At 70.5% G+C, this 57671-nt stretch carries 48 protein-coding genes, 3 pseudogenes and 1 riboswitch (1 of these 52 running past the window's edge); of the genes and pseudogenes, 23 read left to right on the top strand and 28 right to left on the bottom strand.

The window, feature by feature from the left end:
* The 4 genes from ACV530_RS30825 to ACV530_RS30810 all read right to left on the bottom strand — a co-directional run.
* Positions 1-911, bottom strand: the 5' portion of a protein-coding gene (locus ACV530_RS30825) for a SufS family cysteine desulfurase (protein WP_494335955.1). 334 nt of this gene lie to the left of the window's left edge; the window shows 911 of its 1245 coding nt (coding positions 1-911); its start codon is at positions 909-911; its stop codon lies beyond the left edge, outside the window.
* Positions 898-2268: a family 2B encapsulin nanocompartment shell protein gene (locus ACV530_RS30820; RefSeq protein WP_494335954.1), complete on the bottom strand. Its 1371-nt coding sequence runs from the start codon at positions 2266-2268 to the stop codon at positions 898-900. The genes ACV530_RS30825 and ACV530_RS30820 overlap by 14 nt, the downstream gene beginning before the upstream one ends.
* Positions 2269-2535: 267 nt before the next feature.
* Entirely contained in the window at positions 2536-4986 is a 2451-nt protein-coding gene (lanKC, locus tag ACV530_RS30815) for a class III lanthionine synthetase LanKC (protein WP_494335953.1), read from the bottom strand.
* Between the two features lie 76 nt (positions 4987-5062).
* Complete coding sequence (locus ACV530_RS30810) at positions 5063-6199, bottom strand: radical SAM protein (protein ID WP_494335952.1); 1137 nt, start codon at positions 6197-6199, stop codon at positions 5063-5065.
* Between the two features lie 268 nt (positions 6200-6467).
* Here ACV530_RS30810 and ACV530_RS30805 point away from each other — a divergent pair, with 268 nt between their 5' ends.
* The 5 genes and pseudogenes from ACV530_RS30805 to ACV530_RS30785 all read left to right on the top strand — a co-directional run.
* The gene (locus ACV530_RS30805; protein WP_494335951.1) at positions 6468-8516 is read left to right on the top strand and encodes a GAF domain-containing sensor histidine kinase; all 2049 of its coding nucleotides are present in this window, start codon (positions 6468-6470) and stop codon (positions 8514-8516) included.
* The gene (locus ACV530_RS30800; RefSeq protein WP_494335950.1) at positions 8509-9192 is read left to right on the top strand and encodes a response regulator; all 684 of its coding nucleotides are present in this window, start codon (positions 8509-8511) and stop codon (positions 9190-9192) included. The genes ACV530_RS30805 and ACV530_RS30800 overlap by 8 nt, the downstream gene beginning before the upstream one ends.
* 63 nt (positions 9193-9255) lie before the next feature.
* A complete protein-coding gene (locus tag ACV530_RS30795; protein WP_494335949.1) occupies positions 9256-10143 on the top strand; it encodes an ABC transporter ATP-binding protein in 888 nt (295 codons plus the stop codon).
* 26 nt (positions 10144-10169) lie between these two features.
* On the top strand, positions 10170-10904 hold the full coding sequence (locus ACV530_RS30790) for an ABC transporter permease (RefSeq protein ID WP_494335948.1): 735 nt from the start codon (positions 10170-10172) through the stop codon (positions 10902-10904).
* Positions 10825-11454, top strand: a pseudogene (locus tag ACV530_RS30785) (CocE/NonD family hydrolase C-terminal non-catalytic domain-containing protein); the annotation flags it as partial. The gene ACV530_RS30790 and the pseudogene ACV530_RS30785, both read left to right, overlap by 80 nt.
* A gap of 244 nt (positions 11455-11698) precedes the next feature.
* Here ACV530_RS30785 and ACV530_RS30780 read toward each other — a convergent pair.
* Positions 11699-12868, bottom strand: coding sequence for a cysteine desulfurase family protein (locus ACV530_RS30780; RefSeq protein ID WP_494335947.1), 1170 nt, complete (start codon positions 12866-12868; stop codon positions 11699-11701).
* An 87-nt stretch (positions 12869-12955) separates the two neighbouring features.
* On the opposite strand from ACV530_RS30780, the gene ACV530_RS30775 reads away from it, so the two are divergent.
* Positions 12956-13384, top strand: coding sequence for a carboxymuconolactone decarboxylase family protein (locus tag ACV530_RS30775; protein ID WP_494335946.1), 429 nt, complete (start codon positions 12956-12958; stop codon positions 13382-13384).
* On the opposite strand, the gene ACV530_RS30770 is transcribed toward ACV530_RS30775, so the two are convergent.
* The 9 genes from ACV530_RS30770 to ACV530_RS30730 form a co-directional block, all read right to left on the bottom strand.
* Positions 13381-14046, bottom strand: a complete 666-nt coding sequence (locus tag ACV530_RS30770; protein WP_494335945.1) for a trimeric intracellular cation channel family protein — start codon at positions 14044-14046, stop codon at positions 13381-13383. The two genes, ACV530_RS30775 and ACV530_RS30770, sit on opposite strands and share 4 nt — an antisense overlap.
* Before the next feature lie 29 nt (positions 14047-14075).
* Positions 14076-15509, bottom strand: a complete 1434-nt coding sequence (locus tag ACV530_RS30765; RefSeq protein ID WP_494335944.1) for a M1 family metallopeptidase — start codon at positions 15507-15509, stop codon at positions 14076-14078.
* Positions 15510-15592: 83 nt separating this feature from the next.
* Positions 15593-16609: an ABC transporter ATP-binding protein gene (locus ACV530_RS30760; protein WP_494335943.1), complete on the bottom strand. Its 1017-nt coding sequence runs from the start codon at positions 16607-16609 to the stop codon at positions 15593-15595.
* A 13-nt stretch (positions 16610-16622) separates the two neighbouring features.
* Entirely contained in the window at positions 16623-17717 is a 1095-nt protein-coding gene (locus tag ACV530_RS30755; RefSeq protein WP_494335942.1) for an ABC transporter ATP-binding protein, read from the bottom strand.
* Positions 17714-18712: an ABC transporter permease gene (locus ACV530_RS30750; RefSeq protein WP_494335941.1), complete on the bottom strand. Its 999-nt coding sequence runs from the start codon at positions 18710-18712 to the stop codon at positions 17714-17716. The genes ACV530_RS30755 and ACV530_RS30750 overlap by 4 nt, the downstream gene beginning before the upstream one ends.
* Before the next feature lie 112 nt (positions 18713-18824).
* The gene (locus tag ACV530_RS30745) at positions 18825-20555 is read right to left on the bottom strand and encodes an ABC transporter substrate-binding protein (protein ID WP_494335940.1); all 1731 of its coding nucleotides are present in this window, start codon (positions 20553-20555) and stop codon (positions 18825-18827) included.
* A gap of 90 nt (positions 20556-20645) precedes the next feature.
* Entirely contained in the window at positions 20646-21644 is a 999-nt protein-coding gene (locus tag ACV530_RS30740; protein ID WP_494335939.1) for an ABC transporter permease, read from the bottom strand.
* Positions 21645-21892: 248 nt separating this feature from the next.
* A complete protein-coding gene (locus ACV530_RS30735) occupies positions 21893-22672 on the bottom strand; it encodes an enhanced serine sensitivity protein SseB C-terminal domain-containing protein (RefSeq protein ID WP_494335938.1) in 780 nt (259 codons plus the stop codon).
* Between the two features lie 126 nt (positions 22673-22798).
* Positions 22799-23572 carry an enhanced serine sensitivity protein SseB gene (locus ACV530_RS30730; protein ID WP_494335937.1) on the bottom strand — a complete coding sequence of 258 codons (774 nt, stop codon included), beginning with the start codon at positions 23570-23572 and terminating at the stop codon, positions 22799-22801.
* 386 nt (positions 23573-23958) lie between these two features.
* A riboswitch (glycine riboswitch) is annotated at positions 23959-24071 on the top strand.
* A gap of 147 nt (positions 24072-24218) precedes the next feature.
* On the opposite strand from ACV530_RS30730, the gene gcvT reads away from it, so the two are divergent.
* From gcvT to ACV530_RS30710, 4 genes are all read left to right on the top strand, one after another.
* Positions 24219-25334 carry a glycine cleavage system aminomethyltransferase GcvT gene (gcvT, locus tag ACV530_RS30725; RefSeq protein WP_494335936.1) on the top strand — a complete coding sequence of 372 codons (1116 nt, stop codon included), beginning with the start codon at positions 24219-24221 and terminating at the stop codon, positions 25332-25334.
* Positions 25335-25403: 69 nt separating this feature from the next.
* Positions 25404-25781: a glycine cleavage system protein GcvH gene (gene gcvH / locus ACV530_RS30720; protein ID WP_494335935.1), complete on the top strand. Its 378-nt coding sequence runs from the start codon at positions 25404-25406 to the stop codon at positions 25779-25781.
* A gap of 34 nt (positions 25782-25815) precedes the next feature.
* Positions 25816-27090 carry a serine hydroxymethyltransferase gene (glyA, locus tag ACV530_RS30715; protein WP_494335934.1) on the top strand — a complete coding sequence of 425 codons (1275 nt, stop codon included), beginning with the start codon at positions 25816-25818 and terminating at the stop codon, positions 27088-27090.
* A gap of 193 nt (positions 27091-27283) precedes the next feature.
* On the top strand, positions 27284-28666 hold the full coding sequence (locus ACV530_RS30710) for an L-serine ammonia-lyase (protein ID WP_494335933.1): 1383 nt from the start codon (positions 27284-27286) through the stop codon (positions 28664-28666).
* Between the two features lie 84 nt (positions 28667-28750).
* Here the strand turns inward: ACV530_RS30710 and ACV530_RS30705 are convergent, their stop codons facing one another.
* From ACV530_RS30705 to ACV530_RS30695, 3 genes are read right to left on the bottom strand one after another with little or no spacing between them, the layout of a single operon-like run.
* Positions 28751-29596: a geranyl diphosphate 2-C-methyltransferase gene (locus ACV530_RS30705; protein WP_494335932.1), complete on the bottom strand. Its 846-nt coding sequence runs from the start codon at positions 29594-29596 to the stop codon at positions 28751-28753.
* Positions 29593-30885 carry a family 2 encapsulin nanocompartment cargo protein terpene cyclase gene (locus tag ACV530_RS30700; RefSeq protein WP_494335931.1) on the bottom strand — a complete coding sequence of 431 codons (1293 nt, stop codon included), beginning with the start codon at positions 30883-30885 and terminating at the stop codon, positions 29593-29595. The genes ACV530_RS30705 and ACV530_RS30700 overlap by 4 nt, the downstream gene beginning before the upstream one ends.
* On the bottom strand, positions 30878-32299 hold the full coding sequence (locus ACV530_RS30695) for a family 2B encapsulin nanocompartment shell protein (RefSeq protein WP_494335930.1): 1422 nt from the start codon (positions 32297-32299) through the stop codon (positions 30878-30880). The genes ACV530_RS30700 and ACV530_RS30695 overlap by 8 nt, the downstream gene beginning before the upstream one ends.
* A gap of 254 nt (positions 32300-32553) precedes the next feature.
* On the opposite strand from ACV530_RS30695, the gene ACV530_RS30690 reads away from it, so the two are divergent.
* From ACV530_RS30690 to ACV530_RS30680, 3 genes are all read left to right on the top strand, one after another.
* Positions 32554-32823 carry a hypothetical protein gene (locus ACV530_RS30690; protein ID WP_494335929.1) on the top strand — a complete coding sequence of 90 codons (270 nt, stop codon included), beginning with the start codon at positions 32554-32556 and terminating at the stop codon, positions 32821-32823.
* A 49-nt stretch (positions 32824-32872) separates the two neighbouring features.
* A complete protein-coding gene (locus ACV530_RS30685) occupies positions 32873-33208 on the top strand; it encodes a hypothetical protein (protein WP_494335928.1) in 336 nt (111 codons plus the stop codon).
* Between the two features lie 79 nt (positions 33209-33287).
* Positions 33288-34538: a zinc metalloprotease gene (locus tag ACV530_RS30680; protein WP_494335927.1), complete on the top strand. Its 1251-nt coding sequence runs from the start codon at positions 33288-33290 to the stop codon at positions 34536-34538.
* Here ACV530_RS30680 and ACV530_RS30675 read toward each other — a convergent pair.
* Complete coding sequence (locus ACV530_RS30675) at positions 34535-34939, bottom strand: winged helix-turn-helix transcriptional regulator (protein WP_494335926.1); 405 nt, start codon at positions 34937-34939, stop codon at positions 34535-34537. The genes ACV530_RS30680 and ACV530_RS30675 overlap by 4 nt on opposite strands.
* A 78-nt stretch (positions 34940-35017) precedes the next feature.
* Here ACV530_RS30675 and ACV530_RS30670 point away from each other — a divergent pair, with 78 nt between their 5' ends.
* Together ACV530_RS30670 and ACV530_RS30665 are read left to right on the top strand one after the other, a co-directional pair.
* Positions 35018-36484 (top strand): MFS transporter, encoded by a 1467-nt coding sequence (locus ACV530_RS30670; RefSeq protein ID WP_494335925.1) that lies wholly within the window; start codon positions 35018-35020, stop codon positions 36482-36484.
* A 45-nt stretch (positions 36485-36529) separates the two neighbouring features.
* Positions 36530-36841 carry a hypothetical protein gene (locus ACV530_RS30665; protein WP_494335924.1) on the top strand — a complete coding sequence of 104 codons (312 nt, stop codon included), beginning with the start codon at positions 36530-36532 and terminating at the stop codon, positions 36839-36841.
* Between the two features lie 19 nt (positions 36842-36860).
* Here the strand turns inward: ACV530_RS30665 and ACV530_RS30660 are convergent, their stop codons facing one another.
* From ACV530_RS30660 to ACV530_RS30640, 5 genes are all read right to left on the bottom strand, one after another.
* A complete protein-coding gene (locus ACV530_RS30660; RefSeq protein WP_494335923.1) occupies positions 36861-37358 on the bottom strand; it encodes an N-acetylmuramoyl-L-alanine amidase in 498 nt (165 codons plus the stop codon).
* Positions 37359-37777: 419 nt separating this feature from the next.
* Positions 37778-38281, bottom strand: a complete 504-nt coding sequence (locus ACV530_RS30655; protein ID WP_494335922.1) for an ATP-binding protein — start codon at positions 38279-38281, stop codon at positions 37778-37780.
* A gap of 257 nt (positions 38282-38538) precedes the next feature.
* On the bottom strand, positions 38539-39306 hold the full coding sequence (locus tag ACV530_RS30650; protein WP_494335921.1) for an enoyl-CoA hydratase/isomerase family protein: 768 nt from the start codon (positions 39304-39306) through the stop codon (positions 38539-38541).
* A gap of 86 nt (positions 39307-39392) precedes the next feature.
* Positions 39393-40592 (bottom strand): L,D-transpeptidase, encoded by a 1200-nt coding sequence (locus ACV530_RS30645; RefSeq protein ID WP_494335969.1) that lies wholly within the window; start codon positions 40590-40592, stop codon positions 39393-39395.
* 180 nt (positions 40593-40772) lie between these two features.
* Positions 40773-41987 carry a L,D-transpeptidase gene (locus ACV530_RS30640; RefSeq protein ID WP_494335920.1) on the bottom strand — a complete coding sequence of 405 codons (1215 nt, stop codon included), beginning with the start codon at positions 41985-41987 and terminating at the stop codon, positions 40773-40775.
* 186 nt (positions 41988-42173) lie between these two features.
* Between ACV530_RS30640 and glgX the strand changes: the two genes are divergently transcribed.
* The 4 genes from glgX to rox all read left to right on the top strand — a co-directional run bounded on the left by glgX (position 42174) and on the right by rox (position 49797).
* Positions 42174-44483 (top strand): glycogen debranching protein GlgX, encoded by a 2310-nt coding sequence (glgX, locus tag ACV530_RS30635; RefSeq protein WP_494335919.1) that lies wholly within the window; start codon positions 42174-42176, stop codon positions 44481-44483.
* A 32-nt stretch (positions 44484-44515) separates the two neighbouring features.
* Positions 44516-46357, top strand: a complete 1842-nt coding sequence (locus ACV530_RS30630; protein WP_494335918.1) for an ABC transporter ATP-binding protein — start codon at positions 44516-44518, stop codon at positions 46355-46357.
* Entirely contained in the window at positions 46354-48222 is a 1869-nt protein-coding gene (locus ACV530_RS30625; protein ID WP_494335917.1) for an ABC transporter ATP-binding protein, read from the top strand. Before ACV530_RS30630 ends, ACV530_RS30625 begins: the two co-directional genes overlap by 4 nt.
* A 150-nt stretch (positions 48223-48372) precedes the next feature.
* The gene (gene rox, locus ACV530_RS30620; RefSeq protein ID WP_494335916.1) at positions 48373-49797 is read left to right on the top strand and encodes a rifampin monooxygenase; all 1425 of its coding nucleotides are present in this window, start codon (positions 48373-48375) and stop codon (positions 49795-49797) included.
* A gap of 171 nt (positions 49798-49968) precedes the next feature.
* Here rox and ACV530_RS30615 read toward each other — a convergent pair whose 3' ends face one another.
* Both ACV530_RS30615 and ACV530_RS30610 read right to left on the bottom strand, forming a co-directional pair.
* Positions 49969-51384 carry an MFS transporter gene (locus tag ACV530_RS30615; RefSeq protein WP_494335915.1) on the bottom strand — a complete coding sequence of 472 codons (1416 nt, stop codon included), beginning with the start codon at positions 51382-51384 and terminating at the stop codon, positions 49969-49971.
* Complete coding sequence (locus tag ACV530_RS30610) at positions 51384-51866, bottom strand: carboxymuconolactone decarboxylase family protein (protein WP_494335914.1); 483 nt, start codon at positions 51864-51866, stop codon at positions 51384-51386. The genes ACV530_RS30615 and ACV530_RS30610 overlap by 1 nt, the downstream gene beginning before the upstream one ends.
* A gap of 47 nt (positions 51867-51913) precedes the next feature.
* Between ACV530_RS30610 and pdxR the strand changes: the two genes are divergently transcribed.
* Together pdxR and ACV530_RS30600 are read left to right on the top strand one after the other, a co-directional pair.
* Positions 51914-53338, top strand: coding sequence for a MocR-like pyridoxine biosynthesis transcription factor PdxR (pdxR, locus tag ACV530_RS30605; RefSeq protein WP_494335913.1), 1425 nt, complete (start codon positions 51914-51916; stop codon positions 53336-53338).
* 102 nt (positions 53339-53440) lie between these two features.
* Positions 53441-54373 (top strand): serine hydrolase, encoded by a 933-nt coding sequence (locus tag ACV530_RS30600; protein WP_494335912.1) that lies wholly within the window; start codon positions 53441-53443, stop codon positions 54371-54373.
* Positions 54374-54636: 263 nt separating this feature from the next.
* On the opposite strand, the pseudogene ACV530_RS30595 reads toward ACV530_RS30600, so the two are convergent.
* A pseudogene (locus tag ACV530_RS30595) lies at positions 54637-55046 on the bottom strand (DUF6879 family protein).
* Between the two features lie 129 nt (positions 55047-55175).
* Between ACV530_RS30595 and ACV530_RS30590 the strand changes: the two are divergent.
* On the top strand, positions 55176-55538 hold the full coding sequence (locus ACV530_RS30590; protein ID WP_494335911.1) for a twin-arginine translocation signal domain-containing protein: 363 nt from the start codon (positions 55176-55178) through the stop codon (positions 55536-55538).
* 6 nt (positions 55539-55544) lie between these two features.
* On the opposite strand, the gene ACV530_RS30585 is transcribed toward ACV530_RS30590, so the two are convergent.
* Positions 55545-56462 (bottom strand): hypothetical protein, encoded by a 918-nt coding sequence (locus ACV530_RS30585; RefSeq protein ID WP_494335910.1) that lies wholly within the window; start codon positions 56460-56462, stop codon positions 55545-55547.
* A 616-nt stretch (positions 56463-57078) separates the two neighbouring features.
* Here ACV530_RS30585 and ACV530_RS30580 point away from each other — a divergent pair.
* Positions 57079-57546, top strand: a complete 468-nt coding sequence (locus ACV530_RS30580; RefSeq protein ID WP_494335909.1) for an AbfB domain-containing protein — start codon at positions 57079-57081, stop codon at positions 57544-57546.
* 8 nt (positions 57547-57554) lie between these two features.
* On the opposite strand, the pseudogene ACV530_RS30575 reads toward ACV530_RS30580, so the two are convergent.
* Positions 57555-57671, bottom strand: a pseudogene (locus ACV530_RS30575) (IS5/IS1182 family transposase); the annotation flags it as partial.

Here is a 57671-nt window from a genome sequence, read left to right as displayed (position 1 = left end):
AACGAGCTCAGCCAGTCGATCGCCGCGTGCAGGCCCACGACCCCGGCGATGTTCCCGGTGCCCGCCTCGAGGCGGTGCGGTACGGGAGCGAAGGTGCTGCCGGTGAAGTCGACGGTGTCGATCATGTTGCCGCCGCCCTGCCACGGGGGCATGTCCGCGAGGACCTCCGGCTTGCCGTAGAGCGCGCCGATGCCCGTGGGGCCGTAGAGCTTGTGGCCGGAGAAGGCGTAGAAGTCGGCGTCCAGTTCCCGCACGTCCACCGGGAAGTGGGCGACCGACTGGGCCCCGTCCACCAGCACCCTGGCCCCGTACCGGTGGGCCAGCGCGATCATGTCGCGCACCGGCGGGACCGTGCCCAGCGTGTTCGACGCATGGCTGATCGCGACGAGTTGGGTGCGGTAGGAGAGCAGGCCGGCGTAGGCGTCCTGGTCGATGCTCCCGTCGGGGCGCAGCGGGATGGGGACGACGCGGGCCCGGGTCTCCTTGGCGAGCAACTGCCAGGGCACGATGTTGGAGTGGTGCTCCAGCACCCCGACCAGGATGTCGTCGCCCGGGCCGACGTTGGCCCTGCCCCAGCTCTGGGCGACCAGGTTGACCGCCTCGGTGGTGCCGCGGGCGAAGACGATGTCGTCCGGTGACCCGGCGCCCAGGAAGCCCGCCACTGCCGCCCGTCCCGCCTCGTACGCCTCGGTGGCCTCCCGGGCCATCGTGTGCGCGCCGCGGTGGATGTTGGAGTTGGCGGTGGCGTAGTAGGCGGCGAGCGCCTCGATCACCTGGCGCGGCTTCTGCGTGGTGGCGCCGTTGTCGAGCCAGACGAGGGGCTTGCCGTTCACCGTGCGGTGCAGGACCGGTACGTCCTTGCGGGCCAGCTCCGGGGTGAAGGCGCCGCCTTCAACCTCAGGAGTAGTCATGGTACTTGGACACCTCGACGTTCTGGAGCACGGCGGCGGCGTCCTCCACCAGGATCGCGGTGTTGAAGTACGCCGTCATCAGGTACGACGTGATGGCCTTCTGGTCCGTGCCCATGTTGCGCATGGCGAGGCCCGGCTCGACCTCGTCCGGCACCTTCGACGGGCGCAGGCCGACCACGCCCTGCTCGGCCTCGCCGGTCCGCATCAGCAGGATGTCGGTGACGCCGCCGGCGAAGCGCATCTTGTCCGAGGGCAGCAGCGGTACGCCGCGCCAGGTCAGCAGCGGGCTGCCGAAGCGGGTGTCCATGACCGGGGGCACGCCCCGGCGCGTACACTCCCGGCCGAACGCGGCGATGGCCTTGGGGTGGGCGACGAAGTAGCCGGGCTGCTTCCAGACCTTGGACAGCAGCTCGTCCATGTCGTCCGGTGTGGGCGCGCCGGTGCGGGTCTGGACGCGCTGGCCCGGGGCGATGTTGTTGAGGAGGCCGAACTCCGGGTGGTTGAGCATCATGGACTCCTGGCGCTCGCGCAGCGCCTGGATGGTCAGCCCGGCCTGTGAACGGACCTGGTCCATGGGCCCGTTGTAGAGGTCGGAGACCCGGGTGTGCACGCGCAGCACGGTCTGGGCCAGGCTCATGTGGTACTCGCGCGGCTCGTCCTCGTACTCGACGTAGGTGCCCGGCAGTTCGGGCTCGCCGGTGTGGCCGGAGGCCAGGTCGACCGGCACCTCGCCGCCCGGTGCGGGCATCTGTCCGGCGGCGTACGCGTCGATGGCCGCCCGGATGATCGCGTCCTTGCCGCACAGCGCGTCGAGCGCGGCGCGCGGGGCGGTGAGGGCCACGCCCGCGGTGAGGGCCTTGACGGCGAAGGGCAGCGCCTTGCCGCACGCCCAGGAGCCGGCGTCGAAGAACTGGCCGTCGCCGATGACCTCGAGGAGCGCTTCCTCGCCGTACTTCCCGGTCATCCGCTTCTCGGCGCGGCCCACGACCAGGATCCAGAGCTTGTCGGACGCCTCGCCCTCGCCCGCCAGCTGCTGGCCGGCCTCGAAGGTCTCCTGGGTGAACTTGCCGGCCAGCTTGGCGAGCGATGCGCTGTCCGCCTCGCGCAGGAACGGCAGTTCGCGCAGGTCGTCGGGGATGACGCGGTGGGCGTCGCCCTCCTCGTAGGTGCTGATGCGGTCGTCGCCGAGGATGAAGGTGCGGCGGCGGTTGACGCGGTAGACGCCGGAGTCGACGTCCACCCAGGGCAGGGCGCGCAGCAGGTAGCGCGGCGTGATGCCGCGCATCTGCGGGGTGGTCTTGGTGGTCGTCGCCAACTGCCGTGCGGCATCGGGACTGAGCGTGAGACGGTCGTTCATGGGGGCCTCCTCGTGGTGGACCGCGCGGTGCAGTCGGCGCGGCGACGAGGCAGATCGTGGGCTCACCGAGAAACGTCCACAAGTCGCGTATGGCCGGGGGAAGTCCAGAAACGGCTGAAACCGAAGGCGCAGCAGTCCCATACATCGGCTTATATGGCCGGGACAGGGGTGGTGCGGACGAGCCTTCGCACACCGCCCTCCCCTGTGGTCCGGACCAGAGCATGACCCATTTTCATCGCAGGCTGTCGATGGCCGGAAACGCTCTGTTTACAGCAACGGCAGGGCACCGTAGGGGACTTCGTCGTGCACCGCGGCGTGGACGGCCAGCAGGACGCCCGCCGTGCCGGTCGCCAGGTCCATCGAGAGCCGCAGCAGCCCCTCCAGCGGGAAGGCCGGCAGCCCCTGGTACGGGACCGCGTGCAGGGCGAGGTTCCGCAGGTGGCGGCGCCGGTCGGGCTCGGGGCCGCCGAACCGGGTGACGCCGTACAGCAGTCCGGCGCGCCCGCCGAACAGCCCCGAGGACAGTGTCAGTTCCGCGCCCATGCCGTACCGGATGCGCTCGAGGAGCCGGGTGTGGCCGGGGTTCTCGCGGTGGCGCAGACAGGCGTCCAGGGCGATGGCGATGCCGGCGGAGCCCCGCTCCAGACAGACGCTCCCGGGCGGATCCTGCGGTATGAGGTCGCGGGCCAACGCCGCGTCGGCGAGGTCGAGATGGCGCGGGTCGCCCATCGCGGCGAAGAGCCGGGCGAACAGCAGCGCCGGTCCCGACCAGCCGTGCATCAGCCCCGTCCCGCCCGCCCCGCCCGGCTCCGCCAGCATGGCCGCGAGCCGCTCGCCGATGCGCGCGGCCTCGTCGGCGTCCCCGAAGTGCAGGTGGGTCAGGGCGATCCCGGCGAGCCCGCCGAACAGCCCGGGGCCGCAGCGGCGCAGATCGATGGAGGCCAGCCGGTCCAGAGCGGCCCGCGCCTCCTGCGGTCGGCCCAGCTCGTCGAGGACGTACGCGATGCCCGCGAGCCCGTCGTAGAGGCCGGGCCGGGGCCACGCGGTGCGCTCGGCCGCCCGGCACAGCCAGTCGACGTGCCCGGCGAAGTCCGGATGCCCGGACCGGCCGGTGACGTGCAGGGCGTGCAGCACGCCCGCCGCGCCGTACGCGACCGCGGCGCCCTGGTGGTCGAACTGCCGGACGTCGCCCGGGAAGAGACGGTCCTTGCGGTCCGGGGTCGCGCTGCGCAGGATCGCCTCGCCCAGCGCGTCCAGGGTCGCGTCCCAGCTGGCGTCCACGGGCCACGCCGGTGCCGTCTCCCGCGGCACGGCGGCGGGCGGCGCGATGCTCCTCCGCAGCCGCTCGCCGAAGCCCGGCGGCAGCGGGAAGCGCTCCTCGACGAAACCGGCGAGCTGCTCGTGCTTCTGCGGAGCGAGGCGCAGCAGCGGTGTCAACGGTGCGAAAAGAGCCAGTCGGAGACATGCGAGGGCGTACGTGTCGACGGCCGTTCCCGAGCGTGCCCACCGGGCGGTGAACCCGGCCGTGCCCAGCGCGGGGGCGGCGTCCTCGCCGAGGGTGAAGGCCGTCTCGAAGTCGACGAGGCACACGGTGCCGTCCGGGCGGACCAGGATGTTGCCGGGCTGGAGGTCGCCGAAGACGACGCCGTGGCCGTGCAGCCGGTCCACCGCCTGCTCGACCTGGTCGAGCACCGCGCAGGCCCAGGCGGTGTACTCCGCCGTCGCCTCGGCGTCCGCGCCCGGTCGCAGGAGCGGGTTGCGGCGCAGGATCGCGTCCTCGAGCGTCTCGCCCTCGACGAACTCCTCGACGAGGAAGTGGTGCTCCCAGTGCCGGCTCAGGGTGGTCACCCCCGGCACGCAGTCGAGGGCGGACAGGCGTGCCAGCACGGTGTGTTCGCGCCGCAGCCGGGTCACCGCGTCCCTGCCGTCCGCGTCGACCCCGGCGTGCGGCCGTGCCTCGCGCAGCACCACCGTCCGCCCGGAGGCGGGGTCGACGGCCCGGTAGACGCCGCCGGCGTTGGAGAAGCGCAGCGCCTTCTCCACGCGGTAGGGCAGCCCGCCGGACGAGGCCGACTGCGCGGCCCGCAACTGCCCGGCGACGCACGGCGGGACCTCCACCCACGGCGGGACCCGGAAGACGGTGCCGCGCACATCGGGGACCGCCTCGCCGTCCGGCCGCGTGATCGCGGGCACGTACGCCCCGCCGGGCGAGAAGCAGTACCGCAGGTCGAAGGCGCCGTACCGGACGTACAACGGCCCCTCGCCCCAGCGCAGATCGCTCAGCACGTACGGGCCCGGGACGCCCCGCAGCAGTTGGGACAGGTCGGTCAGGGCGCGTTCCAGCTCGGCGTCGTCGCGCGGGTAGACGGCGATCACCTTGCCGCTGGCGGTCCTCGGTGCCTGCTTGCCGTTGGCGAGGCTCGCCATGGTGCCGCTGCGCAGGAACTTGAAGGCGATCGACCGTGCGACGCAGTAGTCCCAGACCGTGTCGACCGCGCGCGGTACCTCGGCGGCGACGACGGATATATGGATCTTCCAGCCCTGCGGGGGCAGCGGCGGGTCCTCGGGCCACAGCCGCACCCAGCCGCCGTGCTCCGACCGGTGCCAGCCCGGCGGTGCCAGGGCGAGTGCGTGGACGAACAGGGTGTCCGAGTCCCGGATGCGTTCGGGTGTGTCCGCGAAGAGGGGATCGGCGGCGAGATGGCCTTCGGCGAGCAATGGGTACTCCTCAAAAGGCCTGCCGGCCGCCGGTCGTGTCCCGGCGCCGGCAGGCCCTCGTGCACGTGGACGGTCGTCACTCCGTTTCGGCGGCGTTGACGGTGGGCCACAGGCTGGTGGTCTCCTCCTCCATGTCCTGGAGCTCGAGGATCTCCGGCATCTCATTCACCCCCGATCCGTTGTTCGTCGGTGATGTGCGCCGGGCGATTCTCGCCCGGACCTCGTCCGATCCGAAGTGCTGGTCGATGCGGCGGGCTGCCCGGGCCCAGCTGCGCATACCGCGGACCGGGGTCAGCGTTTCCACGACGAAGGGGTCGCTCCAGCGGGCGACCGCGCGTTTCCACAGTTCCGCGGCCGGTTCGTCGAGCAGGCTGCCCACTGTGCCCTCGTAGGCGGGCATCGCGCGGACGGCGCCGTCCGGTTCGATCTGCAGCATGAGGGGATCGAGTCCGGCGGCGATACGGGCCGGGTGCATCACGAGGGACCGGTTGTCCGTGATGGAGATCTGCACCGAGGGCGGTGCGGCTTCCTCGATGCGGGCGAGGAGCTCGGGGGACGTGAGCCGGGTGATCCGGTCGTCGTCGAGGAGTTCGTACCGGGCGAAGTCCGGCGTGGAGGCCGCGCCCGCGGGGGCGGCGGCGTTGAAGGCGAGGGATCCTAACTCGGGGAATCTGGGCGCTATGTCCGAGCCGAAGGCCTCGAGCTGGTCGAAGTTGCCGCGCACCACGGTGCATTCGATGCCGAACCGCAGCGGCTCTCCGCCGCCGAGGCGCCGTTCACGGGCCGCGTCGTCGAGCTGGCCGAGAGCGGCCATGGCGCGGTCGAACGAACCGGCGCGGCGGCGTATCCGGTCGTGGACCCCGGGCGTCGCCCCGTCCACGCTGACCAGGACCTCGTCGAAGACCCGGGCGAGTTCACCGGGCATCCAGGGCGCCAGTTTCCAGCCGCTGGTGTAGACGGCCGTGATCACGCCGGCCCGCTTCAGTCTCTCGGCTATCTCGAAGATGCCTTTGACGCCGAGCGGTTCACCGCCGGAGAGCCCGACCACACGCGGCCCGAGCGAGATGATGGCGTCGGTGACCCGGAGCATGTCCGCGTGGGCCAGCTGCCGCGACGGCCGGCGGCCCGATTCCGAGTAGCAGTGGGAACACCGGAGCGGACATGCGTACGTGGTGTCCCAGACCACGATCTCCGGTCCGGTGGGCAGGCTCATGGATCCCCTTGGCTTCAGCGCGTAAGCACTACGCGTACTGCTACGCGCCGCAGCTTGACGAAGGTCCTCGGGATGGCACGCCGCTCCGCGGCACCCCTGGTTCCTTCGTCAAGCTGCGGACCCCCGTTGCGCTGCTTCAGAGTGTGCTCCATCACCACTGGTGCGGGGATCCAGGGCCACCCCCAGAACGCACTGGAGGTTTTCCTCCATACGCGTCTGCGGCGACCCTTCTGGACGCCTGCCGTGCGGGACTTCGATAATGACCGGCGTGAACGCTCGGACCTGGCCCCTGCGGATTGCTGCGCTGGTCGGAGGGCTGTGTCTGGTCTGGTCCGGGCTGGTGGGAACAGTCCACCTCTCCAGCAGGTACACCCTGCCGTGGATTCTCGGTGCCCTGGTGCCCTGCTATTTCGCGGGCCTGTTCAGCTGGTGGCACGCCCCGTCGCACCCGGTCGCCCGGCGGCTGCTGCTCATCGGCACTCTGCTGTCGGTGAGCATGGGCATCCGCTACACCGCAATGTTCCTCTCCGTGGACGTCGGATGGGACCGGGAGGACATAGAGGCCATCCTGCCGCCGGCCGAGCACTTCGCCATCCTCGTGTGCAGCGAGACGGTGGACCTCGCCGCGAGCGTCCTGCTCGTGCGGCTGCTCGCCTTACTGCCAGACGGCCATGTCCGGTACCGGGGTGAACGCAGCGTTCTGCGTTCTTTGTGGCCCCTGTTGGCGCTGCCGCTCGCCCTGCCCCTCGTCGGGATGCCGGGCGACGACGTGGCCTTCGCGGTCTTCTACTACCCCGAGGCCTGGTTCCCGGCGCTGGGCTGCGTACTGCTGATCGTCCGCTGTCTGCGCGCCCGGGCCGCCGGGCAGCCCGACGTCTCCCGGCTGCTGCCGGTCGCGGTGGCGGGGGCCGCCGTCTTCTCGGCCCGGGCCTGCTCCCGGCTGTTCCGCACCTGGCAGGGCGACGACGGACTGCTCTACCTCACCGGGTCGTTGCTGGGTGCCCTGCCCTATGTGCTGATCGCCCTCTTCGTGGTCTACGCGACGTTCCGCCACCGGCTGCTCGGCGTGGACATCGGGATCCGGCCCTCGGTCGTCCACGGGACGCTGTGGCTGATCATCAACAGCTGGTACCTGGGCATGGCGGTGGCCCTCGGGATGACCGCCGGCCAGTACCTCCCGATCGGGCTGGCGGTGCCGATCGCGGTCACGGCCATGGTCCTGTTCCAGCCGCTGCGGACGCGGCTGAACCGGCTGGCCGAGCGCCGCGTCTTCGGCAGCCGGCTCAGCAGCTTCGAGCTGCTCGTCCAGTTCGGCACCACCCTCGAGCACGCCTACGACCTCGAGCGGCTCGCCCCCCAGCTGGCGGCCAGCCTCAAGGAGGGCCTCAACCTGCGCTGGGTGCGGGTCTCGCTGGGCGCCGAGGAGGCGCCCTGCGCGGTCGGCACGGCGGGCGAGAGCTCGCCGGGCCCCCGGGGCGAACAGCCCCTCTGGTTCGGCGACGAGGTCCTCGGCGTGATCGAGTACGGGCCGCGCACGGACCGCCGGTTCACGCCCGAGGACCACGACGTCGTCGAGACGCTGGCCAGACAGGCGGCCCTCGCCGTCCACAACGTCCGGCTCGCCGCCGAGCTCTCGATGCGCGTGGAGGAGACGCAGCGGCAGGCCGCGGAGCTCGACGCCTCCCGCGCCCGGATCCTGCACGCCCAGGACGGCGAGCGGCGGCGCATCGAGCGGCTGCTGCACGACGGCATCCAGCAGGAGCTCGTCGCGCTCGTCGCCAAACTGCGGCTCGCCCGCAACCAGTTGAGCAGGGGCGGCGACATCCACGCGACCCTGACCGAGGTCCAGGACGACGCCGTACGCGTCATCGAGGAACTCCGCGAGGTCGCGCACGGCATCCACCCGCCCGTCCTGACCGACCAGGGGCTCGTCGCCGCCGTCACCTCGACCGCGCGCCGGATGCCGATTCCCGTCACGGTGCACAGCGAGGAGACCCTCGACGGGGTCCGCTTCGCGGTCGAGACGGAGGAGTCCGCGTTCTACGTGGTGTCCGAGGCGCTGACGAACGTGCTCAAGCACGCCGCCGCCGGCCGCGTGACCATCCGCTTCACACGTCGCGACGGCTGGCTGCTCGTCGACGTCCACGACGACGGCGTCGGCCTGCCCGCCGGCACCGCGCACGGCTCCGGGCTCACGGGCATGCGCGACCGGATCGAGGCCGTCGGCGGCACCCTGGCAATTACCAGCCTGCCCGGCGCCGGGACCACCGTCCACGCCAGACTGATGGAACGAGTCCGGGAGGAAGCCAGTGCCTGAACCGCTGCGCGTAGTCATTGCAGAGGACCACTACCTCGTACGCGAGGGAACCCGCCGCCTGCTCGAGGACACCGGCGACGTCGACGTCGTCGCCGCGGTCGGCACCGCCACCGAACTCCTCGACGCCGTCGACCGGTTGAAACCGGACGTCGTCATCGCCGACATCCGCATGCCCCCGAGCCACCACACCGAGGGCATCACCGCCGCCCACGCCATCCGCGCCCGCCACCCCGGCATCGGCGTCGTCATGCTCTCCCAGCACGCCAACGAGAACTACGCGTTCGAGCTCTTCCGGCGCGGTACGGACGGCCTGGCCTACCTCCTCAAGGAGCGCATCGGCGAGCTCGACGAACTCCTGCGCGCCCTCAGCGAGGTCAAGGCCGGACGCTCCGTCGTCGACCCCCGCATCGTCGAGGTGCTGATGGGCAGCCACTCCCGCGCCGCGGACGCGCCCCTCGCGGCCCTCACCCGCCGCGAGCTCGACGTGCTGCGGCACATGGCCCAGGGCAAGACCAACCGCTCCATCGCCGAGTCGCTGACCCTGTCCGAGTCGACGATCGAGAAGCACGTCAACTCGACCTTCGCCAAGCTCGGCCTGGCCGAGGAACCCCAGCTCCACCGGCGCGTCAGCGCCGTCCTGGCCTACCTGCGGCACGCCCCGGAGGAGCGCCGCTAGCCGCAGGTCTTTCTGCCACTGGGCTGCCATCGCCCTGCCATCGGGCCCCTCGACAGTGAGGGCATGAACAACGGCGAAGCGGCGGCGGTCCGGCTGACGGGACTGCGCAAGACCTACGACGGCAGCAGCACCCCGGCGGTCGACGGGCTGGACCTGACGATCCGGCGCGGCGAGATCGTGGCCCTGCTCGGCCGCAACGGCGCCGGCAAGTCGACCACGGTGGCGATGATGCTCGGGCTGCTGGAACCCGACGCGGGCCGCGTCGAGATCTTCGGCACCTCCGCCCGGGAGGCGGCCGCGACCGGGCGGGTCAGCGCGATGATGCAGGAGGGCGGCCTGGTCTCCCGGGTCACGGTCGCGGAGCTGATCGGCTTCGTGCGCAACACCTTCCCGCGCCCGCTGCCGACCGCGGAGATCCTCGAGGCCGCCGACCTCACCGGGCTCGCCCGCAAGCGGGTCGACAAGCTCTCGGGCGGCCAGGCCCAGCGCGTCCGGTTCGCGATGGCGCTGGCGGGCGACCCCGAACTGCTCGTGCTGGACGAGCCGACCGCCGCCCTCGACGTCGAGGCCCGGCGCGAACTGTGGGCCGCGCTGCGGCGGTACGCGGCCCGGGGCCGGACGATCGTCTTCTCCACGCACTACCTCGAGGAGGCCGACGCCAACGCCGGCCGCGTGGTCGTCGTCGACCGCGGCCGGCTGGTGGCCGACGGCACCAGCGCCGAGCTGAAGCAGGCCGCGTCCGGCCGGATCGTCTCCTTCGCCGACCCGGGGATGCCGTGCTCGTACCTCGCCTCGCTCCCCGGAGTGCTGGACGTCGAGACGCGGGGCGGCCGGATCCGCCTGCGCACCGCGGACGCGGACGCGACGCTCGCCGCGCTGGGACCCGTGCGCGGACTGGAGGTGACGGGCGCCGGACTGGAGGACGCGTTCGTCGCCCTCACCGCCGCCTGATCACTCTCTCCCAAGGAACTCACCTCATGAACATGGCACTCGGCTACCTGCGCCTCGAAGCGACCCGGCTCCGCCGCGACACCGGCTTCCTGATGGTCAGTCTGGTCACCCCCGTGGTGATGTACCTGGTCCTCGCCAACAACGCCAAGGGCGGCCATCACGACGACACGCTCGCCTATCTCACCGTCACGATGGCCGCGTTCGGCGCCATGGGCGCCGTCCTCAACAGCGGCAGCGGCATCGCCGAGGACCGCGCGCACGGCTGGCTCCGCCAGCTGCGGCTGACCCCGATGCGGCCCGCCCGCGTGGTGGGCGTGCGTGCCGTGACCGGCATGCTCGGCGCGATCCCGCCGATCCTGGCCGTGCAGCTGGCCGGCGCGTGCGGGTACGGCGTGCGGCACACGCCGGTGGAGTGGCTGACGACGATGCTCGTGCTGTGGCTCGGCGTCGCGCCGATGGCCCTGCTGGCGCTGGGCGTCGGCTACCTGCTGCGCCCGCAGATCGCCCAGGCGGCCTCGGTGGCCGGGTACGTGATCCTGTCGGTCGTCGGCGGTCTGTGGATGCCGGCGAGCCAACTGCCGCACTGGCTCCAGCAGGTGTCGCGGGTGACCCCGGTCAGCCGCTACGCCGAGCTCGCGCTGGACGCGGCGAACGGGCGGGCGCCGCACGCGGTCGCCGTCGCGGTGCTGGCGGGCTGGCTGGCCGTCGCTGCCGCCTTCGCGGTCCTCGGCTACCGCAGGGGTGCCCGTGCGGCTGCCTGAGACCCTGTACTTCCTGCACAGCGGGGGCGCGGCCCAAAGCGCTTCGGGGGACGGGCGGTTGCTCCCCGCCCGTCCCGGCGGGGGGCAGCCGTCGGACGTGCTCTACCACGACCCGTACAGCCCGGTGCCGGAGCTGCCGGCCGGTGCGGACCGGCGGCCGGTGGAGCTGCGGGAGGACGTGCTGTGCTGGACCTCCGCACCGCTGGCCGGCGTTGTCCCGGCCGCCGGTGCGGAGGTCTTACTGCACCTGCGCTCCTCGGTGGCCGAGGGCCGGCTCCTGGCCGCCCTCGTCGACGTCCGCCCCGACGGCCGTGCGGTCGCCGCCGCGACGGCGGTCCTCCGCAGCGTGGGCCCTGCGGCCGAGCGCTCGGTTCGGGCCGAACTGCGCACGCCGGGTGCGACCTTCGGGGTCGGCCACCGGGTGCGCCTGGAACTCTCGGGGGTCGGGCAGCCCCGGTACGGGGCGGGGGCGGATGCGGTTGCGGCGCCGGCGGTATACCGGATCCGGCACGATGACGTGCGGGCGTCGTGGGTGCGGGTGGTGGGGTAGGGGTGGTTGTGCCCCGGTCCCGCCCTCTCGCCGTCTCCTGGGGCTGCGCCCCAGACCCCGCTTGTCGCGGCTTCGCCGCTCGTCCTCAAGCGCCGGACGGGCTTGATTTTCCAGCCCGTCCGGCGATTGAGGACAACCGCGCGGAGCGCGGTTTCGGGGGCCCGGGGGCTTCGCCCCCGAAACGGGGTCCGGGGGCGGAGCCCCGGGAGACGGGGAGAGGGCGGGGCCGGGGCGCAGCGACCCCCTAGCTCAGCCCCGCGCTCCTCGCACGCTCGACCACCGGGCCGATGGCCTTGACGACGGCCGAGACGTCGTCCCGCGTCGACGTATGGCCCAGCGAGAACCTCAGCGTCCCCCGCGCGAGCTCGCGGTCCGTGCCCGTGGCGAGGACGACGTGGCTGGGCTGGGCGACGCCGGCCGTGCAGGCGGAGCCCGTCGAGCACTCGATGCCCTGGGCGTCGAGCAGGAGCAGGAGGGAGTCGCCCTCGCAGCCCGGGAAGGAGAAGTGCGCGTTCGCGGGCAGCCGCCCCGCCGGATCGGGGTCGCCGCCGAGCACCGCGTCCGGGACGGACTTCCGCACGCCCCGGATCAGCTCGTCCCGCAGCGCACCGGCCTCCCGCGCGAAGTCCTCGCGCCGCTCCGCGGCCAGCTCGCCCGCGACCGCGAAGGCGGCGACGGCCGGCACGTCCAGCGTGCCGGAGCGCACATGCCGCTCCTGCCCGCCGCCGTGCAGCAGCGGCACAGGCGCGTACTGGCGGCCGAGCAGCAACGCGCCGATGCCGTACGGGCCGCCGATCTTGTGGCCGCTGACGGTCATCGCGGCCAGCCCGGAGGCGGCGAAGTCGACGTCGAGCTGGCCGAAGGCCTGGACCGCGTCCGCGTGCAGGGGGACGTCGAACTCGGCGGCGACGTCGGCCAGTTCGCGGACCGGCATGACCGTGCCGATCTCGTTGTTGGCCCACATGACGGTCGCCAGCGCCACATCACCAGGATTGCGGGCTATGGCCTCGCGCAGGTCGTCCGCGTGCACCCGGCCGTACGCGTCGACGGGCAGGTACTCGACCGTCGCGCCCTCGTGCGTCGCGAGCCAGTCGACGGCGTCCAGGACCGCGTGGTGCTCGACCGGGCTGGAGAGCACCCGCGTACGGGCCGGGTCGGCGGCCCGGCGCGCCCAGTACAGCCCCTTGACGGCGAGATTGTCGGCTTCGGTGCCGCCGGCGGTGAAGACGACCTCGCTGGGCCGCGCGCCGAGCGAGGACGCGAGCCGTTCGCGTGCCTCCTCGACGGTGCGGCGCGCGCGCCGGCCCGCGGCGTGCAGCGACGAGGCGTTGCCGACGACGGAGAGCTGGGCAGTCATCGTCTGCACCGCCTCCGGAAGCATCGGAGTGGTGGCGGCGTGGTCGAGGTAGGCCATGGTGGGCACGATTCTACGAGCCGGCTCGCGAGGCCAGTCCCCGGCGGGTTTGCCTTGGAGTGAGCTCCAACTCCTACCGTTCACGTCATGAGCAACATGAACGGCGAAAAGAACGACGAGAAGAACGCCCGGTTCGAGCGCGGTCTGGAGATCCTCGAGCAGGTGGACGGCGAGTCCGGGCAGCGGGTCGTGGACGCGATGGCCGACATCTCCCCCGAGCTGGGCAACCAGATCGTCTCCTGGGCCTTCGGCGAGATCTACGCCCGCCCGGAGCTGGCACCGCGCGACCGGCAGCTGGTCACCCTCGGCATGCTGACCGCCCTCGGCGGCTGCGAGCCGCAGCTCGAGGTGCACGTCAACGGTGCCCTGAACGTGGGGCTGACCCCGACCGAGGTGGTCGAGGCGATGCTGCACTCGGCGGTCTACTGCGGCATCCCGAAGGCGCTCAACGCCACCTTCGTGGCGAAGAAGGTGTTCGCCGAGCGCGGGCTCCTGCCCATGCCCGCGAAGAGCTAGGCCTCTTCCACCTTCACCGCCGCGCTGCGCCGGTGCCAGGCGCGCGGCGCACGCCAGTGGTAGCGCATCGCGAGCAGCCGCAGCACGAAGGCGGTGAGCACGGGGATCCCGCTGGTGGAGCCGTCGAAGGCGCCGAAGCGGATCAGCAGCGCGGTGAGCGCGGCGCCGACCATGGCGGGGACGGCGTACAGGTCCCGGTCCCAGCGCAGCAGCGACGGCACCTCGTGCGCGAGCACGTCGCGCAGCACGCCGCCGCCGACGGCCGTGGCCAGCCCGAGGGTGGCGGACTGGGTGAGGCCGAGGCCGTACGCGTACGCCTTGACCGTGCCCGTGACGCAGAACAGGCCGAGCCCGGCCGCGTCGCAGACCCCCACCGCCGTGGTGATCCTCTCGACCTCGGGGTGGAGGAAGAAGACGATCAGGGTGGCGACCAGCGGCGTGAGGAAGTAGCCGAGGTCACTGAAGGCGGCGGGCGGCACGGCTCCGATGACCAGGTCCCGGAACAGCCCGCCGCCCAGCGCCGTCACCTCCGCCAGCACCGCCATGCCGAATACGTCGAAGTTCTTCCGGACGGCGAGGAGCGCGCCGGAAATCGCGAAGACGAAGATGCCGGCAAGGTCGAGCCAGTGCTGGACGGAGGGGCTGAACAGATCGGAGAGCACGCGACATTCTTACGTGCGCCGGACAATGGTTACGGCAGGGACGGCTTGGACGGGGTGGACAGCCAGGTGTGGAAGAGGTCGCCGAGCCGCTTGCCGGAGACCTTCTCGGCGAGCGCGACGAACTGGGCCGTCTCGGCGTTGCCGTAGCGGTGCTGCGTGGTCCACAGGGGCAGCAGCTTGAAGAACGCCCGGTCGCCGATCCGCTCCCGCAGTGCCTGGAGCGTCATCGCGCCGCGCTCGTACACGGCGTTGGAGAACATCGTGTCACGCTGCGGGTCGGCGATGTCCTGCTTCCAGAACGGGGCGTCGGCCTTGATGCCGTCGTAGGCGCGCCGGAAGGAGTCGTGGGCGCTGCGCTTGCCCTTGTGCTCGTCCCACAGCCACTGGGCGTAGGTCGCGAAGCCCTCGTTGAGCCAGATGTCCTTCCAGCGGTGGACGGACACCGAGTCGCCGAACCACTGGTGGGCGAGCTCGTGGGCGATCGTCGTCTCGGACCGGACGGCGGAGTAGATCGGCTTGCTCTGGACCTCCAGGGAGAAGCCGGCGTCGGGCATGTCGTCGACGATGGCCCCGGTCTCCTCGAAGGGGTACGGGCCGAAGATCTTCGACCAGTAGTCGGTGACCTCGGCGGTCACGCCGTAGACGTCGACCTTGTTCTTGTTCGGCAGGGTCGGGTCGATGGCGGTGTAGATCGGGATGCCGCCGGGCGTCCGGCCGGTCCGTACGTCCATCTTGCCGATGGTGGCGGTGGCGAGGTAGGTCGCCATGGGCTTGCTCTCCCGCCAGTGGGTGACCGTGCTGGCGCCGCGGTTGCGCGTGGAGATCAGCCGGCCGTTGGAGACGGCGGTGAGGCCCTTGGGGGCCTTGATGGTGATGTCGAAGGTCGCCTTCTCCGACGGGTGGTCGCTGGAGGGGAACCAGGTGGAGGCGGCGTTGGGTTCGCAGGCGACGAACACGCCGGTCTTGGTCTTCATCCAGCCGTACTTGGAGCCGAAGATGATGGGGCCGCTGAGCGGCTGGGGTATGCCGTCGTACTTCACGGTGACGGTGAACTTGTGGCCCTTGTAGAGCGCGTGCCGGGGCTTGATGACGAGTTCGTCGCCGTTGCGCGTGAAGGAGGCCCGCCTGCCGTTCACTTCGACCGACCGGACGGTCAGCTGCTGGAGGTCGAGGTCGAAGGAGGAGAGGTCCTGGGTCGCCTGTGCGTGGACGGTCGCCCGGCCGTCGAGCCGCCCGGTGTCGGGGGCGTAGGCGACGTCGAGGTCGTAATGGCCTACGTGGAAGCCGCCGTTGCCGAGGTTCGGGAAGTACGTGTCACCGATGCCGGGCGCCCCGGGCGTCGGGTGGTGCCGGTCGGCGGATGCGGGTCCCGCCGCGATCGTGCACGCGGAGGCCGTCGCGATGGCGAGGGCCAGGAGCTTGGTGGAGCGGGTTCTGAACGAGCGGGAGGGTGCGAGTCCCATCTGCCGTCCTTTCGAAGGCCGTTGCGGACTCGCACATCTCTGCCCACTCCTGTCACTTCATGCACTTCATGCACATGCCTTTATCAAGTCTTCACGTCCGCAGGGACGTTCTCCGGATGGTGGCAGGCCACCTGGTGGCCGGTCGCCAGCTCGGCGAGCGGCGGCTCCTGCTGCTTGCACAGGTCCGTCGCCTTCCAGCAGCGCGTGTGGAAGCGGCAGCCGGAGGGCGGGGAGATCGGCGAGGGCACATCGCCCTTGAGCAGAATGCGCTCGCGCTTCGCGCGCCGTTTCGGGTCGGGCACCGGGACCGCGGAGAGCAGCGCCTTGGTGTACGGGTGCATGGGGGCGGTGTAGAGGGACTGGCGGTCGGCCAACTCCACCATCTTGCCGAGGTACATGACCGCGATCCGGTCCGAGACATGGCGGATGACCGACAGGTCGTGCGCGATGATGACGTACGTCAGGCCCAGCTCGTCCTGGAGGTCATCCAGCAGGTTGACCACCTGGGCCTGGATGGACACGTCCAGCGCGGAGACGGGCTCGTCGGCCACCACCAGCTTCGGCTTGAGCGCGAGAGCCCGGGCGATGCCAATGCGCTGCCGCTGGCCGCCGGAGAACTCGTGCGGATAGCGGTTGTAGTGCTCGGGGTTGAGGCCCACCAGCTCCAGCAGCCTCTGCACCTCCTTCCTCACCCCGCCCTCGGGCGTGATGCCCTGGAGCCGGAAGGGGGCGCCGACGATCGTGCCGACCGTGTGCCGCGGGTTGAGCGAGGAGTACGGGTCCTGGAAGATCATCTGGACGTCGCGGCGCAGCGGGCGCATCCCGGCGACGCCGAGGTGCGAGATGTCCCGGCCCTCGAACTCGACGGTTCCGCCGGTGGGTTCGAGCAGCCGTGTGACCAGCCGGCCCATGGTCGACTTGCCGCAGCCGGACTCGCCGACGACGCCCAGGGTCTCCCCCGCGCGTACGTCGAAGCTGATGCCGTCGACGGCGTGCACCGCGCCCACCTGGCGGCGCAGCAGCCCCTTGGTGATCGGGAAGTGCTTGACCAGGCCGTCGACCTTGAGCAGGGGCTCCATGCTCGCCTTCTCATCCGTCATAGCTTCGGCTCCGTCATAGCTTCGGCGCAATCTCTTCGGTCCAGATCCGCTTCCGTTCCTCGTGCGGCAGGTGGCAGGCGGACCAGTGCGTCTCCCCGCCCGGCACCAGGCGCAGTTCGGGCCGCTCGGTGCGGGTGATGTCGCCCTCGGGGAGGTGGGCGTACGGGCAGCGGGGGTTGAAGGCGCAGCCGGACGGCACGTTGATCAGGCTGGGCGGGGAGCCCTTGACGGGGATCAGCCGCTCGGTCTGTTCGCGGTCGATGCGCGGCATGGAGCCCAGCAGGCCCCAGGTGTAGGGGTGTTGGGGCTCGTTGAAGACCTGCTCGGCCGGTCCGCGCTCAATGCACCGGCCGCCGTACATCACCAGGATGTCGTCGGCGAGTTCGGCGACCACGCCGAGGTCGTGGGTGATGACGATGACCGCGGAGCCGAACTCCTTCTGCAGATCGCGGATCAGGTCGAGGATCTGCGCCTGCACGGTCACGTCCAGGGCGGTGGTCGGCTCGTCCGCGATGAGCAGGGCGGGGTTGTTGACCAGGGCCATGGCGATCATCGCGCGCTGGCGCATGCCGCCGGAGAACTGGTGGGGGTAGTCGTCGACCCGGCGGTCGGGCTGGGGGATGCCGACCCGGTCGAGCATCTCGACGGCGCGCTTGCGGGCGGCCCGCTTGTCGACGTCGTGGTGGATCCGATAGGCCTCGGCGATCTGGGCGCCGATGGTGAAGTAGGGGTGCATGGCCGACAGCGGATCCTGGAAGATCATCGCCATCTCGCGGCCGCGCAGCCTGCGCACCTCGTCGGGGTCGGCGGTGAGCAACTCCCGGCCTTCCAGCCAGATTTCGCCGCTGATGCGGGCCTTGCGGCGGCCGTACTGGCCGACGGTGTGCAGGCCCATGATGCCCAGCGAGCTGACGGACTTGCCGGAGCCGGACTCGCCGACGATGCCGAGCGTCCTGCCCTTCTCCAGCCGGAAGGAGAGGCCGTCGACGGACTTGACCAGGCCGTCGTCGGTCGGGAAGTGGATGCGCAGGTCGCGTACGTCCAGATAGGCGGTGGGGGTGCCGTCCCCGGGCGCGGACCCGGGCACGGGCTCGGGTGTGGTGGTCATGCGAGCCTCACTCGGGGGTCGATCACGGCGTACAGGAGGTCCACCACGAGGTTGGCCAGGACGACGGCGGTCGCGGCGATGAGCACCACACCGAGGATGATCGGCAGGTCGCGTTCACCGATCGCCTTGACGGCGGCCTGGCCCAGGCCGGGCAGGCTGAAGGCGGTCTCCGTGAGGATCGCGCCGCCGATGAGCGCGCCGAGGTCCATGCCGAGGATGGTGAGGACCGGGGTCATGGTCGAGCGCATGGCGTGCTTGCCGATGACGACCTGCTCGGTCAGCCCCTTGGCGCGGGCGGTGCGGATGTAGTCCTCGCCGAGGACCTCCAGCATGGTGGCCCGGGTGAGCCGGGCGTACATCGCCGCGTAGAGGAACGCCAGCGTGACCCACGGCAGGACGAGCGAGTTGAACCAGGCCGCCGGGTCCTCGGTGAAGTCCGTGTACTCGGAGTCGATCCAGCCGAGTTTGAACCTGAAGACCGACAGCGAGAGCAGCGCGGTGAAGTAGATCGGCAGCGAGACGCCCGCGAGTGCGGTGGTCATGGCGGCGCGGTCGAGCCTCGAGCCGCGCTTGAGCGCCGAGACGACACCGGTGCCCACGCCGACGACCAGCCAGACGACGCATGCCCCGCCCGCGAGCGAGAGTGTGACCGGCAGCCGGTCGGTCAGGACGGGCCAGACGTCCTGCTCGGTCTTGAACGAGTAGCCGAAGCACGGCGCCGCGCAGTGCGTGGTGGTGCCGCCCCCGGTGTAGTCGCGGCCGGCGAAGATCCCGCTGATGAAGTGCCAGAACTGCACGAGGATCGGGTCGCTGAGCCCGAGCTTCTGCCTGATGCCCTCGATGGACGCCGGGTCCGCCTGCTTGCCGACGTACATGGCGGCGGGGTCGGCTCCGGTGAGCTTGGGGATGGCGAAGAAGATGCCGAAGGTCACCAGGGTGACCACGAGCAGCATCACGATGACGGCGAACAGCCGCCTGACGATGTATGCGAACACTGCGGTCGGCCCGGTGGTGGTCCGGGGGACTCACGGCCCCCGGACCACCACGTGCGGCCCTCACCTGCCCTTCGGGCCTAGCGCCGGGAGTACCGGTGGAACGGACGGGAGGTCACTTGACACCCAGCGCGGAGTAGTCGTAGCGGCCGTTGTAGGCGTCGGCCGTGTAGACGTTGGTCAGATGGGAGCTGCGCCAGATGATGTTCTTCTCGTAGGTGAAGGGCAGGTACCCGGCGGCGTCCATGACCTTCTTGTTGGCCTCCTGGTAGATCTTTCCGGCCTTCTCGGGGTCCAGTTCGGCGATGCCCTGGTCGAACAGCTTGTTGATGTCCGGGTCGTTGAGCTCGGGGTAGTTCTGGTTGCCGCTCTCCAGGATGAACCGGCCGTCCGCGATGGGCTGGAGGAAGCCCTGGCCGCTCATGAAGTCCGAGCCCCAGCCGAAGATGATGATGCCGTAGTTCTTGGACTTGACGTTCTTGGGTGCGCCGACGATGCCCGCGGACTGCGCGCCGTCGTACGAGTCGACCTGTGCGTCGATGCCGACCTTCTTCAGCGACGCCTGGAGCGACTCGGCCGTGGCGACCTCGACCGGCTTGTTGTTGCGGACCGCGATCGTGGTCTTGAAGCCGTCCGGCTTGCCGCAGGCCTTCAGTTCCTCCTTGGCCTTCTCGATGTTCGCGCTGCCCTTCTTGAGCTCGTACGGGTCGTAGCCCGGGTCGTAGCCCTTGACGACCGGCGGCAGCATGCTGGTGCCGATGTCGCCGCCCGCCTCGGGTCCGCCGCGGGCGTTCTGCAGCGAGGTGTGGTCGGCGCCGTAGATGACCGCCTTGCGGCAGTGCTCGTTGTCGAACGGCGCGACGGACTTGGGGAAGGCCGCGAAACGGATGAAGCCCGTCTGCGGGTTGTCGAGGTTCGCTTTGTGGGATCCCATGGCCTTGCGGCGGCCCGCGTTCCCCAGGCCGGTGGCGTTGAGGTCGAGGTCGTAGTTGCCCGCGATCAGGTCGTTGTCCATGGTCTCGGCGTTGGTGGTGAACTTGATCGAGATCGTGTCCGGCAGCGCCTTGCGGACCTTGTCGGAGTCCCTGTTCCACTTGTCGTTGCGCACGAGCTTGAGGCTCTTGTTGGGCTCGTACGACTCGAACTTGTAGGGGCCGCTGGAGAACGGGTGCCTGCCGTACTGCTCCACGGTGTCCTTGTCCTGCCGCACCGGGGCCGCCACGGGGAGCGCGAGAATCTGCAGGAAGTCGCCGTTGGGGCTGGCCAGATGGAAGACGATGCTCTTGTCGTCCGGCGTCTCGACGGCCTTCAGGCCCAGCTTGTCGGGGCTGGTGTCCTTGTAGGGGCCCTTGTACTCCTTCTTCGGGTCGAGGACCTGGCTCAGCCAGGTCGGGCCGCCGGAGAGTTTGTCCTGGGCCCAGGAGCGCTCGATGCCGTACTTGATGTCCTTGCTGGTGATCGGCTTGCCGTCCTCCCAGGCGAGGCCGTCGCGCAGCTTGAAGGTGTAGGTCTTCTTGTCGGCCGAGACCTGTCCGGTGTCGGTGGCGAGGTCCGGCACCACATTGGCGCTCTCGCCGCCGGGAGCGGGCTTGGGGGTGACGAGCGTACGGGAGTAGTAGCGGGCGAAGTCCCACATGAAGCCGTAGTAACCACGGGTGGTGTCCCAGGAGTCGGCGTCCTGGGTGGCGACGAACTTCAGCTCGCCGCCCTTCTTGTCGGACGCGTTCGCCACCTTGTTGATGGCCGCGTTGAATCCCGGCGCCTTGCCGCCCGAGTCGCTCTTGCCACCGCCACAGGCGGTCACACCGACGAGGGCCGCGACAACGAGCGCCGCCCCCGCGGTCATTCTGCGCTGCGTACTTCCTTGCGTTGCCACGATGCCGCGACCTCCGTATGAGATGGATATGAAGAAGCGGTTCTGCTCAAGCGGGTCGGCTCAGCGGGAGCCCTTGGGGTCCAGCGCGTCCCGCACGCCGTCGCCCAGCAGGTTGAAGGCCAGCACCGTGACGAAGATGGCGACACCCGGGATGATCATGAACATCGGGTCGCCCTCATAGGTCTCCACGGCCTTGGAGAGCATCTGCCCCCAGGAGGACGTCGGCGGTTTGACACCGGCGCCGAGGAAGCTCAGCGCGGCCTCGGTGAGGACGTTGGTGGGGATCATCAGCGTCGCGTACACGGTGATCGGTGCCACCAGATTGGGCAGCAGCTCGCGGAAGAGGATGTACGTCCGCCCGGCGCCGAGGCTGCGCGCGGCCTCGACGTACTCGCGCTCTCTGAGCGACAGCGTCTGACCGCGCACGATGCGGCCCACGTACGGCCAGCCGAAGAAGCCGATCACCGCGATCAGCACGGCCATCCGCACCCCCGAACCCGTCAGCCCCCACAGCTCGTTGGGCACGACGGAGATCAGCGCGATGATGAACAGCAGCTGGGGGAAGGCCAGCAGGGCGTCCATGATCCGGCTGATGATCGTGTCGACCCAGCCGCCGAAGTAGCCCGCGACGATGCCCATGACCGTGCCGATCGCCACCGCGACCACCGCGGAGAGGAAGGCGACGATCAGCGAGACCCGGGTGCCGTAGACGACGCGGCTGAACACGTCGCGGCCGTTGGTGGGTTCGCTGCCGAGCAGGAAGTCCCCGTCGATGCCGCCCCAGGACTTCTTCGGGAGGCCGGTGAGGGAATCGATCTGGTCCTCGTGGAAATCGTTCGGCGGATGGCCGAGGAAGTGCACGATGACCGGGGCCAGGATCGCGACCAGGATCAGCAGCACCACCACGATGCCACCGCCGAGAGCCCACTTGTCGCGCTTGAGCCGTGTCCACGCGATACGCCACGGGGAGCGGCCCTCGATGGCCTTGGCCGGAAGACCGGCCCCGACGAAGTCGACCGAAGGTTCGGTCGTGCTGGTATCGGGCGATGGTGCCGTCATCGTCTGGAGGACCCCTCTCGACCGGCGAACTGCCGGGCCACCCCTGCCGCTTGAGCGGCTGGCTCACATCACTGGTGCAAGTGGTGCTGTGGTGCGGGACGCTGTGCTTGTTCAACACGTGCGGAGCAGGTCGTACAGGACCGATGGCCCTTGGAGCGGGAGTCTTCAACGCGCTCGCGATCACCCGCCAGACCCGGGGTGCAAAGGATGCGCAACCGTGATGTGCGGAGGAGAGTTCCGTTATGCGCTCAGTACGCGCGCTGCTGCGGGTAGCCGTAGCCCGCCGCGGGCGCGGGGCCGCCCCGGTCGTCACGGTCGTAGAACGGGCGGGCGTTGGCCCGCATCCACATGGCGACAGGGTCGTACTCGTCCGACATCGCCACCGTGGACACCGGCACCCCCTCGGGCACCGCGCCGACCGACTGGCGCATCATCAACTGCACCGCCTCGACGGTGGCTTGGGAGGTGTCGTACAGCTCGAGCCCGATCGCCAGGTACGGGTCCCCCAGCGTCGGCCGCACCCAGGCGCGGCGCAGCGCGCGGACGGCCGGGGTGCGCTGGGCGTGCTGGGTGAGCAGGGCGTAGAACTGCCCCGCGTCGGGCAGGTCGCCGGCCGGGTCGCTCAGCCGCAGCGGCCCCGCGGGCAGCCGGTCCAGGCCGCCGGCGATCCGGCGCAGGTCGAGCCAGGGGATGCCGACGCCGCCGCCGGGCGCGTGCGGGTTGAGCCACAGGCCCCAGCGGCCGGGGTAGAGCGAGGCGGCGAGGGAACGGCCGGGGACGATCTCGTGGGCCCGGCTCCAGCCGCTGGCGGCGAGCTCCCGGGCGGAGGTGACACAGGGCGCGTAGCCGAGCCCGTCGACCTCCATGTTCCCGTACTGCGCATCGGGCGAACCGGCCTGGCCGTGCCACAGCAGCATCCAGAGGCTGCCCTCGGCAACGGCACGCAGCAACGCCTCGTAGGCCTCGTACCCTCCGGGCGCCACTTGGCGCAGCACCTGCTCCACGCCGCTCTCCGCGCCCGCGCTCACCTGGGTCCGCCTCTTCTCTCGGCCGTCTCTGCCACCGGGTTCGTCTCACCGCGGCAGGGCGCGGTGGCGCACTCCGTACGGTCGTCCAACCAGCTTACGAGGGAGCGGTGGCGGACAGGGGGCCAGTCACCGGTCACGGTCGTAGAACGGACGGACCTGTTCACGCATCCAGTCGCCGACGGGGTCGTTCGCCACGTCGAGGAAGACGAGCTGTACGGGCCAGAGCACGGGGACGGAGCCCAGCGCACGGCCGAGGGCGGCCATGGTGGCCTCGCGGCTGTCGTCGTCGGGCAGGTCGAGCTCGACGCCGACGAACAGCGAGGGGGCGCCGCCCTCGACGGAGGCGAGGGCCCGGCGCGCCGTGCGGACCACGCGGACCGCGGTGAACTCGAGCCCGGCGGCGGCGAGGAAGGCGGTGGGCTCGTCCTGCCAGTCGGGCTGGTGCAGCCGCACCCGGCCCCCGGTCGGCTCCCCCGTGAGGCGGACGCGCCCGGCCCGGCACAACTCGGCCACGGCGGGCGGCGGCAGGGGCACGCCGACGGTGCCCTCGGGGTTGACCACGATGCCGGCCTGCGGGGGCAGGCCGCGCGCGAACTCGACGGCGGGCGCGACGGTGAAGGGCATCTGTGCCCCGGCCACGCGCAGGAACTCCTGCTCGGAGCTGAAGACCGGTACGTACGCGGCTCCGCCGAGCTCCATGGTGGGGATGTCGAGGCCGGCGTCGCCTTCCCCGCCGCCGTTCGGCAGCGGAATCCACACCAGGCTGCGGCCGAGCGCCTCGAGGATCCGCGCACCCGCGCCGGGTGCCCCCACGGAGGCGGCGAGCACCTCCTCGAGTGCGTTGGCGGGCCATGCCGCCTGCGCTTGCGCTTCGCTCCGGTACTGCTCGGGAATGCTCATCCCCGGCACCTTAACGGCTGCGCCTGGGCTCGCCGGTGGGTGGGGGGATGCGCCCCGGGCCCCGCCTGGGGCTGCGCCCCAGACCCCTGTCGCGGCTTCGCCGCTCGTCCTCAATCGCCGGACGGGCTTGATAGTGCCGGGCCGGGCTTGATTTTCAGCGCGGGCGCGAAAATCCAGCCCGTCCGGCGATTGAGGACAACCGTGCGGAGCGCGGTTTCGGGGTCCGGGGCGGAGCCCCGGAAGAAACGGTGAAAGGGCGGGGCAGGGGCACCCTTCCCCGGCGGTGCCAAATCGGTACCCCTCAGACGGCCCATCGCACGCTCGTACGTGCAATGATGTGCCCGCCGCACGGCACTACGCACGGCACCAACTGCATACCGGCCGCTCGAATCCGCGCGGGAGAGCCCCGGCAGCACGCCGCAACCGCACCGTGCACACCGGGCGCCGAAGGAGCAAGTTCCTCCCTTGAATCTCTCAGGCCCCGTACCGCGCGGGTGAGGCAGATCTGAAAAGCGGGCCGCCGCGTACGACGGCCCCACCCAAGGTGCAAGCCGGAGTTCCCCAGCGGAGCTCTCGGTGAACCTCTCAGGTTCCGATGACAGATGGGGAGGCCAGATCCTCGCGACGTCTGCCCGGGAGCCCAGCCATGACCGCCGTACCCCGTCACACCGCCCTCGACGCGCTGCACCGCGCCCTCGGCGCGACGATGACCGACTTCGCGGGCTGGGACATGCCCCTGCGCTACGGCAGCGAGCGCGACGAGCACCTCGCCGTCCGTACCCGTGCCGGGCTCTTCGACCTCTCGCACATGGGCGAGATCACCCTCACCGGCCCCGGCGCCAGCCAGGCCCTGGACCACGCGCTGGTCGGCAACCTCTCCGCGCTGGCCGTCGGCCGCGCCCGGTACACCATGATCTGCAACGCCGACGGCGGCATCCTGGACGACCTGATCGTCTACCGCCTGGCCGAGCAGGAGTACATGGTGGTCGCCAACGCCTCCAACGCCCAGACGGTGCTGGACGCGCTCACCGAGCGGGCGGCCGGCTTCGAGACGGCCGTCCGCGACGACCGCGACAACTACGCGCTCATCGCCGTCCAGGGCCCGGCCTCCCCCGGCATCCTGGCCTCCGTCACCGACGCCGACCTGGACGGCCTGAAGTACTACGCGGGCCTGCCCGGCACGGTCGCGGGCGTGTCCCCGCTGATCGCCCGCACCGGCTACACCGGCGAGGACGGCTTCGAGCTGTTCGTCGCGCCCGGTGACGCCGAGAAGCTGTGGCAGGCGCTGACCGAGGCCGGGGCCGGCGCGGGCCTGGTGCCCTGCGGCCTCTCCTGCCGGGACACCCTGCGCCTGGAGGCGGGCATGCCGCTGTACGGGCACGAGCTGACCGCCGCGACGACCCCGTTCGACGCGGGGCTCGGCCGGGTCGTGAAGTTCGACAAGCCCGGCGACTTCGTCGGCCGCGCCGCGCTCGAGGCCGCCGCCGAACGCGCCCGGACCGCCCCGCCCCGCAAGCTCGTCGGCCTGGTCGCCGCCGGCCGCCGGGTGCCGCGCGCCGGGTACCCGGTCGTCGCGGGCGACGAGGTCATCGGCGAGGTGACCTCGGGCGCCCCCTCCCCCACGCTCGGCAAGCCGGTCGCGATCGCGTACGTGGACGCGGCCCACGCGGCGCCCGGAACCGAGGGCGTCGCCGTCGACATCCGCGGCAGCCACGAGCCGTACGAGGTAGTGGCGCTTCCCTTCTACAAGAGGGACCGCTGACTTCCGCTTCCGTCTCACCTGTCAAGACCCGTTGCACCAGCATCCCCGCACGTACAGGAGAATCGACCCATGAGCAACCCCCAGCAGCTGCGCTACACCAAGGAGCACGAGTGGCTGTCGGCCGCCGAGAACGGTGTGGCGACGGTCGGCATCACGGAGTTCGCGGCCAACGCGCTCGGTGACGTCGTCTACGCCCAGCTCCCCGCGGTCGGTGACACGATCACCGCGGGCGAGACCTGTGGCGAGCTGGAGTCGACCAAGTCGGTCAGCGACCTGTTCGCCCCGGTCACGGGTGAGGTCGTCGAGGCCAACCAGGACGTCGTGGACGACCCCGCGCTGGTGAACTCCGCCCCCCTCGAGGGCGGCTGGCTGTTCAAGGTGAAGATCACGGACGAGCCGGCGGACCTGCTGACCGCCGCCGAGTACGAGGCCTTCACCGCAGGCTGACCCCTCCGCCCGCCCCTTGCCCCAGGAAGAACTCATGTCTCTGCTGAACAGCTCCCTCCATGAGCTCGACCCCGACGTCGCCGCCGCTGTCGACGCCGAACTCCACCGCCAGCAGTCCACCCTCGAGATGATCGCGTCGGAGAACTTCGCTCCGGTCGCCGTCATGGAGGCCCAGGGCTCCGTCCTCACCAACAAGTACGCCGAGGGCTACCCGGGCCGCCGCTACTACGGCGGCTGCGAGCACGTCGACGTCGTCGAGCAGATCGCGATCGACCGGATCAAGGCGCTCTTCGGCGCCGAGCACGCGAACGTCCAGCCGCACTCCGGTGCGCAGGCCAACGCCGCCGCGATGTTCGCCCTGCTCTCCCCCGGCGACACCATCCTGGGTCTGAACCTCGCCCACGGCGGGCACCTGACCCACGGCATGAAGATCAACTTCTCCGGCAAGCTCTACAACGTGGTCGCCTACCACGTCGACGAGAAGACCAACCTGGTCGACATGGAGGAGGTCGAGCGCCTCGCCAAGGAGCACCGCCCGAAGCTGATCGTCGCCGGCTGGTCCGCCTACCCGCGTCAGCTGGACTTCGCGGCCTTCCGCCGGATCGCCGACGAGGTCGGCGCGTACCTGATGGTCGACATGGCCCACTTCGCGGGCCTGGTCGCCGCCGGGCTGCACCCCTCCCCGGTGCCGCACGCGCACGTGGTGACCACCACCACGCACAAGACCCTGGGCGGCCCGCGCGGCGGTGTGATCCTGTCCACGGCCGAGCTCGCCAAGAAGATCAACTCGGCGGTCTTCCCCGGCCAGCAGGGCGGCCCGCTCGAGCACGTGATCGCGGCCAAGGCGGTCTCGTTCAAGGTCGCGGCGAGCGAGGAGTTCAAGGACCGCCAGCGGCGCACCCTCGAGGGCGCGAAGATCCTGGCCGAGCGCCTGGTCCAGGACGACGTCACGGAGGTCGGCGTCTCCGTCCTGTCCGGCGGCACCGACGTCCACCTGGTCCTGGTCGACCTGCGCAACAGCGAGCTCGACGGGCAGCAGGCGGAGGACCGTCTCCACGAGGTCGGCATCACGGTCAACCGCAACGCCATCCCGAACGACCCGCGCCCCCCGATGGTCACCTCGGGCCTGCGGATCGGCACCCCGGCGCTGGCCACGCGCGGCTTCACGGCGGAGGACTTCCGCGAGGTCGCCGACATCATCGCCGAGGCGCTCAAGGCGCCCTCTCCCTTCGGGACGGCCGACGCGGCCGCCCTCAAGGCCCGTGTCACGGCCCTGGCGGACAAGTACCCGCTCTACCCCGGTCTGTAGTAACTCCGGGTTAACCAGCCGGTAGGGGGCGTCGGGCACACTCCACAGTGAACCGACGCCCCCGTACCGTGACCGGGGCCGGCGAACGTGCGCCGCATCACCACCGGCCCCCGGCGCAAAACCACCCGCATCACGCACACTGAGAAGCGGGCTTCCCCCCTGTACCGCCCCCGAACCACAAGGAGCTGCCACCGTGGCCATCTCCGTCTTCGATCTCTTCTCGATCGGCATAGGCCCGTCCAGCTCCCATACGGTCGGCCCGATGCGCGCCGCCCGCATGTTCGTGGGGCGTCTCAAGAAGGACGGCCTGCTCGCGCAGACCACGTCCGTGCGCGCGGAGCTCTTCGGCTCCCTCGGTGCCACCGGCCACGGCCACGGCACGCCCAAGGCCGTCCTGCTCGGCCTCGAGGGCCACTCCCCCCGCACCGTCGACGTCGAGACCGCCGACGACGAGGTCGAGCGCATCCGCACCACCAAGCGGCTGCGCCTGCTCGGCGCCGAGATCGGCTCGGACCACGAGATCGACTTCGACGAGTCGGCCCAGCTGATCCTCCACCGCCGCCGCGCCCTGCCGTACCACGCGAACGGCATGACCCTCTTCGCCTACGACGAGGCGGGCGCCCCCCTGCTGGAGAAGACCTACTACTCGGTCGGCGGCGGCTTCGTCATCGACGAGGACGCGGTGGGCGCCGACCGGATCGTCCTCGACGACACCGTCCTGAAGTACCCCTTCCGCACCGGTGACGAGCTGCTGCGCCTCTCCCGCGAGACCGGCCTGTCGATCTCCGCGCTGATGCTGGAGAACGAGAAGGCCTGGCGCACCGAGACCGAGATCCGCGAGGGGCTGCTGGAGATCTGGCGCGTGATGCAGGCCTGCGTCGCGCGCGGCATGTCCCGCGAGGGCATCCTCCCCGGCGGCCTGAAGGTCCGCCGCCGCGCCGCCAGCACCGCGCGCCAGCTGCGCGCCGAGGGCGACCCGCAGGCCCGCGCGATGGAGTGGATCACGGTCTACGCCATGGCGGTCAACGAGGAGAACGCCGCGGGCGGCCGCGTCGTCACCGCCCCCACCAACGGCGCCGCCGGCATCATCCCCGCCGTCCTGCACTACTACATGGACTTCGTGCCCGGCGCGGACGAGGACGGCATCGTCCGCTTCCTCCTCGCCGCGGGCGCGATCGGCATGCTCTTCAAGGAGAACGCCTCGATCTCCGGCGCCGAGGTCGGCTGCCAGGGCGAGGTCGGCTCCGCCTGCTCGATGGCCTCCGGCGGCCTCGCCGAGGTCCTCGGCGGCACACCGGAGCAGGTCGAGAACGCGGCCGAGATCGGCATGGAGCACAACCTCGGTCTCACCTGCGACCCCGTCGGCGGCCTGGTGCAGATCCCCTGCATCGAGCGCAACGGCATGGCCGCGGCGAAGGCCGTCACGGCGGCCCGCATGGCCCTGCGCGGCGACGGCCGCCACCACGTCTCCCTCGACAAGGTCATCAAGACCATGAAGGAGACGGGCGCGGACATGAAGGTCAAGTACAAGGAGACGGCGCGGGGCGGCCTCGCGGTCAACGTCATCGAGTGCTGACGGGGCCGTCCCCGGAAACACGCTGAAACGGCCGCCGTTCCCCCTTGTGCGCAAGGGCGGAGCGGCGGCCGAGTCTGTGCGTGGTCACATGCGGTCGGCGGCGATGAGGAGGTAGTGGAAGCTGCCCTCCTTGTACGCGGTCAGGAACGGCTCCTCGATCCCCGTCGCCACCGAGGACTTGGCTCGCAGCTCCCAGTAGGGAATGGTCGCGGGCGTGAGGTCGACGACGTCGATGGGGACGAGGCCGTTGGCGGCCATGGCCCTGAAGTAGGCGCTGCGCGGATGGATGTTGCACGTGTAGTGCTCGTCGATCCGGCTGACGGCCTTGGACCGGCCGCCCGTGAGGTCGTTGGAGCAGCCGGTGATGCACACGTACCGGCCGCCGAACTCCAGCACGCGGGTGAACTCGGCGAAGAGCTCGAAGAGATCGACGTACATCGTGGTCTCGTTGGTCCAGACGGCCCGGCGGGAGCCGGCGGCGAACCCGGTGTCGAGCATGTTGCGGAAGTGGAACCGTACGCGGTCCGCCACGCCCCGCTTCCTGGCCTGGTCGTTGGCGAACGCGACCTGGGACTCCGAGATGGACACGCCGTCCACCCGGCAGCCGAAGCGCTGGTTGGCCATGAAACCGGTGCCGCCGCGGCCGGATCCGGCGTCCAGCAGCAGATCCCGTGACGCGACGGTACCGAGGTGGTTCAGGAGGACATCGGCCTGCGCCGTCTCCAGCCGGTGCAGCTCCTCGATGATGCGGGTGTCGCGGGTGTCCTCGGGGCCTTCGAGGACGGCGGGGTCGTAGTCGCCGAGGCCGTAGTGGTGGTGGTAGAGGCCGTCGACGTCGCCCAGGCGCAGGTTGACCGGGTCCTTCTCGTTGTTCCAGTACGCGGCGACGGACTTCTGGTAGGCCGTGCGCAGGACAGGGGTGGTGGTCATGCCGGTGAAGCTCCTTGCTTGCCGTTGTAGCGACTGCAGCCCGCGTGCCATTCGCGGTTGCCGCCGAGCCAGGCCCACACCCCCGCGAGGAAGCGGCCCAGTTGGGGCGGCCCGGCCAGGGCGAGGGCGGCGGCCTCCCTCTCGAAGGTGTGCACCAGCTCGTCGTGGATCTCCGCGCTCCGCCCGACCGCCTCGCGCAGCGAGCACCGCTCTTCCGCCGCGATCACGGTGGGCAGGTTGAACTCCACGGCGGAGGACTCGTGTTCCTTGGTCATCGAGTACAGGTCGTTGACGAGCGTGGCGGCCGTCGACGCCATCGTCACGGCGCGGCGCACCCGGGGTTCGCCGTACTCGGTGGCGGACAGCGCGTAGCCGCCCACCGCGTCGGTCAGGGCGACGCAGGGGAGGAAACTGTTCATCTGACGGTGCGCCAGATACTCCGCGACGCCGGGCATGCGCTCCTGGGAACGCCATGAGCCCTCCTGGCCGTAGCCCACGAACAGCACCGCGATCTCGTGGCGCAGCCGGGCGACTTGGGACCGTTCCGCGTACCGGGCCAGATGCCGGACGGCGGAGCGGAGGGCTTCCCGTACGGGGTCCTCGCGCAGGGACTCTTCGCCGGCGGGGGCGTAACGCGCCGGGAGGTGGGACGGGTCGATCGCCGGGTGGGCGCGCCCGAGGTGGTCGCCGAGGAGTTCGGGCCCGGAGTCGGGGGTGTCGCAGTAGTAGTCGTCGGTGGCCCACTCGGCCACCGCGCACTTGCCTGCCGCGAGCAGCCGGTCCGGGTCGTCGGTGTCGGGGTGGGCCAGCATCATCAGCCGCCCGAAGCCGGCCGCGCGCAGGCGGTCGAGCCGCCCGGCGTAGAGGCCGATGTCCTCGGCCCACTCCACCAGGCGGGCGTTGACCTCCTCGCCGAGTGCCGGGTCGTCCCGTACGGCGGGCGGGCAGTACAGCGGCGGTACGGACTCCTTCCGCCGCGGGGGCCGTTCCTCCTTCCCCGGCCGGCCGCCTGCCGCGAGACGGGCGGCCGAGCTGCCGAGCCCGGTGGGGCCGGCGGGCACCCCGAGGGCAGTGCGCCGGGCCCGCACGGGGGTGGGGACGAAAGCGGGTGACGCGGGAGCGAGAGCCTTGGCCGCCGACGTACCGAGCCCGGTGGGGCCGGCGGGGATCCTCGGTCCGGCCGGTACCGCCGGCGCCGGGTCCCGCCGCAGCAGACCCGGCCCGGCGGGACGTACCGGGTCGGACAGCAGGGCGTCCACCAGGGCGGCGGCCGCCGTACGCTCAACCACGCGCGCGGACCTCGCAGTTCTCGAGGACCCCGATCGCGTCGGGAACGAGCACCGCGGCCGAGTAGTAGGCGGTGACGAGGTACGAGATGATGGCCTTCTCGTCGATCCCCATGAACCGCACGTTGAGGCCGGGCTCGACCTCGTCGGGGATGCCGGTCTGGTTGAGGCCGATGACGCCCTCGTTGTCCTCGCCGGTGCGCATGGCGATGATCGGGGTGGTCTGGTACTCCGAGACCGGGATCTTGCCGCAGGGGTAGATCGGGACGCCCCGCCAGGCGGGCACATGGTGCCCGTCGGCGTCGACCGTACCCATGGTGATCCCCCGCTTGTTGCACTCCTTGCCGAAGGCAGCGATCGCACGCGGGTGGGCGAAGATGCACTGGGTGCCGCGCCGCATGCTCAGCAGGTCGTCGAGGTCGTCGGGGGTGGGCGGGCCGGAGTGGGTCGGGATGCGCTGCTTGAAGTCCGTGTTGTGGAGCAGCCCGAACTCCTTGCTGTTGACCAGCTCGTGCTCCTGGCGCTCGCGCAGGGCCTCGATGGTCAGCCGCAGCTGCTGCTGCGTCTGGTTCATGGGCTCGTTGTAGAGGTCGGCGACCCTGGTGTGCACCCTGAGCACGGTCTGCGCCACGCTCAACTCGTATTCGCGCGGGTTGAGTTCGTAGTCCGCGAAGGTGCCCGGCAGGACGGGCTCGCCCACGTGCCCGGAGAGGAAGTCGATGGCGGCCTCGCCGGCCTTGTTCCTGGGCCTGGCCGCGTCGGCCCCGAGCCGGTCGACGTGGGAGCGCAGCGCCTCGTACCGGCCGGCCACCGCCTTGTACGCCGACATCGGCAGCGCCAGCACCGTGGTCGCGGTCACGGCGCGGGCCGTGAAGTCCCACTTGCGGTCGGCTCCGGCCAGTACGTCCCCGCCGAAGCTGTCGCCGTCGGAGAGCCGGCCGAGGAGGGTCTCGCCGTCGTACTTCGCCGGGCCGGTCTGGTCCACGCGGCCGTGCGCGATGAGGTAGACGTGGTCGGCCTTCTTCCCGGCCTGGACGATGACCTGGCCGGGGTCGTACTCCTTCTGCACGAACTTGTCGGCCAGCGCGCCCAGTGCGGTGGGCTCGCCGAACCCGTGCAGGAGCGGCAGTTCGGCCAACTCGGCAGGGATGACACGGACCTTGGAGCCGTTCTGCTCGAAGGTCACCTTGCCGTCCCCGACCGTGTAGGCCAGCCGCCGGTTGACCCGGTAGGTGCCGCCCGCCACATCGACCCAGGGCAGCTTCCGCAGCAGCCACCGGGAGCTGATCCCCTGCATCTGGGGTTCGGACTTGGTCGTCGTCGCGAGATTCCTCGCGGCTTCGGTGCTGAGCGCGAGCCGTTCCTCCTCGCGCTCCCCCGTGCTCGCCGTCGAAGTCGTACCCGTCTGGAGCGCCATCGGCCGCCACCTCTCTCCCGCTGATCACTTTCCGCGCACAGCTGTAACGCATGGTGTTCAGGAGCGGGGCTGGTGCGCGCCGAGACCGCACCTAAATGGACCTCTCCCCGACACGGGTGATGCAACGACCGCTTTTGTACCTCAATTCGACTGGGTGATCAGTGGATTGACGACGTGTCCTGTAGTCATATCCGGCGTTAGCCGCATGAAGGGATGATGAGGCTTCCACGTCATCCCGGAGGGAGGGAATGACGATGGGAATCGCCGTTGACTTCGGGGAGCTCGACCGCCTGTGCGGCGAGGAACTGCCGCCCCGGACCGTGCTGTCGGCCCTGCTGTCGGGCGGGGGCGATCATCCGGTGTACCCGACGCTGATGAGGACGGAACACGGAGCCACCGTGGCCTATGCCTGTCAGTACCGGCAGGATGCCGCGGGCCCCGGTCTGCTGGTCGCGCTGGGACTCGCTCCCAGTTCTCCCGGCTACACGACGACGTGCATTCCCGCGGCAATCTCCCGTCATTGATGGCGTGTTCATCACGCGTTCACCAGTAGAAGTAGAAAGGGGCAGGGAAATGGAAAGCACCATCAGCTTCGACGAACTCGACCGTATTGCGGGCGAAGTTCTGCCCGAGCGCACCGTCATGGGTGTCGTGTCCACCCCGTTCAACAACGCCGGGGGTCACGACGGCGGCGGCTCCGGCGCCGGCAGCGCGAGCAGCAGCTCCGCGGCGGCCACGGGCGGCGGCGTGTACGCACCGGCGCCCAGCGACCACGGCACGACGATCCTGTCGTCCTGCCAGTCCTTCGACCACCAGGGCACCCCGGGTCTGCTCGGCTCGCTGGGTCTGGGCTCCCAGAACCCGAACGTCGGCATGACCTGTACCCCCGCGGCCATCGCGAGCCACTGACCGCGTAGCGGTACGCCACACCCCCCGGGGAGGGGGCCGGGGACTGCCGGCCCCCTCCTCACCGCTCCTGGAGGGCAGCATGTCCGAGCCCGCGCTGGTGACCGGCACCGAACTGGTCGGCGAGTTCGAGGGGTCCGGCTACCGCGAGCCGCCCCATCTGGTCTGCCGCTCCGACGGCCAGCTCGTACGGCTGCCGGCCGTGCTCTACCACGTCGTCAGGGCGCTGGACGGCAAGTCCACCATGGCGGAGGTGGCCACCTCCCTCAGCCGGGAGACGGGGCGCCCGTTCGGCACGGAACACGTCGCCTTCCTCGTCGACAAGAAGCTCGCCCCCCTGGGCATCACCACCCACAGCGACGGTTCCCCGCCCCCGCCCGTCCGGAAGACCGACCCCTTCCTCGCCTTCCGCTACCGGCTGGCCGTCCTTCCCGAGCAGGCCACTTGGGCCCTCTCCGGCCTCTTCGCCTGGCTGTTCCGCCCGTCACTGGTCGCCTTCGTCGTCGGCGCGTTCGTCACAAGCGAGGCATGGGTGTGGACGACGCAGGACACCGGTACGGCACTGCGGGGCGTACTCTCCGCCCCGGGCGACGTGCTCCTGGTCATCCTCCTGGCGATCGCCTCGTGCGTGTTCCACGAGATGGGCCATGGTGCGGCATGCCGGTACGGAGGCGTACGCCCCGGTGCCATGGGGTGCGGCATCTATCTCGTCTGGCCCGCCTTCTACACCGACATCACCAACTCCTACCGGCTGAGCCGGGCGGGCCGCATCCGCGCCGACCTCGGCGGCGTCTACTTCAACGCCCTCTTCGTCCTCGGCCTGCTGGCGCTGTACGAGGCGACCCGCATCCCGCTGCTCCTGGTGGCGGTCCTCTCCGTCAACCTCGAGATCATCCAACAGCTGCTTCCCACGCTGCGGTTCGACGGCTACTACATCGTCGCGGACCTGGTCGGCGTCCCCGACCTCTTCAAGTACATCGCCCCCATCCTCAAGCGCTTCCTGCTCCGGCGGCGCCCGCAGGACGACCGGCTCCGCGACCTCAAGCGGTGGCCCCAGATCGTCGTCGCCGTCTGGGTCACCTTCCTGATCCCGGCCCTCGCCTTCCAGCTGGGCCTGATGGTCGTCAACCTGCCCCAGCTGCTTCAGGCCGACCGGGAGAGGATCGGCCTGCTGCTCACGGACGCCAACGCCTCCGGAAGCCTGCTGGTATGGGCTGCGGCGGGCCTCCAGATCCTCCTGATCGCACTCCCCCTCGCCGGACTGGCCCTCGCCCTGGCGCGCCCGCTGCGCTCCGCCGTCCGCCTGGTCGCGCGACGCCGCGGGAGCGCTTAGCCCTCCCCGTCGTACCGCGCCCGGGCCTCGGCTATCGCTCCGCGGTGCCGCTCGGCCCAGCCCACCAGCGCGGTGAGCGTCGAGCGCAGTTCCTGCGCCATCGGCGTGAGGCTGTACTCCACCTTCGGCGGCACCGTGGGGTGGACAGTCCGGATGAGCAGGCCGTCGCGTTCGAGCTTGCGCAGGTTCAGGGTGAGCATGCGGCGGCTGATGCCGGTGATGGTGCGCTCCAGTTCGGTGAAGCGCACGGGGCCATGGGCGGCGGCGACCAGGATGCCGATGCTCCACTTGCCCGCGACGTGGTCGAGGACCTCGGTGATCGGGCAGGCCTCTTCGACCTGGCCGGTGTTGACCTGGCCGGTGTTGACCTGGTCGGGCACATCGGTGTGACTGCGTGACAAGAAAGTGCCTCCTTCCCTCGACCGCGATGGTTACAGAAGATGGCTGCTGTAACAACTCGTGCACCAAGGGGGAATCCCATGCAAGGATCACGTTGGCCGGCGCTCGCGGCGCTGTGCATTGGGCAGTTGATGGTCATCCTCGACGGGACGATCGTCAGTGTGGCACTGCCGTCCATCCAGACCGACCTCGGTTTCTCGGCCTCCGGCCTCGCCTGGGTGGTCAACGCCTATCTGGTCCCGTTCGGCGGACTCCTGCTGCTGGCAGGGCGGTTGGGGGATCTGGCCGGGCGCAAGCGGGTCTTCGTGACGGGGCTGGCCCTGTTCACGGCCGCCTCGCTGCTGTGCGGGGTGTCGGTGAACGGTGCCATGCTGCTCGGCGCGCGCTTCCTCCAGGGGGCGGGAGGCGCGGTGACCTCCGCGGTCACGCTGGGCATGGTGGTCACGCTCTTCCCCGGGCCGAAGGAGCGGGCGAAGGCCATCGGGATCTACAGCTTCGTCCAGTCCGCGGGCGGTTCGCTGGGGCTCCTGGCGGGCGGGGTGCTCACCCAGACCGTCAACTGGCACTGGATCTTCTTCGTCAATGTCCCGATCGGGATCGCGGCCGTGCTGCTCGCCGGGCGTGTGCTCCCCGCCGAGCGGGGCGCCGGGTCCGGCCGGGGCGTCGACGCGGCGGGGGCACTGCTGGTCACCTCCGCGCTGATGCTGGGGGTCTACGCGATCGTCGGGACGGCGGACCACGGCTGGGGCTCGCCCCGCACGCTCTCGGTCGGCGCCGCCGCACTCGCCCTGCTGGTCGCGTTCGTCGTCCGCCAGGCGAAGGCGGCCGAGCCGCTGCTTCCCTTGCGCGTATTCCGTTCGCGCGACGCGGCGGGGGCGATGGCCGTCCAAGCGCTCATGGTGGCGGGGATGTTCAGCTTCCAGTTCCTGTGCGTGCTGTATCTGCAGAAGGTGCTCGGCCTGGACCAGGCCCGCACCGGGCTCGGTGTCTTCCCGGTGTCGCTGGCGATCGGGGCCCTCTCGCTCGGCCTCTCGCCCCGGCTCATCGCCCGTTTCGGCCCGCGCCGGGTGCTGCTGCCCGGGCTCGCGCTGATCGTGACGGGGCTGGCCCTGCTGGGCCGCGTCCCGGCGGCCGGTGCCTATGTCACTGATGTCCTGCCCGCCCTGCTGCCGCTCGGCATCGGCTTCGGGCTGGCCATGCCGGCGCTGGCCACGCTCGCCATGTCCTCCGCGACCCCTGAGGACTCGGGCGTCGCCTCCGGCATGTTCAACACCATGCAGCAGATCGGCGCCGCGTTCGGCCTGGCCGTCCTGAGCACACTGGCCACGTCGCGTACGCACGCCCTGCTCGCGGACGGTACGGGCACCGCCGCGGCCCTCACCGACGGCTACCGGCTCGCCTTCCGGGTGGGTGCGGGCTTCGTCGCCGCCGCGCTCGTCCTCGCCGCGGCCGTATTGCGCCGGGGCGGCGCAGCGGCTCCGGAACCGGGACCGGGACCGGAACCGGCATCGGTCCGGCGCGACGACCCCGTCCCGTCCCGGCGTTGATCTTCGGGAGCGGCGTTGTCAGTGGTGGCGCGTACGCTCGTCGGCATGGGTTACCCGGACCTGCGCGAACTCCGCACCGCGCTCCACACCGCCTCCGACATCGCCTATGCGCTCGATGCCTCCTCCCCCGCACCGGAGGAGACCGCGCAGCTCGTCGATGCCCTGCAGCGGGCACTGACCGCGGCCCGGGCGCTGCATTCGACGCACGGTGCGACGGGGTGCAGGCTGCACCCGAAGGGCGCGGTGGATCCGCTGTACGGGGACGAGGAGGATCCGCTGCCGCCGGGGTGGGGGCGGTGCCTGCTGTGCAATGACGCGCGGCGGCGGGCGAACGCGCAGCGGCGGGGGTGGCGGTGAGTGCCGGCCGGGCCGCCGGTCAGGTTCCGGTGACCAGGTCCATATAGCGGTTCCAGTCCCAGTAGAGGCCGGGGTCGTGGTGGGTGGAGCCCGGCACCTCGACGTGCCCGATGATGCGGTCACGGGTCCTGGGGATGCCGTAGCGGTCGCAGACGGCGGCGGTCAGGGCCGCGGAGGAGCGGTAGAGGGCGTCCGTGAAGTATTCGGGACGGTCGATCCAGCCCTCGTGCTCGATGCCGATGCTCCGGGTGTTGTAGTTCCAGTTGCCCGCGTGCCAGGCGATGTCCTTCTCGCGCACGAACTGCCCGATGTAGCCGTCGGCGGAGGCGACCATGTAGTGCGCGGAAACCCTGGCCTCCGGGTCCTGGAAGATGTTCATCGCATCCGGGAACGTCTCCTGGGTCACATGGATGACCACGAATTCGATCGGATGCGACCGGGGGCGGCCGGACACCGTGTAGTTGGCACTGTCGGCCGGTATCCAGTGCGTGGGCGGATAGGCGATGGTCTCGTCCATGAGGGCTCCCGGGTCCACGACGCTGCTTAGGTCGAGGACATGACACCCGGAGTCCGGTCACCCCGCAAGCACCGGTACGGCAAAAGACCGCGAACCATAGCGCACACCGGGCCACAACCTTGATCAACAGTGCATAGAAATAAGTTACTCCGCCGAATTATTCATGGAATACAAGGCGAGTGTCCCATGTCACCTTTGATCATTGAGAGTTATCCAGGGAATTGCCCGATTGGGAACAGAAAGCCGCTTTGGCTCCCACCGGCCCGTCTGCCATAGTCGGAGCCACGACCCCCATTGACCCGGGCCAGGTCGTCAACACCGCCGTGGGACACACCCCATTTTCCCGCGGCGCTCACGAAGAGGCCCCCGGCCCGTCGGACGACGACGGATAGGGGCCTCTTCGCGTATATCCACCGCACTCAGCGGTCGACGACCCGCATCTCGAACCAGGTGGTCTTGCCGCGCGCCAGCAGATCCACGCCCCAGCGGTCCGAGAGCCGGTCGATCAGGAACAGGCCTCGCCCGTTCACATCGAGCTCGCGCACCGGCAGCAGACAGGGCAACCCCCGGGAGGGGTCGCGCACCTCGATGCGCACCCAGCCCCGGCGGCGCAGCATGCGCAGCCCGAAATAGCGTGCCCCGGTGTGCCGGACGGCGTTGCCGACGAGCTCGGAGACGAGCAGCACGGCGTACTCGGTGAGCTGCGCCGGGAGTCCCCACTGGCACTGGGCGACGGTCTGGGTCAGCCGCCGTGCCGCGAAGGCGGACTCGGGCCGCGAAGGCAGCCGCGCCTCACCGAGGTTGGGGTTGCCGCACCGCTGGAGCGCACTGAGCGCCAGCTGATCCTCGACGGCCGGGGTCCATCGCGCGGCAGCCGCGCCCACCCTGTGCCGTGGCCGATCCGTACTCTCCAGGCCCGCCATGCCCCCCATCATGGCCGCCTTACGGCCGTCACGGAGGAGAACTCCCGGATTCAACAGAGCGGAACGACGGGCTCCGAGGCTCGGGGGCGACATATGCCAGAGGCTCCGTCACTCCCGCAGCGGCCCGGCTGACCTGCGCCGACCCCCTGCGCGGGAAAGATCCCGGACAGGGGGGAACAAGATCGTCACGAGAGTGCCATCCGTCTGCGAAATTCCCCCACACGTGTCACCCTCAACAGGCGGTACGAGCAGGGCAATCAGGAGAATTTGGCCTTGCCCGGCCCGTCCTCCACGAAGCTCCGCATGCCGATCTCGCGGTCCTCGGTCGCGAACAGCCCGGCGAACCAGTTGCGTTCGATGGCGAGTCCGGTGTCGATGTCCGTCTCCAGCCCGGTGTCGATCGCCTCCTTCGCGGCGCGCAGCGCGATGGCGGGACCGGAGGCGAGCTTGGCGGCCCAGGCGTGCGCCTGCGCGTAGACCTCCCCCGCCGGGACGACGCGGTCCACGAGGCCGATGGCCAGCGCCTCTTCGGCCTTCACCTGACGGCCGGTGAAGATGAGGTCCTTGGCCTTGGAGGGGCCGACGAGCCGGGAGAGCCGCTGGGTGCCGCCCGCGCCGGGAATGAGCCCGAGCAGGATCTCGGGCTGGCCGAGCTTGGCGCTGTCGGCGGCGATCCGGAAGTCGGCGCACAGCGCGAGCTCGCAACCGCCGCCCAGCGCATAGCCGGTGACGGCGGCGACCACGGGCTTGGGGATGCGGGCGACGGCGGTGAAGGAGTCCTGGAGCGCACGGGACCGCTCGATCATGGCGGCATGGTCCATGACCCGCATCTCCTTGATGTCCGCGCCGGCCGCGAACACCTTCTCACCGCCCCACAGCACCACGGAGCGCACGTCCGCGCGACGCGTCACCTCCTCGGCCAGCTCGCGCAGCCGGTCCTGGATGGCGATGTTCAGCGCGTTCATCGGCGGACGGTCCAGACGGATGGTGCCGACGCCCTCGGCGACCTCGAGATGCACAGTCATGGGCAGCAGGTTATTACTCGTTAACGAGCAGTGGCACCGGGCACTTGAGTCACAGTGCACCGGTGCCACAGGGACACATGAAGCCGTCAGTTGCTGACGGTCCACTCCGACCACGGCAGGTTCCAGCTGTTGAGGCCGTTGTCGGGCTGGATCGTTTTGTCAGGCGAGTTCTGCACCACGACGACATCGCCTATCAGCGAGTTCTTGTAGAACCAGGACGCGGGCGTGGACGGGTCGCCGCCGCCGCGCTCGTCGAACAGGCCCACGCAGCCGTGGCTCGCGTTCTCCGAGCCGAAGACGCCTTCGCCGGACCAGTAGTTGCCGTGGATGAAGGTGCCGGAGGCGGACAGGCGCATCGCGTGCGGCACGTCCTTGATGTCGTACTCGCCCCCGAAGCCCACCGTGGAGCCGTCCATGCGCGTCACGTCGTACTTCTCGCTGATGACCATCTGGCCGTTGTACGTCGTGTGCCCGGGGCCGCCCGCGGATATCGGGATGGTCTTGAAGACCTTGCCGTCGCGCCGGACCGTCATCTCGTGCGTCTTGGTGTCGACCGTGCTCACCTGGTTGCGGCCGACGGTGAACTTCACGGTCTTGTTCTGCGTGCCGTACACGCCGTCGCGGCCCTGGACGCCGTCGAGGTCCATGCTGAGCGTCACCTTGGTGCCGGGCGCCCAGTACTTCTCGGGCCGGAAGTCGAGGCGGTCGTTGCCGAACCAGTGGCCCTTGATCGGCACGGACGGCTCGGCGGTCACCTTGACGGCCTTCTCGACGGCCTTGGGGTCGGTGATGCCGCGGCTGAAGTTGAGCGACACCGGCATGCCGACGCCCACTTCGGTGCCGTCCTCCGGCGTGAAGTAGCCGACGAAGGTGTTCTGCGGGGTGAGCGTGGTGAAGGCGGCGTGCTTGGCGGACTCGCGGCCGTCCTTGTCCTTGGCTATCGCGTCCACCGAGTACTTGGTGGACGCGGACAGGTGGCCGGACGGCTCCCAGGACGAGCCGTTGGCCGATATCTTGCCGTCGACCGGCTTGCCCTTGGCGTCGACGACCTTGACCGACGTCAGACTGCCCTTCTCCGCGGTCACCTTGAGGGCGCCGCTGGTACCAACGTCGTTGGCCCCGTCCTTCGGCGCGATCGACACCACGGCCTGCGACTCCTCGCCGCCGAGCTTGCCGCCCGCCTTCTTGCCGCTGTCGGAACCACCGCTGCACGCTGCGGTCAAGGTCAGCGCCGTCCCCAGCAGCAGTGCGGACAGCGCACGACGCCGCCCCCGGCTCCCGGACATCGGCTGCACGTTCAAATCGGTCGTCTCCCCTCGCACGGCCCGCGGCCACGCGGTGCCCCCGTCGGCGCGCCATACGCGCATGCCGCTAGATAACCATATGCATCGGACAGGCCCGGCCACGCGTGTGTCACCGTTCGGTCCCAAGTCCCCCGGCTAGCCTGCCGAACGGTCACAACCGGATCAGTTCGCACCACCGAGCGCGGACCCCGCCCGCCACGCCTGCCAGGGCATGTTCCAGCCGCCCAGACCGTTGTCCGGCGCCACCGCGCGCCCATGGGAATTGACCACCTCGACGACGTCGCCGACCAGCGACGCGTCGTAGAACCACGCCGCCGGGGTGTCCCGTCCGCCGCCCTCCACATCGCGCAGCCCGATACAGCCGTGGCTGGTGTTGCGGGTCCCGAACGCCCCCGGCGGCGCCCAATAGTTGCCGTGCAGGAACGTCCCGGAGCCCGTCAGCCGCATCGCGTGCGGTACGTCCGTGATGTCGTACTCGCCGCCGAAGCCCACCGTGTCGCCGTTCATCCGCGTCACGTCGAACTTCTCGCTGATCACCATCGTGCCGCCGTACGTGGCGGCGCCGCGGCCCCCCGCCGTGACCGGCAGCGTCCGCAGCCGGGCGCCGTCGCGCACGACGTTCATCGTGTGCGCCCCGGCGTCCACCGTGCTCATCTGACTGCGGCCCACGGTGAAGGCGACCGTCTTGGTCTGCGTCCCGTACACCCCCGGCGCGGCCCGTACGTCGCGCAGCCGCAGGTCCAGCGTGACCACGGTGCCGGGCCGCCAGTACTGACGCGGGCGGAAGTCGAGGCGGGACGAGCCGAACCAGTGCGCCGCGATCTCCACCGTCGGCTGCGCCCGCACCCGGATCGCGCGCTCGACGGCGGCCCGGTCGGCGACGGGACGGCTGAAGCCGAACGAGACGATCATCCCGGTGCCGACGGTGGAGCGGGGCGCGGGCGTGAAGTACGCGATGAAACGGTGCTCCGGCACATACGTCCTGAACTCGGTGTGCCGCGCGGCACGGTGGCCCTGCCCGTCCGTGGCCACCGCGTCCACGGTGTAGCGGGCGGCCAGGGCGAGCGGCAGCCGGGAGGGCTGCCAGCTGTGGCCGTCGGCGGAGATCCGGCCCTCGAGCGCGCGCCGGCCGCTGTCCCAGATCTCGGCCACCCGCACCCGCTCCAGCCTCCCCTCCGTCACCCGCACCTCGAAGGGGTCCGTGGCCCGTACGTTCTTCGCGCCGTCGCGCGGGGTGACCCGGATCAGCTCGGAGGCCGGACGCTCGTCGTCCGTGAGCGTCGCCTTCGGGACGCCCACGACGCACCCGCCGAGCAGGGAGAAGGCGGCCAGCACGAACAGCCCGCGCAGAGCGCGCGGCAGCGCAAATGGTGTCACAACGGTCCCAACGACACGCTTCCCCACGAGAAACGTCACGGCACTCCCTTGCTGCGCCCGATCACACGTGTGAGCCATGCGCGGAACCGGGCCGGAGTGGGAAGAAGAGGGGGCAGGGCGAAAGCGCCGGACACCCGGACCGGGAAGCCAGGTGAGCGGCGCGCAGCCGCGAACCGCCGGAGGCGAATGGTGTCCACCCCATCCGAGCAAGAGACGCAACAGGGCGTGGTGTTCAGGTCCGCGGCGGACGGCGTACCGCTCACCGCCCGTGCCAACGGCCATCACGGCACCGACGACCCCGTGGTGTGGCCCGGCGGCCCCGAGCCGCTCGGCGCCCGGTTCACGGTGGGCCCCGGCCAGGTGGCCGGCACCAACTTCGCCCTGTGGGCCGCCGGGGCGGAGGCCGTGGAGCTCTGCCTCTTCACCGAGCACACAGGCGGCCTCGTACACGAAACCCGGATCCGGCTCGAGGAGTTGACCCACGAGACCTGGCACGGCTTCGTGCCCGGCGTACTGCCCGGACAGCGCTACGGCTACCGCGTCCACGGCCGCTGGGATCCCTGGACCGGCGCCCGCTGGAACCCGGCGAAGCTGCTCCTGGACCCCTACGCACGCGCGGTCGACGGCGACTTCGCACTGCCGCCCCAGGTGTACGGCCACGTCCGCGACTGGCCGCAGCAGCACGTCGCCGACACCGTCCGCGACGAGCGGGACTCGGCGCCGTACGTCCCCAAGGGCGTCGTCGTCGCCGACGGCGACCGGGCGGGCGGCCCCCGCCCCGCCACCCCCTGGGCCGACACCGTCCTCTACGAACTCCACGTGCGCGGCTTCACCCGGCTCAATCCCCAGATACCCGAGCGGCTGCGCGGCACCTACGCCGGCCTCGCGCACCCCGCGGCCGTCGAGCACCTGGTCCGGTTAGGCGTCACCGCGGTGGAGCTGCTGCCGGTACACCAGTTCGCGCACGAGGACCATCTCCTGCGCCGCGGGCTGCGCAACTACTGGGGCTACAACTCCATAGGCTACTTCGCCCCGCACGCCGCGTACGCCGCCTCCGGCAGGCGCGGCGCACAAGTCGCCGAGTTCAAGCGGATGGTGCGCACCCTGCACACCGCGGGCATCGAGGTCGTCCTCGACGTCGTCTACAACCACACCGCCGAGGGCGGCGAGCTCGGGCCCACCCTGTCCCTGCGCGGCATCGACAACCGCCGCTGCTACCGGCTGCAGAACGACCCCCGCCGCTACGCCGACTACACCGGCTGCGGCAACACCCTGAACGTCCTCCAGCCGAACGTGCTGCGGCTGATCACCGACTCGCTGCGCTACTGGGTCACCGAGATGGGCGTCGACGGCTTCCGCTTCGACCTCGCCTCCGCCCTGGCCCGTACGGCGCACGACGTCGACACGCTCGCGCCGTTCCTCACCACCCTCGCCCAGGACCCGGTGCTCCGCGGCGTCAAGCTCATCGCCGAACCGTGGGACGTGGGACCCGGCGGCTACCACGCCGGGGGCTTCCCGCCGCCGTGGTCCGAGTGGAACGACCGCTACCGCGACGCCGTGCGCGACTTCTGGCGCGGAACCCTCCCGGACGTGAGCGACCTCGGTTACCGGCTCTCCGGTTCCAGCGACCTGTACGGCTGGGGCGGCCGGCGGCCGTACGCGTCCGTCAACTTCGTGACCGCGCACGACGGATTCACCCTGCGGGACCTCGTCAGCTACGAACGCAAGCACAACGAGGCCAACGGCGAGGGCAACCGCGACGGCAACGACGACAACCGGTCGTGGAACTGCGGCACCGAGGGCGAGACCGCCGAACCATCCGTACTCGCCCTGCGCAGGCGGCAGATGCGCAACCTGCTCACCACCCTGCTGCTGTCCACGGGCGTGCCGATGCTCGTCGCGGGCGACGAGATGGGCCGCACCCAGGGCGGCAACAACAATGCCTACTGCCAGGACAACGAGACCGGCTGGCTCGACTGGTCCCTCGTCGACACCCCCGCCTGGCGCCCGCTCACCGACCTCGTCTCCCGCTTGCTCACCCTGCGCCGCGCCCACCCCGTCCTGCGCAGCCGCTCCTTCTTCGCCGGGCTCCCGCGCGAGGGGGACGGCCCGCGCGACCTGGCGTGGTTCACCGCGGAGGGCACGGAGATGACGGAGGCCGACTGGTACGCGTCCGCCACCACGCTCGGCATGTACCTCTCCGGCCGGGACATCCGCCTGCGCGCCCCCGACGGCAGCCCCGTCACGGACGACAGCTTCCTGGTGATCCTGCACGCGGGCGCCGCCCCCGTCGACTTCGCGCTGCCGGGCCCGCCTTGGGCCGCCTCCTACGAACTGCTCGTGGACACCACGCGCGAGGACCAGCGCACGGCGCCGGGCGTGCGCCGTGCGGCGGGAACGCGCACCGTGGTGCCCGCCCGCTCCGTCCTCCTCCTCGCCGTCACTCCCCCGGAGGCCACGGCTCCGGCGGAAGTCGTACGCCCAAAAACCGAGTGAGCTTTGTCAGTGCCGGACCGTAGTCTCGGCGAGTGAGGACCGGAACCGAGGAAGAGAAGAGACCTGCCGAACGTCGCTCCGCGGTGCGCTCGCTGCTGCGCCTGTGGCCGTATGTCCGGCCCGTGCGCGGCCACTTGGCCGCCGCCACCGCCGTCGCGGTGCTCGCCTCGTCCATGAGCCTGGTCATACCGCTCGTGCTCAAGTGGATCGTGGACGGGCCGATCGCCGACCACGACCCGTCGGGGGTCTGGCTCGGCGGTCTGCTGGTGCTGCTCCTCGGCGTGCTCGAGGCCTCGCTGTTCGGCGTGCGCCGGATGCTTGTGGCGGGCCCGCTGAGCAGGGTCGAGGCCGCGATGCGGGCGGCGCTCTACCGGCATCTGCAACGGCTGCCGGTCTCCTTCCACGACCGGTGGGCCTCCGGCCAGTTGCTCTCGCGCGGCACCACCGATCTGATGCTGCTGCGGATCTTCCTGGCCTTCGGGGCGACCTTCCTGGTGGTCAACACGCTGACGATCCTCCTCGGGTTCGTCATCCTGCTGCTCCAGAAGTGGACCCTGGGACTCGTCCTGCTCGCCCCGGTCGTCCCGCTGATCATCCTGTGCCGGTACTTCGAGGAGAGCTACACCCAGGTCGCCCGCGTGGCCCAGGACCAGATCGGCGATCTGACCACGGTCGTCGAGGAGAGCGTCCTCGGCATCCGCATCATCAAGGGGTTCGGCCAACACCGCGGCCAGGAGCGCTCGTTCACCTCCCTCACCGGCCGGCTGAGACGGACCGAGCTGAAGAAGGCCGGTCTGCTGGGGATGCTCTGGGCCCTGATCACGACGCTGCCCGAGCTCGCGATCGGCACGGCCCTGGTCCTCGGCGTCATGCAGGTCGCCGACGGCGCCCTGTCGGCCGGGGCGCTGGTGGCCTTCCTGTCGACGGCGCTGGCCCTGCGCTGGCCGGTGGAGTCCATGGGCTTCATCCTCGCGATCTCCAACGAGTCGGCCACCGCCACGGACCGCTTCTTCGAGGTCCTCGACACCCCCGCCCCCGCGCCGGACACCGCTCTCACTCCGACCCCGGCGACAACGGCCCGCGTCCACGCCCGCGTCCGCGACCGCGACCGCAAGGACGGACTGCGCCTGGAAGGCGTCGAGTTCCGCTACCCCGACGCCCCGCCGGACGCCCCGCCCGTCCTGCGCGGAGTCGACCTGCACATCCGCCCCGGCGAGACCATGGCCCTCGTCGGTGCCACGGGCTGCGGCAAGACCACGCTGACCGCGCTGATCCCCCGCCTCCACGAACCGACCGCCGGCCGGATCACCCTCGACGGCCAGGAGATCACCGAGCTGCCGCGCGAGCAGCTGCGCGGGATGGTCGCCGTCGCCTTCGAGGAACCCACGCTCTTCTCCGCCACCGCCGGCGAGAACGTCCTGATGGGCGCGGAGCACGGCGGGGAGGCCGACCTCGCCCGCGCCCTGTCCGTCGCCCAGGCCGACTTCGTGCACGCGCTCCCCGAGGGCCACCGCACCCAGGTCGGTGAGCAGGGCCTCAGCCTGTCCGGCGGGCAGCGCCAGCGCCTCGCCCTGGCCCGTGCCGTGGTCGGCGCACCGCGCTTCCTCGTCCTCGACGACCCGCTCTCCGCGCTCGACGTGCACACGGAAGCGCTCGTCGAACAGGCCCTGCGCGAGGTCCTGGCGACCACCACCGCCCTCGTCGTGGCCCACCGCCCGTCCACCGTGCTCCTCGCCGACCGGGTCGCCCTCCTGTCGGGCGGCCGCATCACGGCAGTGGGCACGCACCAGGAATTGCTGCACAGTAACCGGGAGTACGCGTCGCTCATGTCCGGACAGGATCAACCCGCTTCCCGAGGGGACGACTTGCCGTGACCACAACCGTCTCCGACCAGACCGCGGCCGACGACGACAACCGCACCACCAAACCGACCGCGGCCGCCGCCACCGGCGACGCCGTCAGCCGGGACATGCTGCCCACCCCCAAGGGCGCCTCGCTCGCGCTGCTGCGCTCGCTGCTCGCCCCCGCCAAGGGGCGCGTGCGGCTGACCGTCCTCATGTTGCTGCTCCAGCAGGCATCGGTACAGGCAGGTCCCCTGCTCGTCGCGTACGCCGTCGACCGCGGCGTGCCCGCGGTCCGCCGCCACGACTACGGCCCGCTGATGGCCGCAGGGGTCGCCTACCTCATCTCGGCCCTGGCAGCGGGCCTGTTCATGGCCGCGTTCATCCGGCTGTCGGCGCGCGTCGGCCAGGACGCCCTGCGTGATCTGCGCGGCCGGATCTTCCGCCATGCGCAGACGCTCAGCGTCGACTTCCACGAGCGCTACACCTCGGGCCGGCTGATCTCCCGCGCCACCACGGACATCGAATCGCTGCGGGAGCTGCTCAACGACGGCCTCCAGGAGCTCATGGGCATCGCCGCATCGATGGTGCTGGTCTCGGCGACCCTGATATGGATGGACTGGAGCACGGGTGTGGCCGCCCTGCTCTCCTTCGCCCCGCTGTGGCTGCTGGTCCGCTGGTACGCACGCCACTCGCTGTCGATCCACCGCCGCAAGTCCACGGCGATCGCGGCGGTCATCGTCAAGTTCACCGAGACCATGAACGGCATCCGGCCCGTCCAGGCGTTCCGCCGCGAGCGCGTCAACGACGCCCACTTCGACGAGCTCAACGCCCGCCACCAGCGCACCAATCACGATGCGATGGTGTTCATGGGCCGGTATGTCATGACCTCCCGCATGCTGTGCAACATCACCCTGGCCGCGATCGTGGTCTGGGGCGCCTACCGGGTGGCCGCCGGCGATCTGGGCCTGGGTGTCCTGGCCGCGGCGGTGCTGTATCTGCGCCGGCTCTACGACCCGGTCGACCAGTTCGGCATGTTCCTCAACTCCTACCAATCCGCGGCCGCTTCGCTCGAGAAGATCGCGGGCCTGCTGGCCCAGCGCCCGTCCGTCCCGGAACCGGCCGACCCCCGGCCGCTGCCCGAGCGCTCTACGGACCGGCCGGGCCGTGAGGTCGTCTTCGAGGGCGTGAGCTTCGCCTACCGTACGGGCGGCGAGGTGCTGCCCCGCTTCGACCTCACCCTCGCCGCGGGGCAGACGGTGGCGGTCGTCGGCTCCACCGGTGCCGGCAAGTCCACGCTCGCCAAGCTCCTCGCGCGCTTCTACGACCCCACCGAGGGCCGTGTCCTTCTCGACGGGGTGAGCCTGCGCGACCTGTCCGTTCCCGACCTTCGGCGAGGTGTCGTCATGGTCACCCAGGAAGCGTTCCTCTTCTCCGGCACCGTCGCCGAGAACATCGCCATCGGCCGCCCCGACGCCACTCGCGCGGACGTCGAGCGTGCCGCCAAGGCCATCGGTGCCCACGACTTCATCACCGCCCTCCCCGAGGGCTACGACACGGACGTCCGCAAACGCGGCGGCCGTATCTCCGCGGGCCAGCGCCAGTTGGTCTCCTTCGCCCGCGCCCTGCTGGCCGACCCCGCCGTCCTGATCCTCGACGAGGCGACGTCCTCCCTCGACATCCCGGGCGAGCAGGCCGTCCAGCGCGCCATGCACACGGTGCTGCGCGGGCGTACGGCCGTCGTGATCGCCCACCGCCTCTCGACGGTCGAGATCGCCGACCGGGTCCTGGTGATGGCCGACGGCCGCGTGGTGGAGGACGGCCCGCCGTCCGAACTCATCGCCGGCACCGGCCACTTCGCGGACCTGCACCGGGCGTGGAGAGAAAGCCTGGTGTAGCAACAGAAAGGGCAAGGAGCGAATACTCTCCTTGCCACTCTCAACATATAGCGCATGGGGGGCCTTGCGGCAAGGCCCCGTCCGTACCGCACAATCACCCGCTGAAGCAAGAACGCAAGAACTGCGGAAACGCGGAAACGGGGATTTGCAATGATCGACGTGATCGTTGTCGGCGGCGGACCGACCGGCCTGATGCTGGCCGCCGAGCTGCGGCTGCACGGTGCGGACGTGGTGGTGCTGGAGAAGGATGCGGAGCCGACCACGTTCGTCCGCGCGCTCGGTCTGCACGTGCGCAGCATCGAGGTGATGGCCCAGCGCGGCCTGCTGGAGCAGTTCCTCGAGCACGGCAAGCAGTACAAGGTCGGCGGCTTCTTCGCCGGCCTCGGCAAGCAGTGGCCCGACCTGGACAGCGCGCACTCGTACGTCCTCGGCATCCCGCAGACGATCACCGAACGTCTGCTGACCGAGCACGCCACCGGGCTCGGCACCGAGTTCCGGCGCGGCTGCGAGCTGGTCGGGCTGAGCCAGGACGAGCACGGGGTGACGGCCGAGCTTGCCGACGGGACTCAGCTGCGCTCGCGCTACCTCGTCGGCTGCGACGGCGGCCGCAGCACGGTGCGCAAGCTGCTCGGCGTCGGCTTCCCCGGCGAGCCCACCAGGGTCGAGACGCTGCTGGGCGAGATGGAGCTCACCGCGTCGCAGGAGGAACTGACCACCGTCATGACCGAGGTCCGCAGGACCCAGATGCGGTTCGGCGCCATGCCTCTCGGGGACGGGGTGTACCGCGTCGTCGTGCCCGCCGAGGGGGTGGCCGAGGACCGTACGGTCCCGCCGACCCTCGAGGAGTTCAAGAAGCAGCTGCGGGCGACCTCGGGCACCGACTTCGGCGCGCACTCGTCGCGTTGGCTCTCCCGCTTCGGCGACGCCACCCGCCAGGCCGAGCGCTACCGGGTCGGCCGGGTGATGCTGGCCGGCGACGCGGCGCACATCCACCCGCCGACCGGCGGGCAGGGCCTCAACCTCGGCGTGCAGGACGCGTTCAACCTCGGCTGGAAGCTGGCCGCCGCGGTGGACGGCTGGGCGCCGGAGGGGCTGCTGGACAGCTACCACGCCGAACGGCACCCGGTGGCCACCGCCGTGCTGGACAACTCCCGCGCGCAGATGGAGCTGATGTCCACCGAGCCGGGCCCCCAGTCGGTGCGCCGGCTGATGGCGGAACTGATCGACATCGAGGAGGTGAACCGGCGCCTGATCGAGAAGATCACCGCGATCGGGATCCGCTACGACTTCGGCGAGGGCCACGAACTGCTCGGCCTGCGGATGCGGGACGTACAGCTGAAGCGCGGGCGCCTCTACGACCTGATGCACGGCGGCCGCGGACTGCTGCTCGACCAGACCGGCCGGCTCTCGGTCGCCGGGTGGGCGGACCGGGTCGACCACGTCGTCGACGTCAGCGAGGAACTGGACGCGCCCGCGGTGCTGCTGCGGCCGGACGGTCACGTGGCGTGGGCCGGCGATGACCAGCAGGGTCTGCTCGCCGCGCTGCCGAAGTGGTTCGGCGCCGCTGCCGGCTGAGCGCGCAGTTGTGGCCCACGCGGGACAGACCGGCGGCTGACGACGCAGCGCGCCGCCCGGCTCGCGCAGGTCTGCACGCCAACCGGAGCCGCCGGCAAGGCATTTCGGCGCACGTCCGTCGCTGTGGCCATTCCTCGAGCGCAGCCCGGGGGGGCCGGCCACAGCGACGGATCAGGCGGCCAGGGTGCACTGCTCGGCCGGCTCGGCGGCCCGGCCCCGGGGCAGACCGAGGGCGGCCAGCGCCGTGACGGCCGTACCCGCCGCGGCGACGAAGAGCGCCGTGCGCAGGCCGTCGACGACGGCGGCGGCCGATGCCGCGCCGGGGCGGGCCAGTGCGACCAGGACGGCCAGGCCTACGGCCCCGCCGATCTGCTGGGCGGTGGAGGCCATGCCGGAGGCGATGCCCTGCTCGTGCGGGGCGACCCCACTGGACGCGGCACCGAACATCAGGGTGTACCCCGCCCCTTGCCCCAGGCCCAGGACGAGGAAGCCGGGCACCATGGAGACGTACGAGCCGTCCGTGGCCATCGCCGACGCCACCATCGCAATGCCGACCGCACCCAGGACCAGGCTGCCGGTCAGCGCGGGGCGCACCCCGAACCGGTCGGCGGCGCGCCCGCCTGCCAGGGAGCCGGCGGTGAGGGCGAGCATCGGGACCACATAGGCCAGGCCGGTCCGCAGGGCGCTGTAGCCGAGGACGCCCTGGAAGTACACGGTGAGGAAGTACGCCAGAGTGCCGATGGTGGCCATGTAGAGGAAAGTGACGGCCATGCCTGCGCTCAGGGCGCGTCCGCGCAGCAGCCGCAGCGGCATCAGCGGGTCCTGGCCGCGCTTCTCGATGACGAGGAACGCGGCCACGAGCGCCACTCCGAGAGCCGCGCCCAGGAGGACCACCGGCGATCCCCATCCCGATTCGGGGCCCTGGACGAGAGCAAAGACGAGTCCCGTCACCCCGAGGGTCGAGGTGAGCGCTCCCGGCAGGTCGATCCTGCGGCCGGAGCGGCGGACAGGGTCCGGCGCGATCAGCCGGAAGGCGGCTCCGGCGGCGATCACAGCGAGCGGCACGTTGACGTACAACACGGCTCGCCAGCCGAACAGTTGGGTGAGCGTCCCGCCCAGGAGCGCACCGACGATCAGTCCGCTGCCTCCGGCGGCGCCCCACACCGCGTACGCGCGGTTGCGCTCGGGGCCTTCGGCGAACAGGGTGCCCACCAGGGTGAGTGTGGCAGGGAAGAGGAAGGCACCGCCGACGCCCTGGACCGCGCGGGCCGCGATCAGCAGACCGGGTGACGTGGCCAGGCCGCCCGCAAGCGACGAGACGGCGTACAGGCTCAGGCCGAGGACGAACATCCGCCGCGGCCCGTACAGATCACAGGCCCGGCCGCCCAGCAGCAAGGCGCCGCCGAAGGCGACGGCATAAGCACTGACGACCCACTGCAACTGCTGGGCGGAGAAGCCGAGTCCGCTGCCGATCTGCGGGAGCGCCACGTAAACAATGTTGTAGTCAACGGAGATGATCAGCTGGGCAAAGGCCAGCAGGGCCAGGGTCAGGCCGGCGCGGTGGCGCCGGGGTGCCTCATACCTCATCAGTGGGCCACCCGCTCGTCGGTGCCGGGCACCTTGGCCGTGCTGAGGGCAATGCGGTTCCAGGTGTTGATCGTGAAGATCAGGGCCAGGAGCCGGGCCAGTTCCTCTTCCCCGAAGTGCTCGGCAGCCAAGGCATAGACATCGTCCGGCACCCCGCCCTGTGAGACGAGCGTGACGGCTTCGGCGAGGGCGAGTGCGGCGCATTCCTTGGCCGTGAAGAACCGGCGGGCCTCCCGCCAGACGGCCACCATGTGCAGCCGCTCCTCGCTCTCGCCCGCCTTGCGGGCGTCGGAGGTGTGCATGTGCAGGCAGTACGCGCAGCCGTTGAGCTGCGAGGCACGGATCTGGACCAGTTCGACCAAGGCGGGGTCGAGGCCCTCGCGGGCGGCGGCGTCGAAGCCGATCAGGGCCTTGAACGCCTTCGGAGCGGCCTTGGCGAAGTTGACCCGGGATGCGGTGTGGGTTGCGGTGTTGTTCGTCATGACCACAACGCTATGGCTCGAAGAGACCTCGGATAGGGTGCACTTCCATGGGGGAATCATGGGTCAATTCGGCGGAGCGCATCGGCAGTGACCTGCACCTGGACCTGTCAGGTCCCGGCAGCCGCCGAGCCGCTCTCATCCACGCGCTGCGTGAAGCGGTCCGCGAAGGGCGGCTGGCTCCGGGCACCCGTCTGCCGCCGTACCGCTCGCTCGCGGCCGACCTCGGCCTGGCCCGCAACACCGTCGCCGACGCCTACGCCGAACTGGTCGCCGAGGGCTGGCTGACCGCCCGCCAGGGCTCCGGCACGCGCGTCGCCGCACGCGCCGAACCGGTCAGGCCCGTCCGCGTCCCCAAGAAGACACCGGCCCGCTCCGCCCCCGCCCACAACCTGATGCAGGGTCAGCCCGACGCCGGTTCCTTCCCCCGCACCGCCTGGCTCGCCGCCGCCCGCCGGGCCCTGACCGCCGCACCCAACGAGGCCTTCGGCCCCGGCGATCCGCAAGGACGGATCGAGCTGCGTCGCGCCCTGGCCGACTACCTCGCACGCGCCCGAGGCGTACGAACGACTCCCGAGCGGATCGTGGTGTGCTCCGGCTTCGCCCACGCCCTGCGGCTGCTGTTCGGCGACGGAGTGGTACGCGGCCCGCTGGCCGTCGAGTCGTACGGCCTCCCCTTCCACCGCTCCATCCTCGAGACCGCGGGCACCCGCACCATCCCCCTGACGCTGGACGAACACGGCGCACGCACCGACGAGTTGGCCGACCACCCGCGCGTACGGGCCGTCCTCCTCACCCCCGCCCACCAGTTCCCGACCGGCGGCCCGCTGCACCCCGCCCGCCGCACGGCCGTCGTCGACTGGGCCCGCGCCCGGGGCGGGCTGGTCCTCGAGGACGACTACGACGGGGAGTTCCGCTACGACCGCGAACCGGTCGGCGCCGTCCAGGGCCTCGACCCGGAGCGGGTCGTCTATCTCGGTTCCGTCAGCAAGAGCCTGTCCCCGGCGGTACGCCTGGGCTGGATGGTCCTGCCCGAGCACTTGGTCGACGCCGCGCTGACCGCCAAGGGCGAGCGGGAGGCCTGGGCGAGCGTCCCCGACCAGCTCACCCTCGCCGACTTCATCGCCTCGGGCCACTACGACCGTCACGTACGCCGCATGCGCCAGCACTACCGGCACCGCCGCGACCGGCTCGTCGCCGCCCTCGCCGAGCACGCCCCGCACATCGCCCCCACCGGCATCGCCGCCGGTCTGCACGCGGTCCTGCGCCTGCCGCCCGGCACCGAGGCGTCCGCCGTCAAGGCCGCCGCCTGGCAGGGCGTCGCCCTCGACGGACTCGCCGACTACCGCCACCCGGACGCGGTCATGCCCGCCGTGGACGGCCTCGTCGTCGGCTACTCCACCCCGGCCGAGCACGCCTACGGCGCGGCGCTCGGCGCACTGGTCCAGGCCTTGCCGCCCCCGCCTGACCACTAATCAAATTCCCCATACAACTTTCTCCCACCCTTATGGGTCACATGTCACGAGTTCACCAAGTGACGAACTCGTGACATGCAACAGAGGGTTGGGGAAAGCACAATGAAGCACCACCGCATATCCCGTCGTACGCAGGGCGCACTGGCCGTGGCGCTGGCGGCGGGAGTGCTCGTACCGACGATCGCCGGGGAGGGGACGGCCGTGGCCGCGACACCGAAGGTGTCCTGCACGTCGGCAAAGCCGGGGCTCGCCAACAAGCTCACCAAGGACATCACCAAGGCACTTCAGGGCAAGACCTCCACGGTCGCCATCGCCCTGCACGACAACACCACGAACACCACGTGCACCCTGCGCGGGAGCCAGCAGTTCGACTCCGCCAGCGTGGTCAAGGCGACCGTCCTGTCCACGCTCCTGTGGGACGCGGACAAGCACCACCGCAAGCTGACGTCGCGCGAGACGCGCCTCGCGACCAAGATGATCACCGAGTCGGACAACAACAGCACCACCGCCCTGTGGCGCCAGCTCGGCCGCGACAAGGTCGTGGCGTTCGTCAAGGCCGCCGGAATGCACCACACCATCCCCGGCAAGAACGGCACCTGGGGTCTCACCCAGATCACCGCGGACGACCAACTGAAGCTCCTGCGCCTGCTGACCGACAAGAACAAGGTGCTGAGCGACAGTTCGCGTGCGTACGTCCTCAAGCTCATGAACAAGGTCATCCCGTCCCAGCGTTGGGGCACCCCCGTGGGTGCCCCCAAGAACGTGACGGTCCACGTGAAGAACGGCTGGCTGCAGCGCACCGTCTCGCGCGACTGGCGCATCAACAGCATCGGTGCCTTCACCGGCCACGGCCACAACTACTCCATGGCGGTGCTCACGCAGAACAACCGCACCATGGAGACCGGCATCGCCGCCATTCAGGCCGTCGCCCGCGCAATCCACAAGGACCTCAACCCGACCGTGACCGCAGGCAGCATGCTCATCGCCCCGCCCGCCAACCCGCAGGAAGTCATGCCGCCCATGCCGCGGTCGTAACCCCGTCCGCCAGGCCCCGTCGATCCCCTCGCGCAGGGGGTCGGCGGGGCCACCGCACTCAGCCGGGCTGGTCCAAGTGGTCCAGTGCTGCTGTGATGAGGGCCCTCGCCGAGTTGCCGTAGACGGCCGAAAACCTTGGACTCCTGCCACCCTGTTACGGCGGCAAATGCCCGGCCACTTGAGATACCCGCATCTTTGCGGAACCCGCGCAGCTGGGAGCCCAACGCCTCCCGTGCCTCTTGCGCCTGCTCGGACATGGAAGGTCAGAGCTGGTACTCGGTGTGCCTGATAGCGATGGCCCAGAGCTGATCACGTAGGCGGACACACTCCGCCACGACATCCGGATCCTCATCTGGTGCCTGGGCAGCCACCGGATGTCCTCGCCCGCCTCAAGGTTCAGGCGAGTGAGCGAGTGCTCCCACCCAACGTATTGCGAGTGCGGCTCGGTCACCACACGGACCCGACGCACCGTTCTGCCCTGGCCGATGACGCGCTTCATCAACGTCGCCCATGGGCCGAGCCAGGCGTAATCATCCGGCTCGCCGCGCTGCCACCGTGCATAGGCGGTGTCCTCGGCGGGTGATCCGTAGTCGTCCCGCAGCTCCAGGTGGAAAGCATCCCGCTCGAAGCTGTTGAACAGCTCGTCGCGCTGGGCACTACTGATCAGGTCCACCGTTCTCCTTCAGCAGGGCCGCGATCGAGAACTTGGGGACAAGGAACCGTCAACCCCCGAATGCTCGGGGTGTCGTTCCCGTCACGGACGGAGCAGAGTCAAAGCGTGTCAGACGAAGGGAAGAAGACCATGACCGACAAGTCACCGTCCCGCCGCGCCCTTATGAAGACCGCAGGCGGTCTGACCGCAGCCGCCGGTGCGGCAGCACTGGGCACCTCCAACGCCAACGCAGCGCCGAAGCAGGATAGTTCCGCACCCTCCGCCCATGAGCCAAGACCGCAGTCGGCGCCTCCGAGCCCCGACGAGATCACGGCCTACCAGGACAACTGGCGATTCTGCAACCACTGCTTCGGCCTGTGGTGGAACGGCGCCCCCACCAACGGCGCCTGCCCCAGCAGGAACTCGCCTGACGGCCAGCACCATGGCAGTCACAGCTGGAACTTCATCCTCCCGGCCAACCCCTCCCAGAGCCTCCCCAACGAGAACCGCTGAAGGCACTCACAGCGTTCCGCGCAGCGCCGTGCGGACGGCCCTGATGCCACGTTGAGTTGCAGTAACGGCGCCGGAGACATCCTGGGCGTCCTCGAGCTGCCCGAGGCGGCATTCGCGGCAGTGGGTTTCACCTTCGGCCGCGGGCCGGATCATGCGGCCGCAGTCCCCGGCGCAGGCCTGGAGCCGCCGGGGCGGCGGCGCGGCGGACGCCGCGATCTGGCGGGCGGTGGGCAGGTCGGGCATCTTGCGGGTGAGGCGGTTGCGGATGAGGGCGGCGGGGCACTGGACGGGCTGGGGCAGGCCCTGGGTCAGAGCGTTGCGTACGTCGTCGAAGGTGGCGCCGCGCAGGAGCCATTCGCCCGCGAGCGGGGCGAGTTCCTGGACGTCGCGCCCGGTGAGCCGCAGCCGCCGCTCGGCGTGGGAGACGGAGGCCAGGACGTAGGCCCCGCGCTCAACCAGCGGCGCGGGCAGGCTGGTTGGCGGTGGCGGGGAGGGCTGGGAGGGCGGAAGGTGAGTGTTCTCCCCAGTCTTTTGTGGGGAACGGCCGACGGACGGACCCGTCGGTTGGCCGATCGCCGGTTTTGGGTCCGCCGGTCGGAAGCCGTCACGGATCGCGGCGGCTTCCCCTGCGTTGAGGGGCAGGTTGGAGACGAGCTGGGTGGTCGTCCAGCGGCCGTCCGCGCCCTGGCGGCGCCACTCGTGTACGTACCCCTCGTCCTTGAGCTGTTTCTTCGCCCGCTGGAAGGCCGCCTTCTTCATGTCCACGCGGCACGCGGCCTCCCACAGCGACAAACCCGAGGGGTCGGCCAGGGAGAGCACCAACAGCAGCAGACGTACGGCGTCCGAACCGAGGCCCGGATTGCGGATGATGTCGTTCGGAACCTGGGTGAAGCGACCCTCGAGGGCGCTAGCATGCTTGAGCACGGTGCGGGAGTCCTTCCGATACTCCTGGCGGTGTAGACCCTCGGAGCTGGCTTAGGACCCGGCACCGGGGGTCGCTCCGTTTCCGTACGGAGCACCGATTAGGGCGACCGTAAGCCAACCCCCCAACACCCCTGGGCCGTTGTCGCCTTGCGACCGAAGGTGACCCGAAATCGATTTGAATCGATCAACTCTCGCCGGTTACCTTCTTCGCTGTTTGTGTAAAACGGGTGCTGGACTGCGCCGTGTTCGCACACGGCGTCGCAGCCGATGGTGCAGGTGAGCATGGCGATGTTGGCCAGGTCGCGCTTTTCGATGTGGGCACCTATCAGGAAGGTGCTGGGCAGGCTGCGCCCGCAGAGGGCGCACTGTCCCGCCCCGTCTTGCAGGAGGCGCCTTTGAGCGCGGCCTGCTCGCCGCGCTGGGCGCGCTGGGCCGGGAGCGCGGCCGAAGAGATCGACGTCCCCGAGTTGTCCGCAACCGATATGCAGCGGTGGCGTTCACCCCCTTGGCGGCGCATGGTGGAGATAGCGCTCCCACCTACATGGCCGTCAGAGCCCCGACGCCGTGACGAGGCGTGACACCCAGATGGACACATCACGGGGACGAGGAACAGAAGATGCCTAATCTTTCACTGTTTTCGAACAACCTCCCAGATTTCTTCATCATCGACCAAACCGGTCTTGCCAATATCGCCAAGATCCAAACCGACGACGACCGCCGTAACGCGACATTCGAGTGGACCGGCCCAAATCTGGAATTCGGCGAAACGGGACAGCTTCGGCGAGCCATTCTTCCGATAGGCTTCTGCTTGCAAATCGACACGCTCGACAATTTCCGCATACACAGCAAGTTCTTTCAGGGGATCATAGACCCCGGCGTTGCAGAAGAGGTTCGCGAGGACTCGACTTACACCCTCGAAAGAGCGGAGATCGACCCGAACCAGGCCTCGTTCCGTTCTGTGAAATTCCCTGATCGCTTCATCCGGCACAGGGACTTTCAGCTCTTTGCCGAGCAGGTAAATACCCCTGACGAGCTCCAGTCTGCGTGCTTCAGGATTGCACCGCCACTCTCAGAGGGCCCTTAGAGGATGTCTCACGTGGTGATCTTGGCGAGTTTCTTGTAGCAGGTGAGGGCGGCCGCGAGGCCGAGGAAGGCGAGGAAGTGGGAGCCCTTGCGTTCGTACCGGACGGTGAGGCGGCGGTAGCCGAA

Source organism: Streptomyces sp. SX-6 (assembly GCF_059089585.1).
Note: the sequence above shows the minus strand (reverse complement) of the source record. Positions and strands in the feature narration are given on the sequence as shown.

Bases quoted from the DNA above. Each gene is read 5' to 3' on its own strand.
- ACV530_RS30665 (WP_494335924.1), top strand. From the start codon at position 36,530: ATGGGTTACCCGGACCTGCGCGAACTCCGCACCGCGCTCCACACCGCC.
- ACV530_RS30600 (WP_494335912.1), top strand. From the start codon at position 53,441: ATGAAGCACCACCGCATATCCCGTCGTACGCAGGGCGCACTGGCCGTG.
- ACV530_RS30765 (WP_494335944.1), bottom strand. From the start codon at position 15,509: ATGGGACTCGCACCCTCCCGCTCGTTCAGAACCCGCTCCACCAAGCTC.
- glgX (WP_494335919.1), top strand. From the start codon at position 42,174: ATGGTGTCCACCCCATCCGAGCAAGAGACGCAACAGGGCGTGGTGTTC.
- glyA (WP_494335934.1), top strand. From the start codon at position 25,816: ATGTCTCTGCTGAACAGCTCCCTCCATGAGCTCGACCCCGACGTCGCC.
- ACV530_RS30780 (WP_494335947.1), bottom strand. From the start codon at position 12,868: ATGGCCTACCTCGACCACGCCGCCACCACTCCGATGCTTCCGGAGGCG.
- ACV530_RS30745 (WP_494335940.1), bottom strand. From the start codon at position 20,555: ATGACCGCGGGGGCGGCGCTCGTTGTCGCGGCCCTCGTCGGTGTGACC.
- gcvH (WP_494335935.1), top strand. From the start codon at position 25,404: ATGAGCAACCCCCAGCAGCTGCGCTACACCAAGGAGCACGAGTGGCTG.
- ACV530_RS30590 (WP_494335911.1), top strand. From the start codon at position 55,176: ATGACCGACAAGTCACCGTCCCGCCGCGCCCTTATGAAGACCGCAGGC.
- ACV530_RS30740 (WP_494335939.1), bottom strand. From the start codon at position 21,644: ATGACGGCACCATCGCCCGATACCAGCACGACCGAACCTTCGGTCGAC.
- ACV530_RS30680 (WP_494335927.1), top strand. From the start codon at position 33,288: ATGTCCGAGCCCGCGCTGGTGACCGGCACCGAACTGGTCGGCGAGTTC.
- ACV530_RS30610 (WP_494335914.1), bottom strand. From the start codon at position 51,866: ATGACGAACAACACCGCAACCCACACCGCATCCCGGGTCAACTTCGCC.
- ACV530_RS30775 (WP_494335946.1), top strand. From the start codon at position 12,956: ATGAGCAACATGAACGGCGAAAAGAACGACGAGAAGAACGCCCGGTTC.
- ACV530_RS30730 (WP_494335937.1), bottom strand. From the start codon at position 23,572: ATGAGCATTCCCGAGCAGTACCGGAGCGAAGCGCAAGCGCAGGCGGCA.
- ACV530_RS30645 (WP_494335969.1), bottom strand. From the start codon at position 40,592: ATGTCCGGGAGCCGGGGGCGGCGTCGTGCGCTGTCCGCACTGCTGCTG.
- ACV530_RS30820 (WP_494335954.1), bottom strand. From the start codon at position 2,268: ATGAACGACCGTCTCACGCTCAGTCCCGATGCCGCACGGCAGTTGGCG.
- gcvT (WP_494335936.1), top strand. From the start codon at position 24,219: ATGACCGCCGTACCCCGTCACACCGCCCTCGACGCGCTGCACCGCGCC.
- pdxR (WP_494335913.1), top strand. From the start codon at position 51,914: ATGGGGGAATCATGGGTCAATTCGGCGGAGCGCATCGGCAGTGACCTG.
- ACV530_RS30580 (WP_494335909.1), top strand. From the start codon at position 57,079: ATGCCTAATCTTTCACTGTTTTCGAACAACCTCCCAGATTTCTTCATC.
- ACV530_RS30670 (WP_494335925.1), top strand. From the start codon at position 35,018: ATGCAAGGATCACGTTGGCCGGCGCTCGCGGCGCTGTGCATTGGGCAG.
- ACV530_RS30790 (WP_494335948.1), top strand. From the start codon at position 10,170: ATGAACATGGCACTCGGCTACCTGCGCCTCGAAGCGACCCGGCTCCGC.
- ACV530_RS30695 (WP_494335930.1), bottom strand. From the start codon at position 32,299: ATGGCGCTCCAGACGGGTACGACTTCGACGGCGAGCACGGGGGAGCGC.
- ACV530_RS30615 (WP_494335915.1), bottom strand. From the start codon at position 51,384: ATGAGGTATGAGGCACCCCGGCGCCACCGCGCCGGCCTGACCCTGGCC.
- ACV530_RS30760 (WP_494335943.1), bottom strand. From the start codon at position 16,609: ATGACGGATGAGAAGGCGAGCATGGAGCCCCTGCTCAAGGTCGACGGC.
- ACV530_RS30660 (WP_494335923.1), bottom strand. From the start codon at position 37,358: ATGGACGAGACCATCGCCTATCCGCCCACGCACTGGATACCGGCCGAC.
- ACV530_RS30650 (WP_494335921.1), bottom strand. From the start codon at position 39,306: ATGACTGTGCATCTCGAGGTCGCCGAGGGCGTCGGCACCATCCGTCTG.
- ACV530_RS30690 (WP_494335929.1), top strand. From the start codon at position 32,554: ATGGGAATCGCCGTTGACTTCGGGGAGCTCGACCGCCTGTGCGGCGAG.
- rox (WP_494335916.1), top strand. From the start codon at position 48,373: ATGATCGACGTGATCGTTGTCGGCGGCGGACCGACCGGCCTGATGCTG.
- ACV530_RS30655 (WP_494335922.1), bottom strand. From the start codon at position 38,281: ATGGCGGGCCTGGAGAGTACGGATCGGCCACGGCACAGGGTGGGCGCG.
- ACV530_RS30705 (WP_494335932.1), bottom strand. From the start codon at position 29,596: ATGACCACCACCCCTGTCCTGCGCACGGCCTACCAGAAGTCCGTCGCC.
- ACV530_RS30795 (WP_494335949.1), top strand. From the start codon at position 9,256: ATGAACAACGGCGAAGCGGCGGCGGTCCGGCTGACGGGACTGCGCAAG.
- ACV530_RS30755 (WP_494335942.1), bottom strand. From the start codon at position 17,717: ATGACCACCACACCCGAGCCCGTGCCCGGGTCCGCGCCCGGGGACGGC.
- ACV530_RS30810 (WP_494335952.1), bottom strand. From the start codon at position 6,199: ATGAGCCTGCCCACCGGACCGGAGATCGTGGTCTGGGACACCACGTAC.
- ACV530_RS30685 (WP_494335928.1), top strand. From the start codon at position 32,873: ATGGAAAGCACCATCAGCTTCGACGAACTCGACCGTATTGCGGGCGAA.